The sequence below is a fragment of the Chloroflexota bacterium genome (assembly GCA_020850535.1).
Lineage (GTDB): Bacteria > Chloroflexota > UBA6077 > UBA6077 > JACCZL01 > JADZEM01.
Map to the genome: position 1 here is coordinate 1 of JADZEM010000004.1, position 57,671 is coordinate 57,671.

Below are 57,671 nucleotides of genomic sequence, written 5' to 3' on the forward strand. Positions count from 1 at the left end.
ATCGCCGTCCTGCCGTTCGCGAACGTGATGGTCCGGGCGTTCGTCAACTGGCGACGGTCCCTACAGCGACCGCAGAATGCCCGCTGGTCGTCGGCCGCTGTTGCCGGCCGAAATGGAGCCCTGCGGTGATAGGCGCGCTTGACCTTCGGGCGGCCTCGACTTCGCTTGTTGGCCGGCGCTGGCGTCGGTTCTGGTGGCCGAAGCCGGCTGCGCCGCTCCGCCTTCGTTGGCCGCCCCGGTCCCCGTCTCGGCTCTTGAGCCTCATCCATGCGGCGAAGGCTCTTCTCCAGCCGCTCCAGACGCCGTGAGGGATCGAAAGCAGGCAATATCCTGTTCAGGAGAGCATCAGCCCGCTCGGACAGCCTCACGTCCGGCGCCTGGATATCGCCGCCCCCAGTCGAGGCGCATTAGGCCAAGTCCGCCAGTCTCAACGTCTGCCTCGATACCAGGCTCGGGAAGCTGTTCTACGGCACCCCGGCACGCTAGCGTAGCGAGCACTACTATGCAGACGAGCAACGCCAGCCGTGGCCGTCTCACGGTGACCCTGCCGCCGCCTCAGCAGCCGTGTCTGCCGGCTCGCGGTAGATCCAGAGACCACCGTCCTGACTGATGCCGTACAGGATATGAGGCTCCAAGGGTGGGACGGCGAGATACCGCCAGGAGCCGGCCGGTGGTGACCCCGGAACCTCACTCCACGTAGCTCCCCGGTCCCTGCTGAGATACAGCACATTGCCTACCGTCGCAGCCCAGAGCCGAGTGCCGTCCGCACTCATCGCGACTGCACTCACCTTCTCACGGAACTCGGCGAGTCGCTCGTAAGTCGTGTTAGCGTCGGACACAACGTTTCGCGAGATGTACCGATCCGAGAAGGCCGAATACACGATGGCAGGATCCGGGTCGATCACGATCGGCGAGCCAAATGGTCGACGAGCTACTACCTGCCAGGTGAGACCTCCGTCAATCGAACGCGCAGTAACTTGCTCTCCCCGACCTGCGCGAGTCTTGATCCAAGCGTAGGCCATTCCTGGCACAGTCGGAGCGATTCCAAGAGCTACGCCGTACGGCACGCTGCCTTCAGTGTCCCCGGGGTAGAAAACCCTTGGCCTCTGCCAACTCAGCCCGCCGTCGTCGCTAATGCCCATCTGCTCGTACGACAGCAGGTAGAGACGCCCTGTCTGGTCAATAGCCACTGTCAGATAGGGGCCACCGGGGTCATCAGCCGACGCGATGCTCGACCACGTCAGCCCGCAGTCGTCACTGCGAACGAGCCCCCAGTAACCGGACACGAAAATGGCTGGTGATTCCTTCCACGAGACCGCGACAGAGGTGGGACTGAACACTTCCTCATCGACTGGACGTACTGGACGATGCGGCGCGGATAGGTAAGTCCATCCGTCTGCGCTCGGGCAGGCTCCCTCAGCCCGCGAAACCGGCTGCGCCAGCACGACGGCCGCGAGTAGGGGCGAGAAGGAAATGAGCAGAACCAGCACGCGCCGCCTCACGGTGACCCACCCCCCGCCGGCCGCGCGCTCGGGCCGAGCGCCCAGACGCCCTGCTGGTTGCCGAAGAACATCGTCCCGTCGTTCGTCACCATGGCCCGAGGGAACGGGTTTCGCGTTTCGGTCGACCCACTTCTCGAACCCGGCGGAGTAGCGCGTTGCAGGGTCATCCCTGCGTCGGTCGACCAGTTCCAGGATGTCTCTCCCGACGGACCGTTCTGCAGCCAGGTCGCGGTCAGTCCGTTGTCGCCGCCGATGCGCGGCACGCCGCAGTAGACGCTCTCGCCGTTGGTGCGGCGAACGCTCCAGGTCGCCCCTCCATCCCGGGATGCGAGGACGCGGCAGGGCGAACCGTGGGGACCTGCGTTATGACCCTGGGAGGTCATGACCGCCACACCGTTCGTAGCGAACGCGGGCGACATCGCCAGCGACGCCTGAAACAGCATGTTCCCAGTATCCCGGCTCAGCGGGAATGGCTCCCAGACGAACTCCCACGTGCCGCCGGAGTTACGGCTCCGAAATAGCACCGACCGAATCTCGCTGGAGGGAGTGAGCCCCGCTGGTGTGAGGCCCCACGCGAAGGCGAAGATGACTCCATCCTGCGGGTAGGTTGGCGAAACCGCCAGTGACTCGACGTGGCGGAAGGGTTGGCCGTCGAGGACGAGCCCGGCGGCGCGAGAGACCCACGTAATGCCTGCATCAGTAGAGATCACCAGGTCGGCGTCACCATTCACGGCGTCTCGCTGTGCTTGTCGCCCCTGCGCATCAGCAATGTAGGCGGCGAATGAGCCATTCGTGGCAGTAGCGAACAACGTCCGGTCCGTGTCAAAGGCAGATGAAATCGCCACGTCACGTACTCGGCGCCCTGACGATGGGTCCAGCGACTCCAACGTGTCGCCCGCGTCGAATGAGCGGTATAGGCGTCCCTGAATGATCACGAAGATGCCCTCATCGGTGCGGAACGTCGGTGAGAGGCGGATGGCGGAGCGCGCATCCCGCTGGTCAGTATCGACTGTCACGTCGAGCAATGTCGTCCACGTCATCCCGCCGTCGACCGATCTGATCAGGGCACGCGAGACGAGCTGGCGGTCCGAGAGCTGGCCCCGATCGGTGAGGGCGAACATGACCCGTCCGAGGCGGTTGGACGCTACGACAATGGGCTGGGAGAGCCCCTCAGGAGCTAACCCGAGCGACTCCCAGGAAGTGCCACCGTCGATACTGCGGACAGCTTCTGCTGCCTGGTCATCACCAGACTGACGCTGCAGGGCGTACAGGAACGGGTCCGACGGCCAGTCCTCGGACACCGCCAGGATAGATATCGAAGGGGCCCCCGGTGGCCCGAGGTTCACCCACTGCTGATCCGGCTGCGTCCCCTGCGCCGCCGCATCCCGCTCGCTGACCAGCACGACAATCAAGGTGAATGCAATTAGAAGCCTTGAAGAATGGCGGGCTCGCATGATCGATGTTCCTGACACGGACCCCTCCGGACGCGAGCGGGCGTCGCTGCCAGTATGGCATGGCCCGACGCACGATGACCCGCCTCGGTGGGTCACTCTCCCGGCAGGACTTCCTGGCGAGGCTTGGCGCCCGGCGGATCGCTGCCGACCGTTCCCATGTCGAGATGGCGACGGAAACCAAATCGCCGCTGGCCCGCCCGTACCGCGAACTCGAGGAGCGCGTCATGAGGGTTCCCGGCCGTCATGGGGGTTTCGGCCGTCCAAGGGGGTTCCCGGTGTCCATGGGGGTTCCCGGACTGCCGACCGCCGACCTTATTCGGCTCCTCCGGCCACAGCGGGCATCAGCTCATACACGCTGGCGACGTGGCCGCTCTTCAAGCAGCGCCAGGTTCCGTCCGGACGTTGGCGGAACTCCAGGGCGCGGCAGCCTGGCGCCGTGCAGCGCACCGGCCGGCGGTCGATGCAGGCGGCGACGGGCAGCAGAACGGGCCGGCGAGGTAGCCCGCCGGCCCGACGACGAAGCGAGTTCGGTCACCCGCTCAGAAGGCGTCGACGAGCTGGTGACGGTAGCAATCCAGCGAGCGCGGCTCCGGGTCGTCCTGACAACCCTTGACGCGGCACGTCGGATACAGCTTCGCGTACCGCGTCGTGGCCGAATCGGTCTGGTCCTTTGCCTCGGCCAGTAGTGCCGCGCCCTCGGGCGTCAGAATGACAAGCTCGTCGCCGATGCCGGCATCGTCAGTCACAGCGGGAGTGGCGGGCCGTGGCTTGGGAGCCACGGCGCCGGTCGCGAATGCCGCCATCCAGAGGCGGACGGCTCGCATGTGCTTGCAGACGTTGCGGGAGCGCTGGCGGTCCTGGCAGGAGCAATCGCGCTGGTCGGTCATGTGGAGCAGGCCCGGGTCGCTGCCGGGAATGGCGAAGAACGCGCGGCCGTCCTTCGTGTGGCCGGTCTGCCACTCGGCGCAGCGGGCGAACAGGGCGAGTGCCTTGCCATCGCGCTTGTCGGTGGTGCTAATCTCGATCGTCACGTCAGTCCTCCAACGACTGGTGTGGCTCGGCCGCTCGGGTGTTCCCGCACCTGGGCGGCCTCTTCATACCAGATAATACCATCCCATGCTGGTTTTATCAAGCATTGATTGGTATCCTATGGTATTATGGCGATGGAGGCGGCGATGAGCGATGAGCTGTTCCTGACGGTACCCGAGGTCGCGGAGCGTCTGCGCATGAATCCCGAGACCATTCGCGTCTGGCTGCGAGATGGTCGGCTGCGCGGCGTGCGGCCCGGCGGCAAGCGTGCCGGCTGGCGCATCCCAGAGTCCGAAGTCCGGCGAATCCTCGGCGGCCATTCAGTCGCGAGCGATCCGAGCTGATCCCGGGGAGGGGAACGATGCCGAAGAAGCAGACACCGACTGACGTGGACGGTACCGAAGAGTCTCCCAAGGCCCAGAAGCGCAAGGCTAAGAAGCGCGCTGATCGCGAGGGCACCCTCTATTTCGACGCGAAGCGGAAGCTCTGGGTAGGCGAGGTGATGGTCGGCTACCGGGCTGACGGCAAGCCAGACATTCGCCGTACGACGGCGCGCCGGCAGGACGACTGCAAGGCCAAACTTGACGGCATCAAGGCCAAGGCCGCCGGCGGACTACTCCCTGACGCCGAACGGCGCGGAGAGACGCTTGCAGCGCTTCTGAGCGCGTGGCTGACGAGCGTCCGGCCCGACATTCGGACCAACACCGATCGCCGCTATGAGCAGTGCGTCCGCTTCCACTTCCTACCAGCGCTCGGGGCAATCAAGTTGTCCGAGTTGAAGGCTGCGCGGATTCAGCAGTTCTTGGCCGTAAAGCGCACAGCGCCGCGTGAGAAGGCGAGCAGCAAGCGTGAAGACGGTCACCGCCCGCTGACTGCCCGCACCGTGCAACAGCTCTATGTGGTGCTCAACACGGCCCTTCGGTGGGGTTTGCGCAAAGGCTTCATCTCAGTCAACCCGTGCGATCGCGTGGACCCGCCGCGCGTGGAGCGACGCGAGATTCAGCCGCTGAGTCCCGAGCAGACCGCGAAACTGCTCAGTACGGCGGCAGAGGCGGGCGACACACTGCTCGGCCTGTGGGAGATGGCGGCGTTCACCGGCGCGCGCCAGGGCGAGCTTTTGGCGCTCCGCTGGTCAGACGTGGACTTGAACGAAGGTCGTCTCACGATCCGTCGCACGCAAGTAGCCACGAGAAAGGGCGGGGCCGAGTACAACCCGACAAAGTCGAAGGACGGGTATCGTGTTCTGGACCTGGCCCCCGATGCCGTCGCCGCGCTACGGGCCCACCAGGATCGTCAGAAGTGGGTACAACAGAAGCTCCGCGAAGCCTATGGAGACCCAGACCTCGTCTTTGCCTCTGCGGTCGGCACGCCCCTCCAGGCGACGAACGTCAGCCGAAGGTTCAAGGCACTCCTCGCCGTGGCCGGCCTGCCGACTTCGACCCGCTTTCACGACCTGCGGCACGGGGCGGCGACCATGATGCTCGCGGCCGGTGAAGATGCCCCTACCGTGAGCCAGTACCTCGGTCACAGCACGCCCGCCGTGACGATGTCCATCTACGCGCACGTGGTCCCGGGTGCGAAGCGGCGGGCCGCTACGCGCCTCGCAGATACCATCCGGCAAGCCCGAACGCCATAGTCAGAACTCAGTTCCCCCACCTGTTCCCCCACCGACCACGGAAACGCCCCTCCGGACCGCTGCCCGGAGGGGCGTTTCCTATCTGGTAGGAGCAGGAGCCGACGACAGGAATCGAACCCGCAACCTGCTGTTTACAAAACAGCCGCTCTGCCGATTGAGCTACGTCGGCATGGCACGTGCCAGACCCGCCGTTCGGCGAGAGAGCACCTCCTGGAGGATAGCAAAGGATTGCCGAGCGCGCCAACACGCTCGGCACTCCGACATTCCTGCATCAGGTTAACGCGCTGCCGTCCGCAAGTAGGCCGGGATGGTCGTGGTGCCGGACGATGGATAGCCGCCATCCACGTCGTTCAACGCGAACGACTCCCGCAGCAGCCCCACCGCGCGCATCGCCCGCTCGCCGCCCGAGCCGTTCGGCAGCTCCGACAGCGCCTGCGAGACCGCCTTCATCCAGGCCTCATGCGTCAGATGGCTCTCGCGGAACACGTCGGCCACCGTGCCGCCGGTCGCCACCGGGCCGAGGTCGCCGTCTCGCCCCTTGAACGCGTGTCCCATGAAGAGGGTCGTCGCGCCGACGCCCTCGGCCTTCTTCAAGCTGGACGGGTAGACGGACGGATCTTCGAGGACCGGCATCCCGCCGACTCGACTCCCGCGCGCCTGGATCGAGTCGCCCGTGATCAGGATGCCGGCCGCCTCCCAGTAGTAGCAGACCGCACCGGGCGTGTGGCCGGGCGTGTGAACGACGGTCAGCTTCAGATCGTTGCCCAGGTCCACCACGTCGCCATCCTCAAGCTCGCGGTCGCAGCCGACCTCGCGCCCGAGCAGCCGCAGCAGCATCGCCTCACGGGCCGGGAGCCGATCCATCAGGCCAAGCACCGCGAGACCGTCTGCCGAGCGGTCCACGTGGCCCCGGTTGTTCCTGGTCCGCTCGGCATCCGCCGAATGAATGGCGATCTCCGCGCCAGCATCCTTCATCTCGGAGTTGCCGCCCAGATGATCCATGTGCCCGTGCGTATTGAGCACATAGTCCACCTGGCCCAGGCCCAGCCCGATCTCCTCGAGGGCCGGCGCGAGATACTCGGTGGGCGCGCCGAGCACCGCCGTGTCGATCACAGCGGTCTTCGCGCCACGCACCAGGTACATGTTCGTCAGGCCGCCGCCCTCGAACGGCACGCCAAGCCGATAGACGCGGTCATGGACACGCTCGAAGCTGATCGGTGGCATCGTAAGCACCTCCCCGTGCCGGGCCGCCACGCTGACGTCGCCCCGGCCCAACCTGCCAGCAGAGTCAGCCTCACTTGTAGCAGATCGGGCAGACGCGACCCACGACCCACGACCCACGACCCACGACCCACGACCCACGACCCACGACCCACGACCCACGACCCACGACCCACGACCCAGAAACTCGACACGGCGCGCCCTGCCATCTACCATGCTCTCCAGGCGCGCTGGCCGACGCTCCTGCGCGTCCAATCTCTCGGCTGGCAACGAGGGGGTTTCTCCGATGTCGTGGAACTCGTTCAGGACCGATTCGCAGCAGGCCATCGTGGCCGGCATCACCACCATCACCGGCGGCAAGGGCGACCAGATTCACGCCTACGTCGCGCGCCCGGAGGGGCCAGGGCCGTTCCCCGGCGTCCTCCTGATGCACCATCTGCCCGGCTGGGACGAGCTCTACATGGAGTTCGCTCGCCGGTTCGCGCAGCACGGCTACACGGCCGTCTGCCCCGACCTGTACTGCCGTGTCGGGCACGGCACGCCCGACGAGGTCGCGGCGAAGGCCCGCGCCGAAGGCGGCGCCGACGACAACGAGGTAGTCGCCGACGCCGACCAGGCGATCCAGTGGCTGCGGGCCCAGCCCACCAGCAACGGCAAGGTCGGCGTGGTCGGCACCTGCTCCGGCGGCCGGCATGCCCTGCTCGTCGCCTCGAAGCTGAAGAACGTGGACGCCTGCGTCGATCTTTGGGGCGGCCGCGTCGTGATGGCCCCTGACGCGCTCACGCCGCGGCTGCCGGTCGCGCCCATCGACCTGACCGCTGACCTGAGCTGCCCGCTGCTCGGCCTCTTCGGCAACGATGACGCCGCGCCAACGCCGGCCGAAGTCGATCAACACGAGGCCGAGCTGAAGAAACACGGCAAGAACTACGAGTTCCACCGCTACGACGGCGCCGGGCACGCCTTCTGGTACCACGACCGGCCCGTCTTCCGGCCGCAGCAGGCGATGGACGCCTGGGCAAAGACGTTCGACTTCCTCGGCCGCTACCTCTCGTAGAGGGCGCGGCCACGGACCAACAAGGCGGCGCTCAGCCCGTGACCTCGGGGAGGGCCTTCCCGGGCCGCCGAGGCATGCGCCGCTCGCTACGGCCCCGGTCAGCGGCTGCGTCGTTCCGACAGGAACGCCACCAGCGCGTCGAGGTCGTCTGGCGAGAGCATCTGGCCGTAGGCTGGCATATTGTTACCACCGTACAGGATGCGCCAGATCAGCTGCTCGCGCGTCAGCCGGTCGCCGACGAACGTCAGGTCTGGGCCGCGTTGGCCGCCCGCGCCGCCGACCAGGTGGCAGGCGAGGCAGGCCTCCGAGGCGAACAGCGCCGAGCCACGGGCGGCGTCGCCACGGAGGTCGCCCGAGACGCTCGCCGGCACCTCGGCGTGCAGCACCGGCGCCCACGGCGAGCGGTGGCCCTGCCACATCAGCGCACCGGCCGACAACCCGAAAAAGACGACCGTCGCGACAGCCCAGGGTCGCCGTTTCCAGCTCCGCTCGCCGGCCGGCGCGGTGAACGGCACGATCACCAGCAGGATGCCCAGCAACAGGGGCAACCCTACGATCACCAGACTTTCCAGGGCTGGCGGCGCGTAGCTCAGCAGCGCGAACAGCCACAGGAAGTACCAGTCCGGCTTCGGGTGCGCTTCGAGATTCGTGGGGTTGGCCTGCGGGCCCAGCTCGGGAGCGCCGAGCACCACGGCCAGCAGCAGCACCAGCGAGCCGGTCACCAGCGCGAAGACGACATCCTTCCAGGCAAAATCCGGCCAGAACGGGATGCCATCGCGGTGCAGCAGTTCGTCGTACTCCTGGCGATAGGTCTTCGGGTTGACCGGTCGACCGGGCCTTGGCATCTCGGACACGCCGTGGCGGATCACGAGGTACAGGTGCAAGCCAACCAGCACGAACATCGCGGCCGGGATCAGGAAGACGTGGGTTGCGTAGAACCGCGTGAGCGTCGCGCCGCCGACCGTCTGCCCGGCGATGATGATGTCAACCAGCAGATCGCCAACCAGCGGCACCCGCGAGGCCATCGACGCCATCAGCGAGACCGCCCAGTAGGCATCCTGGTTCCAACGCAGCAACTGGCCGGTGAACGCCATCGCCAACGTCATGCCCAGCAGGACCACGCCCGTCAGCCAGTTGACCTCGCGCGGGAACTTGAACGCGCCGATCAGGAAGACGTGCGCGAGGTGGGCGAACGCCAGCACGACCATCGCCGACGACCCCCAGTAGTGCAGGCCCCGCACGACGTTGCCGAACACCGCTCGATTGGTGATGAAGTCCAGCGACTCGTAGGCGGCATTGGGGGCCGGCACGTAGGTGAACGCCAGCGCCACGCCCGTCACCACCTGCACGATGAACGCGATCAGCGTGGCGCTGCCCAGCACGTACCACCAGTTCACCTTCGGAACCGGATGCACGACAATCGGCCAGATCGCCGACGACCAGCCGATCCGGTCGTCGAGCCAGGCCCAGGCGCGCTTGAGGAGCTTCATGCCGGGCCTCAGTCTCCGCCGATGGGGACGCGACGCGTCAGCACCTGGACGTTCGCGCCCTGCACCCGCACGTCGTACCGCGGGAGCGGGCGGGGCGGCGGCCCGGCTGCCACCCGGCCATCGCCGTAGAAGACGCCGCCGTGGCACGGGCAGAGGAAGATCTTCGCCTGCGCCTGCCAGTTCACGGGGCAGGCGAGGTGCGTGCAGTTCACGGCGAACGCGGTGAAGTCGGTCTGGCCGTCCCGGCGCAGCCAGATGGCCGTCCTGGTGGTCTCGCCGGCCCAGGGCAACGGTGACGGGTCTTCGATGGCGACCTGGACCGTCTCGCCGACCTTGAACGTGTCGGTCGTCCCGATGTTCAGCCAGACGCCCGGCGCGCGCCTGAGCAGCGGCGTCAACAGGTAGGCCAGGATCGGCACGCTCAGCACCAGGCCGATCAGGCCGCTCAGCAGCAGGCTCAGGCGGTTCAGGAAGGCACGTCGGTCGAGCAGGTCGGCGGTCGCCGTCTGCGCGCGATCAGTCATGGCGCATCTCCCCGATCCAGGTCGCCAGCGCCCAGCCCATCGTCGCGATCCCGACGATGCTGAAGATCAGGTTCGTGAGCAGCCCGAAACCCAGCAGCCCGATGCCGGCCGCCAGCGCGATCGGCGCGAGCGACTCATGCGGGAGGACGTGCTCAACCGCCCCGCCATGCGCCGCGTCTGGACGGTCGTTCGCTCGCTGCTCTCCTGCCATCCCCACTCCCTCGCTCAGGACTGCGCTGCTCGCTCGCTCACAGCGCGGATCGGTGCCTACATCACCCACGCCAACAGGTACACGGTCGAGAAGACGACGACCCACACGCCGTCCACGAAGTGCCAGTACCACGAGACGGATTCGACCGCGCCGAGGTGCCGACCGTCTCGGAACGCGCCGCGCGCGGACAGCCCGCCGACGATCCCCAGTGCCAGCAGCCCGATCAGCACGTGCAGACCGTGGAATCCGGTCAGCGTGAAGAACGCCGAACTGAACAGGTTACTGCTCAGTCGGACACCTTCGCGGTAGAGGGTCGCGTACTCCAGGAGCTGACCGCCGACGAACACCGCGCCGAGGGCGACCGTGACCCCGAGCCAGATCTGAAACCCGCGATGGTCGCCGTGGTGCAGCCGCCGCTCGGCCATCACGACGGTCGCGCTGCTGGCGAACAGCGCGATGCTGAAAAGGCCAGTGGTCACGATATCCAGGTCGTGTGGGCCAAACCCGCCGGCGTCGCGGGTGCGGTAGTACAGGAACGCCGTCAGCAGGCCGCCGAAGAAGAAGCTCTCCGAGGCGATGAAGATGTACATGCCGAGCAGCGATGCGCGCGTGCGTGCCAGAAAGCTGCCGTCGTCGGTGGCGGCGCGGAGGGCGCTCTCGCCGGGCCGCTTCTCCTCCTCGCGCTGCTCGTCGGTGGCGTGGGCGAGATCCCAGAGCGGCCGGGCGCCGCGGACCGGCGGCAGACTCTCGAAGTTGTAGGCTGGCGGCGGGGAGGTCGTGGCCCATTCGAGCGTCCAGGCATCCCACGGGTTGTCGCCAGCCAGCCGGCCGCGCCGTAGGCTGTAGAGGATGTTCACCACGAGCAGCAGCACGCCCGCCGCCGTCACCAGCGCGCCGATGGTGACCAGGACGTTGATCGGCCCCCACCAGGGCAGATCCGGGTAGGTGTAGACGCGGCGCGGCATCCCCATCAGCCCGACGACGTGCATCGGGAAGAACGTCAGGTTGACGCCGACAATCGTGAGCCAGAACTGCCACTTCCCGAGGCGCTCGTCCAGCATGCGGCCGCTCATCTTGGGGAACCAGTAGTAGAGGCCGCCCAACGATGCGAAGACCGTGCCCGGGAAGAGGACGTAGTGGAAGTGCGCCACCACGTAGTAGGTGTCGGAGGTCTGCCAGTCGATCGGGACGGTGGCGAAGTGGACGCCCGTCACGCCGCCAATCGGGAACATGATCAAGAGGGCCAGCGCATACATCATCGGGATGGTGAAGCGGATGCGACCGCCCCAGATCGTCGCCAGCCAGTTGAGGATCTTCACACCGGTCGGGATCGCGATCACCATCGTGGTGGCGCCGAAGAAGGCGTCCGGGATGAACCCCATGCCCGCCGTGAACATGTGGTGCGCCCAGACGAGCATCGAGTAGAAGGCGATGAACATCCCCGAGCCGACGACGAACGGATAGCCGAAGATGCGCTTGCCGGCGAACACGGGCACGATCTCGGAGATCATCCCGAAGGCCGGCAGGATCAGGATGTAGACCTCGGGGTGCCCGAAGAACCAGAACAGGTGCTGCCAGAGCAGCGGGTCCGCTCCGAGCGCCGCGTTGTAGAAGTGCGTCCCGAAGAACCGGTCGAACAGCAGCATGATCTGGGCGGCAGCCAGCGGCGGCAGCGCGTACAGGGCGATGATCGAGGTGGCGACGGCCATCCAGGTGAAGATCGGCAGCCGGAACGCCGTCAGGCCGGGCGCGCGCAGTTTGGCGACGGTCACCACGACGTTGACGGCGGTCGCGATGCTTCCGACGGCCGTCACCAGCAGGCTGATCACCCAGAAATCGACGCCTTGCCCTGTCGAGTACGGTCGGACGGTCAGCGGCGCGTAGGCGTACCAGCCCATGTCCGGGGCGGCGTTCAGCAGAAAGCTGAAGTGGAGGATCAGCGAGCCGAAGAGGAACGTCCAGTAGCTGAGGGCGTTCAGCCGGGGGAACGCCATGTCGTGCGCGCCGATCTGCAGTGGCACGATGTAGTTGATGAATCCGAAGAGGATCGGCATGCCGACCAGGAAGACCATGGTCGTGCCGTGCATCGTGAACAGGACGTTGTAGGCGTGCGGACTGAGGAACTCCAGACGCGGCCAGGTCAGCTGCACCCGCATCAGCAGCGCTTCGAAGCCAGCCACGGCCAGGAACAGGACGCCTGTCGCGATGTAGAGGAGGCCGATGCGCTTGTGGTCGGTGGTGGCGAGCCAGGAGAGCAGCCCCTGGAAGCGCTCGGCGGGGCGGGAGGCCTCGGGGAGAGGATGCGCCACGGCGGCCATCGCTACTTCAGCCCTCCCAGATACTCGACCAGCGCCCGCAGATCGTCCTCCGGCAGGTCGGGGTAGCCGGGCATCAGTGCGCCCGGCTTGATCCGCCCCGGCTCGACGATCCAGGAGCGCAGCTCGTCGGGCGAGTTGCCCAGCACGCCCGCGCCAAGGGTCGTGCGCGATCCGACATGCGAGAGGTCGGGACCGACGCGGGCATCGCTCACGCCCTGGATCGCGTGGCAGCTCACGCAGGTGTTCTGCTGGAACACCTGCTGTCCGCGCGCCGAAGACTGGGCCGGCCGCTGGTTGCGGGTCACCCAGGCCTGAAACTCGGCGGGCGGCGACGCGACTGCTCGAATCCGCATCCAGGCGTGCTGCGTGCCGCAAAACTCGGTGCACGCCCCGTCGAAGGTGCCGGCCTCGTTGACGACGACGTTCATGTGCGTGGTTCGGTTGGGCGTGTTGTCCTTCTTCCAACCGAACTGCGGGATCCAGAAGTTGTGGACGACGTCGGCCGACTCCAGCTCCAGCCGAACCGGCTGCCCGACCGGCAGGTGCAGCTCGTTGGCGGTGATGATCCCGAGCTCAGGGTACTGGTACTCGAACCACCACTGATGCGCGATGACGCGGACGCGCAGCGAGGTCGCCGCCTCGGCCTCGACGGTCGACATGGACCTGACCATCAGGACGAACAACAGCACCAGCAGCAGGGCCGGCGCGCCGGTCCAGGCCAGCTCAAGGCGGGTATTGCCGTGGATCTGAGGCGGATCAGGGGCGCCAGGGCGGTCGCGGAACTTGAACATGGCATAGACGACGGCACAGCCGACGGCCCCGGCCACCAGGAACGCCAGCCCCAGCTCGAACATGAAGAGCCAGTGGACAGCGTCGCCCTGCGTCGTGACGGGCGCCAGGCCGTCGATGCGCGTGCAGCCAGCGGCCAGCAGGGCCAGCGCTCCCCCGAGGAGGGTGGCTGACGGCAGGGTACGCCGAGTGGAGTGGTGACTGCCCAAGGAGCCCTCTCCGCATCGACCGGGGCCCGGCCGTGCAGGGCAGCCGCTGCTGCACAGAGCGTGCCACGCAGGGCCGACGCCCGAGCAACCAGCGCACACATCTGACGAGCGGCACGACGCCGAGACGACGACGCCCAGCCACGGTCTCAGGAACAGAACTGAAGCCCCAGGGACATGGCAACGTCGTCGTGCATGGTGTCGTGAATGGTCGCCTCTCCTTCGCCACGACCATCGCGAGTCAGAATCCGCGCGCGGAGGATGCGCCGTGCCACGTCGCCGTGCGCGAGGCGGCGGCCTCGGGTAGAATTGTGGGACGCGCCCTCGGAGGGGTGTCAGAGCGGTTTAATGTGGGCGTCTTGAAAACGCCTGTGCGCAAGCACCGGGGGTTCGAATCCCTCCCCCTCCGCCTTTCGACCGGCCCTGGCCGCCGCCAGCGAGCTGCCGAGGCCTGACGTCGCCGTGTCGGTAATCCGCCGGCGAGCCGGCCGACATCCGGTACACTGCCCCGGCCGCCCTCTTCGGGCCTCGGGAGAGTCCGACTCGTGCACGTGCATCCGCTGAACCGTGCGGTCTCCGTCGTCGCCGCGTTCCTGCTGCTCGGCCTGACGCTGCTCCCGCGCCCGCAGTCCGTCGCGGCGCAGCAGCCCCTCTTCGTCCTCCCAATCCTGGACGGCACGGTCACCGAGGCGCGCGTCCGCGACGTCCAGAGCCGGCTTGGGGATGGCAGCGGCGGCGTCAAGGTCGGGTTCAGCGGCGTCTACCGCTACATGGCCGAGGTCGAAGGGCCTGACGAGCGCGACGAAGACCCCGACATCCACTACAAGCCGAAGATGGATGGGCTGGAGCGCATCGCGAACGCTGCGAGGGCCGCCAACGCCCCGTTCCTCGTCCACCTCAACGGCGGGCGCTGGGCCGGCGGCGGGCCGCTGGTTGACCGCTTGATGGGCGATCCCCGCCTGATGGCCTGGGATCAGAACGACGTGGCATGGTCGTATCCGAAGGACGGCGAGTATCACTTCTCGCTGGGCGCATACAACGAGCTGGTGCGCCGCTACAAGAAGCGGAACCTCCAGATGGCCGCCGCCTGGCTGGCGCAGTTCAAAGCCGGGCCAGACGGGCATCTGCTGGTCGGAGTCTCGACCGACTCCGAGGTTCTGATCAACACCCACCCCTGGTACGACTACAACCCCATCGTCCTCGAGGAGTTCATGCACTGGCTCCAGGGCGGCGAGATCTACGACAGGGGCGGCCGCTGGGAGGGGCAGGGTCTCAACCTCGGCCTCTCAACCCTGAACCGACGCTGGGGCGCCAACTACGCACGCTGGCGAGACGTCACAGCGCCGCGCACACCGTCTGACTCCCAGCAGTGGAAGGACTGGCTGACGTTCCGCGCGCTGCTGGTCGATCACAACGTGCAGGAGCAGGTGGACTGGGTCCGCGAGGCCGGGCTGACCAGCGTGACCATCTACGCGCATCAGAGTCCCGAGCTGGACGTGGATGTCGCCGCCGACACGCTCGCGTCGGCCCAGGTCACGGGCGGCGGAACGGGCATCACCACCTACGGCGAGAACGCCGGCAGCGCCGCCCTTTTCGAGAAGGTCCGTGGCTTCGGTGCACCCTGGGGCATCTTCGAGTACAACCCGCGCACCGAAGACGAGGGCACGGCGCTGGCTGCCCTGGAGAACGTCCGGGGGTTCGGTGCGTCCATCATCTGCCCGTACCACTGGGACGACCTCGGCGGCGAGAATGAGGTCGGCTACACCATCCGGGGGACAGCGTTCGAGCGAGCGCTCAAGACGTTCGTAGCACAGTCAGGGACGGCTCGCTAGCCCGAGTCCAGGCCGACCGAGCCGTGCGGCTGCGGCCTGTCCCGGCCCCGTAGCACCTGGAAACGGACGGGAGGCGTGCCCCGCCCTACGGTTCGGATTCCAGGCCGCCGGCTCGCAGCCACGCCTGCCGGGCGGCGCCGGTCACCACGCCAGCCAGCCCGAGCGACGCCCGCGCCTCGCTGGCCGTCGCGAACGATCCCGTCACCACCACCGCCCCATCCGGTCCGGCGAGCTTGCGGGCCTGCGCGATGCCGGCCGCCACGGACGACGACCGCTTCACGGGCAGGTCGCCGATCAACGCGCAGGCCGCGCCCAGGTGCTCGGCCGGCAGCGCGCGCGGGCTTGTCGGCGTCACGACGATAACGCCGTCCGCCAGCGGCAGCAGCTCGCGCAGGATGGGCGGGGCGTCCTTGTCCCGGAGGATCCCGAGCACCAACCAGACCGGCCTCGTCTGCCAGTGCCCAAGCTCCTCGGCGAGGGCACGTGCCGAGTCGATGTTGTGGGCTGCATCGATCAGCACGCGCGGTCGGAGCCGCACCAGCTCCAGGCGGGCCGGCAGCCAGGCGGCGGCCAATCCCTGTTCCACGGCCCGCGCCGTGAGCGGCAGGCCACGATCAGTCAGCGCATCCGCCGCGGCCACCGCCAGCGCCGCATTCTGACGCTGGTGCTCGCCGATTCCTTCGAGCAATTGCGCCAGTCCGGGACGAGTGCGGAACCGCTTGCCCGACGCGAGCCGACCGACAACCTGCTCGGAGCCGTCGTCTGCCAGCACGATCCGCAATGGCGAGACCGTTCGCAGATGCGCGCCGACCCGCTCGCACTGTCGTTCGACCACCGCCTGGGCTGATGGACGCTGGCGGACCGAGAGTACGGGCTGGCCCGGCCGCACGATGGCCGACTTCTCGCCTGCGATCTCAGCCAGGGTGCGACCCAGGATCTGGCGATGGTCCAGTCCGATGCGGGCGATGACCGCCACGTCGGTGTCGAGGGCGTTCGTGGCGTCGAGCCGGCCGCCCAGCCCGACTTCGGCGATCATCAGGTCAACGCCGGCCTCGGCCCCCAGCAACGCCGCCAGGACCGTTGTCAGCTCGAAGGTGGTCGGCGCGCCGGCCTCCGGGTGCAGCGCTGCGAACCGGCCGACCAGCACGCGGAGCCGGTCAACGCCATCGGCGAAACGCTCTGGGTCCACCGGCTGTCCGTCGATCCGGATGCGCTCGCGGTACTCGTGCAGGTGCGGCTGGGTGTAGACCGCCGTCCGCCAGCCGGCCGCCAGCACGACAGCTTCGAGGTAGGCAACCGTCGATCCCTTGCCCTTGGTGCCCGCCACGTGGACGATGCGCAGCGCCCGATCCGGCGCCCCGGCCAGGTCGAGCAGTCCACGCGTCCGGCCGAGCTTCCAGACCTCCTCCGGGGCGGCATCGCGGCTCCAGCCGACGCCGCGCTCCCAATCCGAGAAGCGGAACAGCCAGGCGAGCGCCTCGCGCTCGCGGGGCGAGATCGACGGGCTCCCAGTCTCATGCGCCGTCATGAAGCGCCGCCTGCCGCCTCTGTGGGCCAGGGGCCAGTCAGCAACGGCATCAGGTCCGTCAGGTGCTCCACCACCGCCCAGTAGGCCACGCCGCGCTCGGCCAGCACCGTCGGGCGGGCCTGAAATCCGACGTACTGCACGCCGGCTCGCGCCGCCGCCGCGCCGTCCATCCAGGAGTCGCCGACCATCACCGTGCGATCCCTGCCGACGGCCAGCCGCTCCATCGCGATCCGGATGCCGGCCGGATCCGGCTTCATGGCGGCCTCATCGCGCGTCAGCACCAGATCGAACGCTGAGGACATTGCGAAGAGATCGAGGGCGGCCAGGGTGGCCGGCCGAGCGTTGTTCGTCAGCACCGTGAGGCTGAAACCGTGATCGCGCAGGGCGTGCAGCGTCTCGACGGCGTTCGGCTCGATGGTGGCGGCGATCATCCCCGCCGTCTCGTACTCCACGACGATGCGCCACGCCTCGTCGTGGATGTCTGGGGCGTGCGCGGTCCCAGACGCGATGATCTGCCCGATGGACAGGCGCATCAGCCCCTCGGCCTCGCCATAGGCCTCCGGGTGGCCGGCCTGCCGCAACAGCTCCAGCAGCTCGCGCCGGATCCCCAGAAAGTCGATCTTGGAGTGAACCAGCGTATTGTCGAAATCGAAGACGATCAGTCCGCTCAAGCTCAGTCCTTCCGCGGTCGGGTTCGGCTGCGAGGATACGTGCGGCCAGTATGGCGCACCACTCCGAGCCGGCGTCAGACGCGCGGCGGCTGCTCGCCGTCAGCGTAGTGGTAGAAGCCGCGCCCGCTCTTGCGCCCCAGGTAGCCGGCCGCCACCAGCTGCTTGAGGAGCGGCGGCGGCGCATAGCGCGGCTCGTGCAGCTCCTCGAACAGGACGTTGGCGATGAAGTAGACGGTGTCCAGCCCGATGTAGTCGGCCAGCGTGAGCGGCCCCATCGGATGATTGGTCCCGAGGAGCATCCCCAGGTCGATGTCCTCGCGCGAGGCGAACCCGTGCTCCAGCATCGTGATGGCGTCCACGAGGTACGGCACCAGCAGCATGTTGACGATGAAGCCGGCCCGATCCTTGGATACGATGACCCGCTTCCCGAGCGCCTCCCCGAACGCTCGCGCCGTTGCCAGCGTCTCGTCAGACGTGGTGATGGCCCGTACCAGCTCGATCAGCCGCATGATCGGGACCGGGTTCATGAAGTGGATGCCGAGCACCCGATCCGGGCGGCTCGTCACACTGGCGAGATCGACAATCGGGATCGACGAGGTGTTGCTGGCGAGAATCGTCTCGGCCTTGCAGGCGGCGTCGAGCGTCTGGAACACGGCCTGCTTGGCCGCCCGGTTCTCCGTGACGGCTTCGACGACCAGATCGCAGCCGGCCAGGGCGCTGAGGCTGGTGACCCCGCTGAGCCGTCCGATAGCCGCCGCACGATCCTCCTCGGACAGACGCCCGCGCATGAACGCCGTGTCCAACGAGCGGTGAGTCCGCGCCAGTCCGCGCCGCAGCGCCGCGTCGTCGACCTCGTGAACGATGGTCGTGTGACCGGCCCGCGCGCAGACCTCCGCGATGCCGGACCCCATCAGCCCGCAGCCCACCACGCCGACCGTACGTATCTCGCCTGCCACAGCCTGCCCTGCCCACTCCCTCAAGATACCGCGACGCACGGCCAGGCCGGCCGCCTCGCGCCCGCTTGACAGCGGGCTGGCTGTCATCATACCGTTCGGCCGATGCCGCTCGCCTTCGCCCGCACCCTGGATGCCCGCACGCTGGCCGCCGCGACGGCCCTGCTCGGCCGCTCGCGTCGCGCGGACCGTGCGGCAGCGTTCACGGCGCGCCATCTGGCGAAGCTGCACGTCCTGTTGCTTGGCATCCTGTTCGTCGGAGGACGCGGCGCAGCCGGCTGGCGGCGACGGGAAACGGGCCTGCGGATCGCCGTCGCGTTGCCGCTGACCATCGCCGCCGTGAGCGTCGTCGGCCGCTTTGTCGAGCGGCAGCGCCCCTTCGCCGAGGCCCAGTTCGGCGCGCGGCTGGTGGAGCACGCGCCGCACCGGTCCTTTCCATCACGCCACAGCGCCTGTGCCGCCGCCATGACCACCGTGGCCCTGCCGGACGCCCCCGTCATCGGCGCGGCGATGGGCCTGGGGGCGCTCGGACTGGCCATCAGCCGGATCTACACGGGCCTGCACTATCCCACGGACGTGCTGGCCGGCTGGCTGATCGGCGCTGGCATCGGTATCATCGCGCGGCAGAAGGAGCTACCCCGTGCGCCCTGGACCTGATCTGCCCCCTCGACCTCATCGACGGCTGCTCGTGTCCCTGCTCGTATTCGCCGCGACGCTCGTCGCCTGTACGACCGCCCCGGCGACCCCCACCCCCGCCGCCAAGGAGCCAGCCGCCGCGAAGCCGGCCGCATCTCCTTCGCCGCTGGCCGCCAGCAGCCCCGCTCCGGCGGCGAAGCCGCAGGCGCCCGTCGGCGGCGGCGCAGCTCAGCCACGGGCGGCGGCCACGTTTGCGCCTATCGGCGGCAGCGCGGCGCTGATCGTCCCAACGCCGAACTTCGCCAGTCAGGCGACGGCGGTCCCGGCCGCCCTCGCGCCGACGGTGGCTATCGGGACGGTCCAGCCGGCCGGCGTGGTGCAGGTCACGGGCACACTCTCGCGCATCCCAACGGCGGTGCCCGGACCCGCCGGCGCCAGCGCGGCCAACGCCATCGCGACGGCGCAGGCGGGGGGCGCGAACGTGAACCTTGTCACCATCGGCGCGATCCTGACCTCGACGCCGCTGGTCCGGATCCAGCAGCAGCCACAGCCGACCATCGCATTCCCGCCGCGTTAGCAGGGACGCCCGGGCTACATCCCGAGGTCGAGATCCTTCAGGAACTGCTCGATCTCGGGAGAGAGTTTGGCCGGCTCGTCCGACGCCTCTTCTTCTGGCGGCGGCGACTGCCCGGGGATCTGGTACGTCACGTCGTAGTGCGACTCCAGGCGGGCCACCAACGACTTGACGGCTGGCTGCCGGTCCATCGCAACGTCGAGCTCGGCGTACTGGAGCCGGCCCCGATGCACCGGCGCAAGCGTGGCCGGGAAGTCGTAGAAGGCTGCCAGCACTTCGAGCATCCTGGCCGTCCCGGCGAAGTCCTCGTCGAGCTGCGCGTAGTGCGGCAGGTGAGCCATGAAGCTCATGATGCCGATGTCCATGGCCACGGCGGCATCGTTGAGCCGGTTCATGATGGTGGTCGGCCCTTCGTACTGGCTCTGGCGCTGCTGGACGAGCGGCGGCATGGCGCCAGCCCGGGGCTCGATGGGTCCAGGATTGCCCGTCACCACCAGCGGGCGCGTATGTGGCACCGAGTCGTACATCGCGCCGATGCGGCAGTACACCGACACCTTGAAGTACTCGAGCAGCGCCACAATCGAGTCGATGTAGTCCTCGGCCATGGCGTGAGGCTCGAGCAAGTGCAGGAAGAGCAGGTCCGGCTCCGACTCGTCGTCGGCGGGCGCGAAATTGACGAAACTATTCGGGTAGGTCATCTCGCGCTGCCCGTTGACCATCTTCACCGAGGGACGGTAGCGCGTAAAGTCGAAGAACGTGCCCGGCCGCGCCAGCGCTCCGAGCTTCTGCGCCTGGAAGTGGCGCTCAAGCTGGCGCAGCGTCAGGCTGCCGACGCTGCCCACGTCCACCCAGGGCCGAATCATGACCAGGGCGTGTGTGTTGCGCGGCTCGCGGAGCGGCTCCAGAACCTCGAATGCGCCAATCCTCATGGTAGAGACATGCTACCCTGCCGAACGCCTGTCCGTCACGCCGGGTGCACCGGGGCTGACGCTGCCCGGCCCTCGCTGGCAGCGCAGCCGGAAAGCCGAAGGCCCGACGATTGCTCGTCGGGCCTTCTGGTCCAGTGCGTAGAGGCGTCGTCAGGCGGGCGGGCTGAGCTCGTTGATGCGCGCGCGAACGGCGTCGGCATCCTGGAACCACTGCGCGTTGAGCGTAGTGAACTCGGACCACTCCGCCGGCACCGCCGAGTCGTGGAAGATCGCGGTGACGGGGCACTCTGGCTCGCACGCGCCACACTCGATGCACTCATCCGGGTTGATGTAGAGGGTGCGGTCAGCAGCCTCATCCCCGATGTAGATGCAGGACACGGGGCAGACATCCACGCAGCTCTGGTTCTTGACGTCGATGCACGGCTCGGCGATCACATACGTCATGAAGGTACTCCTTGCGGACACGTCGGACGTGCCGTTGAAACCACTCTAGGCCAGCACCGTAAACATCGGTCGTAAACGTCAGTAAACGTCTGGTAAACGCCGAATCGCAATGAAGCCTATGCTAAGCCTGGAGTCCGGCCCAGGCTCACAGGCGCCGATAGCCTTGCAATACCCTCGCCGTGACGTGGCCTTGACGGCGTCACGCTAGGCAAAGGTCAGTGCTGCGAGGTATACCGATGAGCGTGTCGGAGGGAGGTCTGTGAGCACCGCCCCGCTGGTCAGCGAGCATCCACGCGCCGCCGCCCGCCTCCTCGGGCGGATGCCCCGACTCATCGCCTCGGCCGACGATCTCGAAGAGGGGCTGCGTCGGTCGGCTGAGCTGGTCGCAGAATCTGCGCGCGCGGATGTCGCGTCGATCCGCATCGGGAGCGTCGGACGGCCGGCCATCGTGCACTGGCGGCAGCGCGGCCAACACGGCAGCAGCCTCGATGGGCTGCCGGTGCGGCTCGACGTGCCGCTGATGCTGCGTGGCCGGCGTCTCGGGATGTTGACGGTCGCCCGTCAGCGGCGGCGGCCCTTTTCGCCGGCTGCCACAGTGCTGGTCGAGTCGTTCGCCGGCCCCATCGCCCTGGCCATCGACAACACCCGCCTGTTCGACGCCCTCCAGGACCGGCTGGCGGAGCTGTCGCGGCTTGGCGATGCCAGCGAGGCCGTGGCGGCGCTGGGCGACGTCGAAGAGGTGGCGGCGCAGATCGCGTTGCGCGCCGCCGACCTCGTCCAGGCCGAACGTGCCGCCGTGCTGATGCTCGATCAGCTTGGCGAGTCGCTGGTGGCGCTGCCGCCGGGGTACGGCATCCCGCCATCTCACCTCTGGCGGCTGCGCTTCCGTCTCCGTGATGGCGGCTCCAACGTCCGCGTGTTCGAGTCCGGCCGGCCGTACATCAACAACGACGCCAGCGGAGACCAGCACGATCCCTGTCGCTCGCCGCGCGCCCTCGAAGAGCGCTCGGTCTTGATCGTGCCGCTGCGGTCGGTGCGGACGCTCGGCGTGCTGCGCGTCTCCAACAAGCAGCACAAGCTGTTCAACCGGAACGACGCCCGCCTGCTGGGCGTGTTCGCGGCGCAGGCCGCCGTGGCGCTGAGCAACGCCACGCGCTATCAGCAGGCCGTCTTCGAGCGCGAGCAGCTGAAGGAGTTGGAGCGCCTGAAATCCCAGTTCCTCTCGCTCGTCTCACACGAGCTGCGGACGCCGTTGTCGTCGATCAAGGCCTCGGCGGAGGTGCTGCTGTCAACCGCGCCGCCCGACGCGTCCGAGGCTCAGATGCGCCTGCTCCGCAACATCGACCGTTCGAGCGACCGCCTGGGAACGCTGATCACGGATCTGCTCGATCTGACGCGGCTGGAGGGCGGGCGGCTGGAGCTGCGCCGCGAGCTGCTCGATCTGCGCGATGTCGTGGTCGAGGCTATCGCCACCGTTCGGCCCCTGGCCGACGCGCGCCGGCAGCAGCTGTCTGTCGATCTGGATGCGCTGCCTTGCCCGATCCTCGGCGACCGCCGCCGCCTGGAACAGGTCGCCCTAAACCTGCTGACCAACGCCGTCAAGTACGGGCGCATCGGCGGGCGAGTCTGGCTGTCGGTGCGGCGGGCAACGGACGGGGCCATGCGCCTCGAAGTCCGCGACGATGGGCCGGGCATCCGCGAGAGTGATCAGCGGCTCGTCTTCGAGCGCTTCTACCGCCCGGACAACGACGAGACGCGCAGCGCCCAGGGGACGGGCCTTGGACTGCCCATCGCGCGGGCGCTGGCCGAGCTGCACGGCGGCCGCATCGAGCTGCTGAGTGAGCCAGGGCGTGGCACGACATTCGTCGTCAGCTTGCCAGAGGCGCACCAGGCCGATCTCGACGAGGCCGATCTCGGCGCGGGGGCCGCCAGATGAAGATGCTGATCGTAGACGACGATCACGATCTGCTCGAAGCGCTCGGCCTCGGGCTGCAGTTGCAGTGGCCGGGCATCGACGTGCTCACCGCCCGCGACGGCGAGGAAGCGCTCACCCGCTTCTTCGACGATCTTCCGGACGTGGTCGTGCTGGACGTGGGCCTGCCCCGCCTGGACGGCTTCGAGGTGCTGCGGCGCATCCGCCAGGTCTCGGACACGCCGGTCCTGATGCTGACGGCGCGCGGGGAGGAGCTGGACAAGGTCCGTGGGCTGGAGATCGGCGCGGACGACTACGTCACCAAGCCGTTCAGCCCGCTGGAGCTGCTGGCGCGCATCAAGGCGGTGCTCCGCCGCACCGACTTGATCCCGCAGGCGCGGGGCGGCGCGACGTTTCGGGCAGCCGATCTTTCCGTCGACTTCGACTCGCACGAGGTTCAGAAGGCCGGCCAGCCGGTCTCGCTCAGCGCTACGGAGTACCGGCTGCTGTTCCATCTGGTCCGCAACGCCGGTCACATCGTCCCGCGAGCCACCTTGCTGGCCCGCGTCTGGGGCGACGAGTACCGCGATCAGACGGACTACCTGAAGGTCTACATCAACCGCCTGCGAGCCAAGATCGAGGATGACCCTGAGCGGCCACGGTTCATCCACACCGAGCGCGGCCTGGGCTATCGCTTCACCCGCCCGAGCGGCCAGCCGGGGACGGCGCCCCCAGCGCCGACTTGACGGCTTCGACCAGCGCCGCCAGCCTGAACGGCTTGCCGATGACGGCGGCGATCCCCGGCGGCGGCGAACTCGAGTCGAGGTCGCTGCCCCAGCCGGTCACCAGCAGGATCGGCACGCCGGGCGCCCGCCGCTTGATGGCGGCGGCAACCTGGACGCCCGTGAGGTCAGGCATGCCGTAGTCGGTCACTACCAGATCGTGCTGCTCGGGATCGAAGGTGGCGACGGCCTCTTCGCCGCCGGAGCAGACCGTCACGTCAAACCCTTCGAGCAGCATCAGGCGCTGCACGATGGCGGCAAGTCCCGGCTCGTCGTCCACAAAGAGGATGTGGCGGCGACGGTCGGGGGCCGGTGCAACCTGCACCGGCGGCTCATCGACGCTGACATCCGCAAACGGCAGCTCAATGGTGAAGGTCGTGCCGCCGTGCGGGACGCTCGAGACACTCAAGTGCCCGCCGCGTCGGCGGATGATGCCGTAGGACACGGCCAGCCCGAGGCCAGTTCCGCCCTCCGCCTTGGTGGTGAAGAACGGCTCGAACACGCGCCGCGCCACGGACCGCGACATCCCGACGCCGGTGTCTGAGACGTGCAGCCTGACCGTCTCGCCGTCACGCACACCCCGAACCCGCAGGCTGCCGCCGTGAGGCATCGCATCGACGGCGTTCAGGATCAGGTTGGTCACCACCTCGCGCAGCTCGAGCGGCTCGGCCGCCACCAGCAGACCGCCCTGCACGTCCACATCGACGTTGACGGTGACGCCACGCGCCTGGGCCGCGTCCCGCCAGCTCGGTCGCGTCAACTCGACCGTGTCGCGGGCCAGCTTGGCGAGGTCGACAATGGAGACGTTGGCGTCGGTGCGGACCCGAGCGAACTCCTGGATGCGTCGAACGGTCCGCGCTCCGTCTTCGGCTGCACGCTCGATCTGGCTCAGCGCCTCCAGCAGGCGCGCCGCGTCGATGTTGCCGCGTTCAACCTCCAGGCGGGCCAGCTCGGCGCGGCCCAGCACTGCCGCCAGCAGGTTGTTGACGTCATGGGCAACGCCCGTCGAGAGCTGGCCGAGGGCGCGCAGCTTTTCGGCTTCGGCAGCGCGTTCCTCCGCGTGACGGCGATCGGTCACGTCGCGCAGCACGACCACCGTGCCGGTGCCAGCCGGGCCAAACTGATGCCCTCGCAGCGTCAGCACGCGCTCGTCGCCGTCGATCTCACCGACGATCTCGCGCTCGGACTGCTCGCCGCGCAAGGCCCGCAACAGCTCAGCACTGACCGGCTGCCTGGCATCCGCACCACGGTCAGAGGAGCGCAGCAGCGGCAGCGCCGCCGAGAGCGGCTGTCCGACCAGCTGGCCGGGGCGCTTCCCGAGGATCGTGGCCGCGCTGCTGTTCGCCGAGGTGACGGCCCCGCTCTCGTCGACCAGCAGCACACCCTCGGAGAGCGCTTCGAGCAGGGCTTGCAGCTCGGCTGCCTGCCGGCTGGAGCGAACCGCCGACTCGCGCTGATAGGCGTAGGCGCGGGCGTTGGCGACGGCCACCACCGCGTGCGTCGCGAGGAGACCCAGCACCTGGGCGTCCTCCTCGTCGAACGTCGCGCCCTCGGCGACCTTGCGGGCCAGGAGCACGCCAAGGCGCTCATCGCCGAGCACCAGCGGCGCGGCGACGGCAGCCTGGACCCCGGCCTCCACTCCATCGGGCATCGCGCCAGACCAGGCGCGGTACCGGTTGATCCACATCGGCGCACGGGTCTCGAACGCCATCCCCACCAGGCCCTCACCGGGGCGGCGCACCAGCATCGCCCGCTGCCGCTCCGGTGGGAAGCGCCGATGCGCCTGAAGCTCGCCGCTGGTCTCGTTCCACAGGTAGAGCGTCACGCCGTTCGCTTCGAGGAGACGGCGTGCTTCGGTGAGCACGAGGTCGAGGATCTCGTTCTCGTCGAGGCGGGAGATCACCGCTGTCGAGATCCGTTGCAAACTCAGCAGTCGCTCGGCCCGGCGGATCGCGGCGACTTCAAGCTCGCGCGCCCGCAGCAGCGTCCTGACGCGCGCCTCCAGCTCGAGGACGTCGAACGGCTTGGAGAGGTAGTCGTCGGCGCCGGCCGTCAGACAGTCGATCACTCCGGATTGGCCGCGAGCGGACACCATCAGGATCGCCACGCTGCGACCGAGCTTTGCGCGGATCTGGTGGCAAGCCTGGATACCGTCCGTACCGGGCAGCATCAGATCCAGCACGATGAGATCGGGCGGGAGCGCGTCGATCGCGGTCAGCGCGGTGACCGCATCCGAGGTCGAATCAACTAGGAACCCGGAGGCGCCGAGGATAGTCGCAACCAGTCCGCTGACGTTCGGATCGTCGTCGACGACCAGGATGCGCGCAGGGCGACGCTGCCCTGGCGTCGGTGTGGTCCCAGGCACCTGTGCAGTCATCACCAGTCGATGGTACCGCGTCGGTCACGTTGCATCGAGATTGCACACCCCGTGAAATCATACTGCAATTCGATTGGCGAACAGAGCCGTCGCAGGTTTGTCGGTGGCATGGGTGTTCCTGGGCGCCAAGGCCGCGGGGATCGTACTCCTGTGACGTGTGCAGGGGCGCGCTGGTTCCGTAGCCTGCCGGGTCCGACCTTCGCCGAAGCGATCAGCGCGGAAGCAGTGACCGCCCGATCAGCCCCAGGCCGCCGACCAGCAGCACCAGGATCATCAGGGTCTGGAAGAGGCTCGTCGGCTGGAAGAAAATGTCGAGGCTCATCAGAATGCCGGCCCCGATGATCGCCAGCCCGGCCACCACCAGCAGCCAGCCCAGGATGCCCTTCCCGTTGTAGAACAGCAGGAGGATCCCCAGCAGCAACGGGACGAGGCTCAGGCCGAAGGCGTTGTAGCCGAACAGGGACCAGTAGCTCGTTCGGACGGTGACTTTCTCCAGGAACAGGTAGCCGCCGCCGACGGCCATCACCAGGCCCAGCAGGAACGTGCCGAGGCCCCCCGATGTACCGCCCACGTCGCGAAGGTTGCGGCTGCTTCGACCCGTCAGTTGCTCTTCCATCCGGTGGCCCCATTCCCCAATCGAAGGTCGCTGGCGGCGCTCCGAACACCCTGGACGCGTCCCGTTGACCGAGTACGCCCGTCATGGTACCGTGCCGGCATCCTGGGCAGTGTGTTCGCGAGGTCACGCAGTGGGTCAGCTTGCAGACACCAACGAACGGGCCTGGGTCTTCTGGGATGGGGACTGCGGGTTTTGCCGGCGATCCGTGGCCTGGGCCGTCCGCCACGATGCCACCGGACACCTGCGACCGTGTCCGTACCAGCGCGCGCCGTCGCCCCCGATGACGCCACGACTGGCCCATGCGTGCCGACGGGCTGTCCACGTCGTCGCGCCGGACGGCACAGTGCTGCGCGCTGGCCGGGCGGCGCTGTACCTGTTGCGGACGGCCGGCCTGCCCGCGCCGCTGATCGGACTACTGGGGTTGCCGCCGCTGGTCTGGCTGGTGGAGATCGGCTACCGCATCGTGGCGGACAACCGTCCGTTCTTCGCCCGGTTCATGGTGCGCGAAGAACCAGACTCCCCGGGGATGGTCGGCGAAGGTCCGAACGGCCCTTGATCGTCCTCAGCGGCCAGCGAGCCTGTCCAGCACAGACGCGACGCCAAGCTCCCCCGCCGTCTGCTCCAGATCGCGAATCGTCTCGGCGTTGAGCGGGATGCCAGCGGCGCGGTACGCCCGCTCCGTCTCGGCCTCAAGCTCGCCCGGCGCATAGATCCGCGTCACTCCGGGCGCCCGACGGCTCGCGTGGATCTCGCGGATGGCGGCGTCCACCCGACGGCGGAAGCGGTCGGCATCCGTGAACGCGGCCACGTTGAACGCGACGAACAGGTGACCGTCCAGGCCAGGGCGCGGCCCGTCCACCATGTTGCCAAGCTCCGTGCCGTAGGCGGCATCCGACAACAGGCTGGACAGCAGGCCAAACACCAGCGCCAGCCCGATCCCCTTGAATCCGCCGACCGGCTGCAGCAGGCCATCCAGCGCGGCGGCGGCGTCCGTGGTCGGGCTTCCCGAGGCGTCGAACGCCCAGGAGTCCGGGATCGGCAGGCCCTTCTGCGCGAAGACGCGGATCTTGCCGTGCGCCGACCCGCTGAAAGCACCGTCGAAGACCATCGGCGCTTCCGCATGGGCGGGGATCGCCACGCCGAGCGGATTGATGCCGATGATCTTGTCAAGGCCGCCCCAGGCCGCCATCGTCGGGAGTGCGTTGGTGGTTGCCAGCCCGATCATCCCGGCCTCGGCGGCCATGAGCGCGTAGTAGGCCATTGCGCCGCAGTGGTTGCTCCCGCGCACGGCAGCCGCCGCGACGCCCGTCGTCCTGGCTCGCTCGATCGCCGCGCGCATGGCGAAAGCGCTGCCGATCTGCCCTATGCTGTTGCGGCCATCCACCACCAGCGCCGCGCCAGCATCCCGCACAACGGCTGGTCTCCCGCAGGGGTCAACACCGTCGTGTCGCAGCTTCTTCACGTACTCTGGCACTCGCAGCACGCCGTGGGAGTGCACGCCGCGCAGGTCAGCCTGCACCAGCGAATCGGCGAGCAGGCCGGCGTCGTCCTCCGCCATGCCACAGGCCGCGAACACCGCCGCCACCACGGCGAGCAGGCTGCCCGGCCCGACGCGCTGGTCACCCTCTGCCGACGGATACCCGGTCACCGTGCCCCTCCGCCGTCTGACGGGAGCGACCGGCGGGCCGGCCGCTCCCAGACTCACTGCCAGGGAGGCCGCCTGGCCGCTCCCTGTCTACCGTCTCCCGCTGTTCCCGTCCCACGAGCGGACGAACCTCGCGGCTACTGATCCATCACCGAGCCGTCGGCGTGTAGCCGCGTCCCGACCCAGCGCATCTTGTACGGATGCTTCTCGGCAGCGTCAGGGGCCAGCTCGATGCCGATACCGGGCGCGTCGGGGATGATCAGATACCCGTTGCCGTCGTGCACCATCCGCGACTTCACGATCTCGCTCTTGGGCGGCACATCCTCACCGATGGGGTACTCCTGCAACGCGAAGTTCGGCACCGACGCGGCGATCTGGATGCAGGCCGCCGTGCTGACCGGACTGAGCGGGTTGTGCGGCACCACGCCGACATGCCGGGCCTCGGCCAGCGCCGCGATCTTCTTCGCCCCGGTGATACCGCCGCACATGCACACGTCCGGCCGGACGTACTGGACGGCGTTGCGGGCCAGCAGCATCTCGAACTCGTAGATAGTGTGCAGCCGCTCGCCCGTGGCGATCGGAATGTGGATGTTCTCGGCCACCAGCCCCATCATGTCGAAGTTGTCCGGCAGGATCGGGTCTTCGTAGAAGAACGGGTGGTACTGCTCGATGCCACGCGCCAGCACGATGGCCTCGTGTGGCGTCAGCCGGCGGTGGATCTCGATACAGAGATCGACATCATCTCCGACGGCCTCGCGGTACATCCGGACGGTGTCGATGGCGTCCCGCATCTTCTGGACGTGGGTCTTCTCATACGGCACGGCACGGTCTTCGTCCAGGAACGGCGTCAGGTGCCCGACCGCCGTGAACCCCTGGTTCTTGGCATCGACGATGCCCTGCACCAGCTTCTCGGTGGTGTTGCCGAAGACGTGGTAGTAGACGCGCGCCTTGTCGCGGACCTTGCCGCCGAGCAACTGGTAGACCGGCACGCCGAAGTGCTTGCCGGCGATGTCCCAGAGCGCTATATCGATTGCGCTGAGCGCGCCCATGATCGCCGCGCCACGGAAATGGCTGCTGCGGTACATGTACTGCCAGTGGTGCTCGATGCGGAGCGGGTCCTCGCCGACAAGGTACGAGGCAAACTTGTTCACGACCGCTGCCGACGCTTCGAGATAGCCCCAGGCCCCAGACTCGCCCAGGCCGGTGATTCCGGCGTCGGTGTGCACCTGGACGAACATGTAGCGGTCGATCAGTAGCGGTTCGACTGCCGTGATCTTCACGGTACTCCCCTCCCTCGCTGGCGAGGATCAGCCGGCACGGCCGGCCGCTGGCAGGGTAAACCGTTTCAGGCGCGGGAGTCCAGTCCGCGCGTCGGTTGCACAGGGCGATTGCATGTTGATGTCGTCGTGCCGCCTCGTCGGGGCCTGAAAGCCCCGCCTACGATCCTGCAGTCGCTGCGCGACGCGCCAGTCGCACCAGTGCCGGCCGTTCCCGACGAGCGTCGCGCAGCGACTGAATGCGTGTAGGCGGGGGTTTCAACCCCCGACCGCCCGTTCCGTGATGCTTCGGGTACACCAACGAACATGCAATCGCCCTGGTCGGTTGCAGAGCGTCAGCGGCCCGGCAGGGCGTAGCGGCGCACGTTCTGGCTGTCGACGTCCACGACGTACACGCCTTCCGCGCCCGTCGCGATGCCTGTCGACTTCTTCATGCCGCCGAGCGTCCAGAGCACCGCCGGGCCGCCGCCGGCGGGCCGAGCCATGATCGCCCGCTCCTCCGGCAGCGTCGCCAGCCAGCCGCCGTCCGGCAACACGCCGATGTGCGGCCCGTTGACCGTCAACGAAGGCGGCATGGCCCAGGTCATCAGGCGCACGCCATCCGGCTCCTGATGCACGATCCGGTTCGCGCCGCCCTCGGCCGCCAGGATCGTGCCATCCGGCAGCAGCGCGCCGCTCGTCGGTTGCGACAGGCCCGGCACGACGCGGATGGCTCCATCCACGGCGCGGATCAGCAGCCGGTCGTTGCCGGTGTCGGCGACAACAAGGTCGCCAGCGGCCGTCGTCAGGAGGCCGCGCGGGCTGTACATCGGGTACTCCGCGAACAGGCGCGCACCGACGGCCCCCTGGTAGCTCATCTCGACCACTGAGCCGGCGCCGGCGTCAGCTACGGCCAGCCCGCTCTGGTACACCGCCACGGCGCTCGGCTCCTTGAGCGCCCCTTCCCCGAGCAGCGCTGTGGAGCCGTCCCGGCCGATCCGCACAATCGCCTTCTTCACGCCATCCGCCACGTAGAGCGTGCCATCGGGTCCGACGGCGATGCCGCGCGGCTGTCCGAGCGCCCCGGCCGGCGACACCACCTGTCCCTCGCCGAGGTCGACCTTGTCCTGTACCGTCTCGGGCGGCGCGATCGGCGCCACGGCCACCGAGACGCCGTCCGCCGGCGCCGTCGTGGGAGCGGGCAGGTCGGCGTCCTCAGGCCGCGCCGCGACGGTCCGGTACGCCGGCCACGGCCGGAGCGCCGTCGTCGGGATGACGGCACGTGCACCGCCGGGCGGCTGCCAGAAGGCGTTGACGAAGGAGAAGCCCAGCGTGTCCAGGAACCGGATACGGACGTCGTGCCAGCCGACGCTCAGTTGCACCTCGCCATCGGCTGAGCCGCCGTTGGCCGTATTCACCGCCACCTGCTCGCCGTCCACCCAGATCGCGGACGTGCCCAGGCTGTTCACTCCCAGCCGGTAGCGTCCCTCCCGTTCGATCCGCAGCGCGCCGCTCCACTCCATCGTATAGGGGCGCGCGGTGGGCAGCGTGTGCACGGTCAGATCCACCGTCGGATCGACTTGCTCCTGGATCGGCTCGGCCTTCATGTCCTCGCCACGGTAGATGCGCGCCAGCAGGCCCGTCGTGCGGACCGGAGCCGCGTTCAACAGGTTGCCGGGGATCGGACGAAACGCCTCGGTCCCGGGCGCCCACAGCAGCCGCACCGGCTCCTGCCCCAGCGCGCTGCCGGCCAGCCGCAGCGCGTGATTGCCGCGCGCAAGCTTGACCGCGACCTCGTTGCCGCCCTTCACCAGCTCGATGCCGTCGAGCGTCAGCACCGCCGCCGACGGAGCCTCCAGGCGGAAGCGATAGGTGTTGTAGGTCTGAACCGTGAGCGTCGTGCTCCACGACGCCTCGAAGGGCGGGGGGATCGGCACGCCCCGGGGCCACTCGTGCACCAGGCCCGACTCGCGCCGCTCGGCGCTGCCCGCCGGCCCCTGGTAGCGCGCGGCAACGCCCCGCGTCTCCTGCACGATGGCCTGCGGCAGCACGAACCCGTAGCCGACCGTCCCGCCATCGGGCGTCCGCGTGTAGGAGCGCAGCGCCCCAGGGTACAGCGCCGCGATCCGCTCGGCCACGGCCGGGCGGTCCCCGATGAAGATCGCCGCCTGCGCATCGACAATCGGCAACTGGGTGGCCGTCTCGAACGCCGCGAACTCGCGCCGCGAAGGATCGGTCCAGCGCACGCTCGGATGCCCGAGCCAGGACGGCTCCAGATACACCTTCATATCTGGCGGCAGTTGGGCGGCCTGCCGGCCGGCCTCCGTCTGCGGCGACGCGAACTCCAGCCAGGTACGGGTGTCGCGCATCTGCCGCCCGAAGAAGCGGTCGGCGTTGGCGTAGTCGGTGGCCCCGAGGATCAGCACGACGAGGCTCGCGGTGAGCACCGGCCCCAGGCGGGCCACTGTAAACCCGCCGCGCCCGCTCGGGAGTCGCCGCGACACGTCGTCCAGCCGCTCCCACAACAGCGCCAGCGGCAGTGATGCCAGCAGCACGGCGGGGACGATCGCACCGATAGCCCGGTGGCTCTGTGGCGCTTCCCAGGTGATCGAGAAGATGCCGCCGGCCAGCGCGGCCGGAATCCAGGAGAGGACAATCGCCTGTTCCAGCCGCCAGAACCGCGACAGCGACATCGCCAGCCCCAGCACGACGAGGCCGCCGGTGACGGCGTCGAGCATGGGACGCCCCGACCAGTTGTGGCGGCCATTCGGATCGCCACGGACGTGGAACATCATCAGGTGTGCGCGCACGTTGTCGATCAGCGGGGCATAGCTCCCGGCTGAGGCGACCTCGTTGAAGACGCTGACCGTGCCCGCCCGCGCGCTGAACTGGCCCCAGTTGGTGACGGCGTAGAATCCGAACGGGCCGGCCGCCAGCAGGAACCCGAGCGCGAACAGCGCCATCACGGCGATGGTTCGTCGTAGCTCTCGGAAGCGCGTGGCCAGCACGAACTGACCCGCGCCAACGGCCAGCACGAACGGCATCAACTGGCTGGTGTAGTAGAAGTACAGGCCGGCTCCCCCGACGACGCCCGCCAGGGCCAGCAGGTAGCCGCTCCGACGCCGCACCCCGACCACGAAGACGGCGGCGGCGAGCGTGTCGCAGGTCAGTGAGAGAACGGCGGGCAGCGCGACGCGGCTGAAGTTCAGGTGCCAGACCAGCGCCACGAGCAGCCCGGCCGCGACCACGCCAGCACGACGCCCGTACAACACCCGTCCCAACAGGTACACGGCAGCGATGCCGAGCGCGCCGCCAACCGCCACCGGCAGCCGCAGCGTGAGCGGATCGCGGCCGAAGATGGGGATCAGCGTCATGATGAAGTACCAAAGGCCAGTCGGCTCCTGGAGGATGCCCGCGGCGAAGATCGGGCGATAGCCCGGCTCGGCGATCATCCGCAGCGCCTCGATGCCGCGCTGCGTTTCGTCGAACCAGAGTCCCCGCGGGATGGCGTCGATGTGCCAGAGGCGCAGGAACAGGCCGACCGCTGTCAGCCCGACAACCCAGCGCGTATCGGCCAGATCCCAGTCAGGGACGATCCGGCGCAGTGAGGGCCGCGTGAGCCGCCACAGCCCGACCAGGAAGACGGCGCACGCCGCGATGTGCAGCAGCCACGCGACCGTCAACAGCCGCCCGACCCAGAACAGCCCGAGGCAGGCGACTTCGAGCGCCAGCCCGACGACGACCGTCAATACCGCCGCGCGGGCCGGCCCTGGCCGGCCGCTTTCGGCCGGGTCGGAGTCGGCGTCCGCCGTGGCCGGCGCGGCTGTCCACCCCAGGCCCGCCAGCGAGAGCAGTCCGAACGCCGCCCCGACCGCCAGCAGCCACCAGAGCGCGGCCAGGTCGGTTGACTCGGTCCAGAGGCGGCCGGCGAGGTAGATGCTGCCGCCGGCCAGGACGCTCCCCAGCAGCAGGATGGCGGACGGCAGCGCGCCAGCCGACACTGGGCCAGCCAACCTGTCACGAGCCGACATCTGGCCGACCGACGGTCCCGCGCTCGCAGGACCGCTGGTGCGTCTCGGGCGCTCGCGCAGGTACAGGGCAGCGATCAGCAACGCCACGGCGCCGCCAGCCGCCAGGTACCCGCCGATGCCTACGATCTCGTTCATGCTAACAGGGACGTTAGGGTAGACCTGTCCTCAGGTCCGCGGCAATCCTTGACGACCAGTGTGAACGTCATTCGTTTCAGCTATGCGTCTCCGAACATCGGGGCCGGGCGCAGGTGCGGGGAGAGCTGCTCGATGATCCATGGCAAGCGAGTAGTGGTGGTGCTGCCAGCCTACAACGCAGCACTGACACTCGAAAGGACGGTCTCGGACCTGCCTGGGGACGTGGTCGACGAGATTCTGCTCGTGGACGACGCCAGCCGTGATGATACGGTGGAGGTGGCGCGGCGGCTCGGCCTGCGAACCGTCGTTCACCCGAAGAACCTGGGCTACGGCGGCAACCAGAAGACCTGCTACCGCGAGGCCCTGGCGCTCGGCGCAGACATCGTCGTGATGGTGCACCCGGACTACCAGTACGATCCGCGCCTCGTCACGCCGATGGCCTCGATGATCGCCGCCGACGTCTACGACGTGGTGCTGGGCAGCCGGATCATCGGGAACGGGGCGCTCCAGGGTGGCATGCCGGTCTACAAGTACGTCTCGAACCGCGTGCTGACGGCGGTCCAGAACCTGCTGATGGGCGAAAAGCTCTCGGAGTACCACACCGGCTACCGCGCATTCTCCCGCAGGGTGCTGGAGACGCTCCCGTTGCACCGGAGCTCCAACGATTTCCTCTTCGACAACCAGTTCCTGGCTCAGGTCTTCTGGTTCGGGTTCCGCGTCGGCGAGGTCTCGTGTCCCACGCGCTACCTGCCCGAGTCGTCGTCGATCAACTTCAAGCGGTCGTGCACGTATGGCCTCGGCGTGCTCAAGACGAGCCTCGACTACCGGCTGGCGAAGGCCGGCGTGAAGAAGTCCCGCATCTTCTCACAGTAGGCGCGGCCCCAGGCGGACGCTCCCGCACAATATAGGCCTCCAGCGGGCGTGATGCTGATAATCAACGTGCTGGAACGGGAGTACACCGCCGCGTGCCGATCTTCAGGCGACCATCCCTGCGTCTCGACGTATCGCGACGGCTGCTCCCTTTGCCGATTCTCGCGCTTGGCGCGAGCCTCGCCGGCCAACTGGCGCTCGATCAGCGCGCCTGGCTCGGTGGGGCGATCCTGCTGCTGTCGGCGGCCCTGCTCATCGGATCGGCGGCGCTCGGCCGTGACGACCAGCCAGACGACAGCGCGGACGAGGACGCGGAGGCCCGATTCAGCGAGGACGCGGAGGCCCACGCCGACAGGCATCCCGACCCCGGCACGCTGATCGGCGGCTGGCGCGGACTGCTCTCGCTGCTGGTGGTCGGAGTCGGCGCGGCGGCCTGTCGCCTGGTGCTGCTCGGTGCGCTGCCGCCCGGACTGGCGCCCGCCGAAGCGGTGGTCGGCCTGGATGCGGCGCACGTCCTCTCGAGCGGGTTCGACGGCGGAACCTGGGACGGCTGGCCGATCTTCCACTTGCTGACCGTCTGGTCGGTCGGCGCGCTCGGACACACGCCGGTGGCGGTCCGGCTGCCGGCGGCCCTTGGCGGCACGCTGATGGCGCTCGCGCTGTTCCTCCTGGGCCGACAACTGGGCGGCACCCTCCTGGGGGCGCTGGCCGGCATGCTGGCAGCGCTGCTGTTCTGGCCCGTCGAGCTGACACGGGCCGCCTTCGGGTATGTCGGCTGGGGCGTGGCAGCCCAGGCTCTCGGCGTCGCGCTGCTGATGCGCGCGGCCCAGCGAGGTCACGGTGGGCTGGCCGGCGCGGCCGGCGTGGCCATCGGGCTCGGAATACAGGTGTCGTGGTCCGGGCTGATGGCGCTCGTCGCGGCGCTGATCCTGGCCTGTCGCCCGCGCGCTGGCTCGACGCGCTGGCAGCCACCCCAGCCGCCCGTCCTCGCGCCGTTCCTGGTCTACGGGCTGATCGCGGCCGGTCCGGTCATCGCGGGGGTGTCGATCCCGGACCGTCACCTGGCCGTGGAGCGTGCGACCAACGCGAACCCGTCGGAGGCTGCCGCCCCGCTGCTGGAGCGGCTCCGCGCGACGGCGCTGATGTTCAACGTCAGCGGCGATCCGGACCCGGTCCACAACGCTCAGGGGCAGAAGCACCTCGACAGCGTCATGGCCGCGCTGCTGATCCTGGGGATCGCCGTGGCGGTGGCGCGCCCGGCCAGCCGTCGCGGGGGCATCCTGCTGCTCTGGCTGGCGGTGACGCTGGCGCTGGCCGCTCGGGCCTCGCGCGACAGCGGGCCAGACAGCCTTGCAGCGTTCCCGATGCTGGCGCCAGTTGCGCTGCTGGCAGCATCAGGGCTGGTGGCGGTGGCCGGCCAGTTGCCGGGGCGGATGTGGACGGCGCCGATGTGGCGGCTCGACCTGCTGGTAGTGCTGCTGGGCTTCAGCGTGGTGACCAACGGCTACACGACGTTCATCGCTCGCCGGACGGATCAGGCCGCCTGGACCGGCTACGCATCCGCCGAGGCGCTCACAGCCGAGCAGATCAATCGGCTGCTGCCAACCCACGCGATCTACCTTGCCGATGTCTGGCTCGACCACCCAACGATCCGCTTCCTCGCGCCTGGCCTGGGCGAGCCGCGCCCCCTTGACGCAGCCGTTGGCGTCCCGCTGCGCCGCGACGAGACGTTCGCCTACTTCGCGCCTGGGCGGCAGGAGGTGGTTGCCGAAGATCTCGAACGGGTCTACGAAGATGGGGAGATCGACCGCTACCGCTCGCCGCTCGACGACACGCAGGTGGTGCTGCGGACCTTCCGCGCGCCGTCGAAGGTTGTGGCGTCGGCCCGTGGCGTCACGCTGCGCGTCACCTCGCAGGACCGCTCGCGCACCAGCCGTCAGACGCTCGGCGACCTTCGCCTGAGCTGGCCGATCCCCGGCGAGAGCGCGCAGGGGGCCGCCATCGAGCTGTTCGCCGCGTTGGCCATCGACACGCCGGGGTGGTACCGCTTCATGCTGGACGGCCCGCCCGGCTCGACCGTCGAGATCAACGGCGTCTCAGTCGGACGGGCCGGCGAGGAGCTGACAACCGAGCTGCCGGCCGGCAACCAGCGACTTCGCGTGCTGGCAGCGCCGAGCGGTCCGGCCCAGATTCAGCTTCGCTGGCAGCCGCCGGGCACATCCGAACTGACGGCCATCCCAGGCGCGCGGCTCAGCCGCGAGCAGCGCACGGCGACCGGCCTGCTGGCCGTCTATCGTAGCGGCACGGACCCTGAAGCAAAGCCGGACGTTCTGCGGTTCGAACGGTACGTTCAGCGCGAGGCGACGCTTCCACCCCTGGCCGGCCCGTACGTCCTGGACCTGATCGGCGTGGTGGACGCGCCGAAGGCCGGCACCTACCGCTTCCGTGTCCAGGGCAGCGGAAACGTCGGGCTGTGGCTGGACGACCTGCCGGTGCCGCTCGGCCAGTCGCCCGGCGACGAGCCGGCCAGCGTCGTGCTGCCGGACGGCGACCACTCGATTCGGGTGCGCCTCACCAATCCCGGATCGGACACGACCTTGAACCTGCTCTGGGCGCCGCCCGGCGAGGACTGGGGCGCGATCCCGACCTCGCGGTTCACGCCGGTCTCGAATCCGACCGAGGCGGCGATCCACCCCGCCATCCCGCCAGACCCGGCTATCCGCGCGCTCGGGGCGACGCGCGTCGCGTCGTTGGTGTCGCTGGAGAGCGAGCCGCGCGCCGTGGCCGTTGGGCCGGACGGCGCCGTCTACGTGACGAACGCGTCCACCAGAGACACGCTGCGGATCGACTCGCCGAGCAGCGTCCCGACGCCGATCCCCAACGCCGAGGCTGGCGTGCCGGCCGACGTCGAGGTCGGGCCAGACGGGGTCGTCTGGGTGCTCGACGCACTGGATGGACAGCTACGGCGCATCGAGCCAGCCACGGGCGAGGTCCGCACGGTCGGCAGCCGTGACCTCGGGCTGTACCGGCCCCGCGGCTTCGGGCTCGCGCCGGACGGCACGCTGCTGGTGGCGGACACCGGCGGGAGCCGGCTGGTGCACCTGGCTCCGGACGGCAGCATGCTCGGGAAGATCGGACCGGCCGTTGGCGGGCCGGTCGAGCTGCGCCAGCCGACCGACGTGGTCGTCGCGCCGAACGGCGACATCTACGCGGTCAACGGCGAGGGCGGCAGCGTGCTGCACCTCTCCCCGACCGGCGCGTACCTGCACCACTGGGCCGTGCTGCCAGCCGACACCGAGCGCGGCCCCCACATGGCCATCGCGCCAGACGGCGCGGTCTGGATCAGCGAGCCCGACGGCCGTCGAATCAGCCGATTCACGCCTGCGGGCGTGCCGGCCGGGGTTGTCGATCAGACCCGCGAGGGGCGGCTGTTGCGCGCGCCGGTCGGCATCGCCATCGGCCCCAACGGCCTGCTCTACGTGACGGATGTGTCGCTGCGGGCGGTGCTGGCCCTGCGCTTCGGCCCGTAGCGCAGTGACAGCGCAGTCGGTGCCTCGTGGCCTGTCCCCGCCCGTTGATTCGTTAGTTGATTCGTTAGGCGGGCAGAAGACAGACCCTGGCACGGCGAACGTCAAAGCGCTGGAGATCGGCGCTTACGGACCTGTCACAGGTAGCATCCGAGCAAGGCCACCCTCATTGCCACACGGGTACAACCCTTCGTAGCCCGTTCACCCACGCTGGAGCCACCGGTGCGTTTCCGCCTGCTGTTCCTCGGTCTGGCCGCCTGCACGGCGTTCGCCGCGCTGCTGACCGCGCAGGCCGGACTGCTGCTCGCCGCTGTGGGCCTGGCGGGGCTGGGCTTCGCGGGCCTGGACGATTCCGGCGACTCGGCAGCCTGGCTCGAACGCTGGTGGCGACGCTGGCTCACGGTCGATCCGCAGGGCATCTCGGCACTGCTGGTCGTCGGGTCGGTCTGCTTCACGGGAGTCGCAGTCGTGCTCTCGCGGACGACGCGCTTCAGCGTGCTCCCCTGGCTGCTCGCCCTCGGCCTGCTGTTGGCGGCCGCCACGCGGCTGGACGGCATCCGGCGGACCCACCTCCGTCACATCTGCACAGCGCCGCGGCGTCGGAGCATGCGCCTGGAGCTGGCGACCGTCGCTGCCATCTCGCTGGTGGCGCTCGTCCTGCGCGCCTACCAGCTCGAAGCGTACCCGCCCGCCTTCCACGGCGACGAGGGCGAGCTGGCGCTGATCGCTCGTGAGATCCTGAAGGGACAGCGGTTCTCCCTGTTCGGCACCTCCAGCTTCTCGTCGATCCCGTTCATGTTCAGCTATCTCCAGGCCGCCTCGATGCTGGTCTTCGGGCAGGGCATCGTCGGGGCGCGGATGGTCTCGGTGCTGTTCGGCGTGGCCTGCGTCCCGGCCGTCTACGTGCTGGCGCGCATCGCCTGGGGACCGCTCGCGGCGGCCGTGGCGGCATGGCTGCTGGCCGTGTCGCATCTGCACATCCAGTACAGCCGGATGGCGATCAGCAACGTCGAAGCGACGTTGACGATGATCCTGATGATGCTGCTGCTGGCGTTCGCCTACGAGCATGGGAGACGGGCGAATCGGGGCGACGATAGCGCGTCGTCGTCGTCCGATCCGCTGGTCGGCAGGCCCGGCGTCTGGACGGCCCTGGTGCTGGCCGGCATGGCGATCGGCTTCGCGCAGTATCTGTACTACGCGGCCAGGGTGATGCCCATCGTGGCCGCCCCGCTCCTGATCGTGCTGTGGCGGCGGCGCTGCGTCTCATTGGTGCAGATCGGCGGGCTGGCGCTCGGCGGGCTGGCCGTGTTCGCACCGCTCGGGCTGCACTACGTCACCTACCCGGACACATTCTTCGCGCGCGTCCAGATGGTCAGCATCTTCCAGGCATCGTTCGTCCAGCAGATCGTCGGCCCGAGCGCGACGTTGCCCTCGGCGCTGCCGGCCCTGCTCACGGAGCAGCTGCGGCGCGTCCTGAGCATGTTCATCCTGGCGGGAGACGGTGGCGGGTTCTACTTCTACAACATCCCTAGCTTCGACACGCTCACCGTCGTGCTGCTCTGGCTTGGGATGGGCGCGACGATTGCCCAGTGGCGTCGTTTCCACGAGCTGACGCTGCTGCTCTGGTTCTGGCTCGGCGTTCTGTTCGGCGGCGTGCTGACCATCGATGCGCCGTCCGGGCAGCGGCTGCTGATCATGACGCCGACGGTGTTCCTGCTCGGCGCGATGCTGGTGGCAAGAGTCGCGCGGATGGTTGGCGGCACGCGGTTCGGAGCGACGCGCTGGCTGCTCGCGCCGGTCGGCACGAGCGCAGCGCTCCTGCTGCTGGCGATGAACGTCGGGATCTACTTCTTCCAGTACGCGCCGCGCGTCCTCGGGCGCGAGGCCACGGCTATCGGCCAGGAATTGGCGCAGGAGCCATCTCGCTACCACGCCTTCATGCTGACTGGTCCGGTCCTCTACGAGAATCACGGGACGATTCGGTTTCTGGCGCGAGACGTGCCGATCATCCACCTGAACAACCGATCCGAGTTCCGGCCGCCCACGGATGGCAAGGGCGTCGTCGTGGTGGCGCTGGAGCACCGCATCGAGGATCTGCGTGCCATCGAGGCCCAGATCCCGGGCGGGACGGAGACGCGGAACGTTGACCCGTCCGGTCGTCTGATCTACATTGCCTATCGGACGCCGCCGACCGGACAGACGCCAGCCCGACCACCTCAGGGCCGGTAGCTGCCGGACGGTCGCCGTCGTGACCGAGACGCACCCTGGCTGCGAGGGTCTGTGAGTGATGCGTCCTGACGGCGCACCTGGCGAATCTGGAGCCGAGGCGGAGGCCTGGCTGCGCCAACTGCGCGACGGCGCGCCGCCGCAAAAGGCCGAGGCGCGCTGGCAGCTCGCGGCGATCTTCGCGCGGCGCGGCCTGACCGAGCAGGCCGTCGAACTGCTGGTGACGAACGCCCAGGCTGGCTATCGCAGCCCCAAGCTGTTCGAGACGCTGGCCCGCCACTATCGCACACTGGGGAACGAGTACCTCGCGGCCTCGGCGTCGCTGGAAGCTGCGCGTCTGCGGGAGCGTGGCGGACAGCCGGCCGGGCAGGCCAGTGGTGGCAGAGCTGGGGCCGGAGGCGCGGCCGGAGACGGGGATCAGGCCCGTGCGGGGCCGGGCAGCGGCTCCGGCCACGAGGCGTACGCACGACAGGGGCGGCAGCCATCGGGCGGGACGGGACGCCGCGCGGACACACCGGCGAGCGGGATCGCCGGCGGCGAACTACCTGGAAACGGTCTGTCCTGGGAGCGTCCGCTCCGCGTCGCCGGCTGGGTCGCCTGCGTCGGGCTGTTCCTGGCCGCGATGGCCGTCGGGCAGCGCAGTCCAGCGAGCGCGGTGGTCTACATGCTGGCTGCCGCCGCGCTCGGCCTGCTGCTAGCGGGCGCGCCGGGACTACGCCGGCTGCTGCACGTGCCGTCCGGCGCGCTCGGCAACGGCCTACTCTTGTTCGTCGGGGCGCTGCTCTTTCTGACGGGCGGCGCGCTGCTCCCGCGCGAGTCCACGCCGTTTGTCTCGCCGTCCGCGCCGGCGTCTGGCCCGACACCGCGCATCCCGCCAACACCGACCGATCCGCCGCTGGTCCCGACCGCCCGCCCGAGCATCGCGCCGACGGCCGGGCCGGCCGCGTCGCCATCGCCGGCTGCGCAGGCGGCGCCGGCCGGCAGCGACCGGAGCGCCGCCAGTGGGGCGCCGGCCGCGTTGGCGACATCTGGGCCCCAGGAAGTCGTTGTACCGGCCTCGCCGCCGCCTGCGCCACCTGCGCCGGCAGCGGTGGCAGCCGTCGATCGTGGGGAGGCAACGCACGATCTCGCCGCTGGCGCGCACGTGCAGGTGGTTGGGGCCGGGTCGGAAGGCGTCCGCCTGCGGCCGGAGCCGGGCAGCGAGACGGTGATCCGGGTGCTGGCCGACGGCATGCATCTCGAAGCGCTGGGCGAGCGTCACCAGGATGGCGGCCGGCTCTGGCAGCAGGTCCGCCTGCCGAACGGCGACGAAGGATGGATCGCCGCCAACTTCCTGATGGTGGTAACCGCCACGCCACGAGTGGCGTCGGCCCCCGCGCCGGCACCGACGCGCGCGGCCACGCCGACGGTCACGGTCCTCGCCCGCGCGCCGACGACGGCCGCCGCGCCCCGCTCACAGGCTCCACGCGGTGCGCCGCTCGGCATGGACTGCCCGGCTGGCCTCCCGATCAAGGGCAACCACAGCTCGTCGGGCGAGTGGATCTACCATCGGCCGGGCGGCCAGTTCTACCGCCAGACCCGGCCCGAGCAGTGTTTCGCTACCGAGGCGGACGCCCGGGCCGCCGGCTACCGCGCCAGCTTGCGGTAGCGACGGCGATCCTCACGGGCCGCGGCTCACCAGGGGACCGTGCACGACGGCCTACACGCGCCGCTCCACCACGTAGTGCGTCAGCGCTTCGAGCGAGTCGCGGGCCGGGCAGGCCGGCACGTCGAGCAGCGCCACGCGGGCCTCGGCCAGCAACTGGTCGGCCTCGGCCTGCGCTGCCAGGACGGCCGGCGAGGTGCGGATGGCCTGCACGACGACATCGGTGTCGTCGGCATTGAAAAGGGCGCGGAACTCGGCGTCTGGAAGCTGCTCGCGCAGGCAGATGACGGGCAACGTGATCGTGCCCTGGCGCAGGTCGCCGCCAACCGGCTTCCCAAGCTGGGCCTCGTCGCCGGTGAAGTCGAGGATGTCGTCCACGACCTGGAACGCCAGCCCGAGACGGTCGCCGTACCGCCGCATCGCCAGGATCTGCGGCTCGGCGAGTCCGGCGAGGATCGCGCTGCCCTCGCACGCCAGCACGAACAGCGAGGCTGTCTTGCCCCAGATCGTCTGGTAGTACCCCTCGCGGGTGAGCTTGAGGTGCGGCGAGCTGCCGCGCGAGGCCTCTTCGATCTGCCCCTGGCACATGCTGGCGAGCGTCTGGGCGAACAGGCCGATCACCCGAACGTCGCCGGTCGCGACGCAGCGCGTAGCCGACTGAGCGAAGAGATAGTCGCCGACGAGAACGGCCAGCGCGTTGCCGACCCGCGTGAACAGCGTCTGCGCGCCGCGCCGCCGGTCAGACTCGTCCACCACGTCGTCGTGCACGAGGCTCGCGCCGTGCAGCAGCTCGACGCCGGTCGCCATGTGCAGCAGCCGTTCGGCGTCGTAGGTGCCGAGGTGGCCGGTCAACAGCGCCAGCGCGGGACGAAGTCGCTTGCCGCTTCCGGGCAGAACCATCGAGAGCATCGGGCCAAGCAGCGGATGGTCAGGCTGGGCGGTCTCGGCCAGCGCGCGCTCGACCGCCGCCAGACCGTCCTGTACCAGGGCGAACGACGAGACCGTGCTGATCACACCACTCCTCTTTCACTGGTGACGGTATCGGGAACTAGTGTCGCTAACAGGGGAAAGAGTCGCACAGCGTTTCGGGTGCTGGCATCCTCGAACGTCTCGACCGGCACACCGTGCAGGCCGGCCAGCCGCGAGGCCGTCAGCCGGATGTGGGCCGGCTCGTTCCGCTGCCCACGATGGGGATGCGGTGGCAGGTATGGGCAGTCCGTCTCGACAACGATGCGGTCGAGCGGCACACGGGCGGCTCGAGCAGGTGCGTCGCCGGCGTTCTTGTACGTAATCGGACCGGCAATCGAGACGGTGAAGCCGGCATCCAGGCCAGCCACCAGCATCGCGTCGTCGCCGGAGAAGCAGTGCAGGACGCCGCGACCGCCCGTCGCCTGCGCCCACTCGGCGATGATCGGAGCAACGTCGTCGTCGGCGTCGCGGTTGTGAACGATCACCGGCAGGTCAAGCTCGGCGGCGAGGTCGAGGTGCCGACGAAACCACTCCTGCTGGATCGCGGGCGCGGTCCGCTTGCGGAAGTTGTCGAGGCCGGTCTCGCCAATGCCGACCACGCGCGGATGTCGTGCCAGCTTCGCCAGTCGCTCGAAGGCGCCCGGCGCCGCCGCGCCGGAAGCGTTGGGGTGCACCCCGACGGCCGCCACCAGCTGAGGATACTGCTCGGCCAGCTCGACGGCGGCGAAGCTCGACGGTTCGTCGTAGCCCACGCAGACCAATGCCACCACTCCAGCCTTCGCCGCTCGTTCGAGCACGGCGGGCAGATCGTTTGCGAAGGCTGTATCCATCAGGTGGGCGTGCGTATCGATCAGCATACGATTCTGGAGAATGATACCATCCGCGCCGTCAGGTTCGCTGATGCACATCGTCACCCATCGGCGCATCTTCTGCACGCCGCCGGCGGGTCTCTCGCGGCCCGATCACGAGGGTAATCTCGCCACGCGGGGCCTGCCGGGCGAACCGCGCCGCGACCTCAGCGGCCGTCCCCCGCGCGAACTCTTCGAACTTCTTGGTCAGCTCCCGGCCAACGGCGATCTGCCGCTCCGGTCCCAGAACGGCCACCACGTCGCCGAGCGCCGCCGCCAGCCGGTGCGGCGACTCGAACACGACGTGCGAGTGCTCGGCATCCGCCAGAGCCTGGAGGAAGCGCCGCCGTTCGCCGGACTTGCGCGGCAGAAACCCGTGAAAGGTGAACGCGTGCATCGGCAGGCCCGACCCGACCAGCGCCGAGAGGATCGCGGAGGGGCCGGGGATCGGCACGACCGTCACACCTGCATCGATAGCCGCCCGAATCAGCGGGTAGCCCGGATCGCTGAGGCCCGGCATACCGGCATCGGAGACGAGCGCCACGTCGTCTGATGCCAGGCGGTCCACCAGCCGACGGACCCGCTCCGTGCCGCTGAACTCGTGGAAGCTGACCAGCGGCGTCGCGATCTCGTGCGCCCGCAACAGCGTACGGGTGACGCGCGTGTCCTCGGCAGCGATCAGGCTGACCTCGCGCAGGATGCGAATCGCCCGCAGGGTGATGTCCTCAAGGTTGCCGATGGGGGTTCCGACCACATAGAGCGTGCCCATGCGGGGATTATGGCGTCCGGCGGCGGGCGGAATCCGGTACGATCTGCCTGTGTTCATGTACGATCCGGCGCTGCAGCCCGTCGTGCTGGCCAAGCTCGCGAAGTGGGACCGCCTGACCGAGAGCGATCTCAACGCGATGCTGCCGCCAGAGGATCGCCTGCGCCTCCGCCTCGATCTGCTCGCAGACATGGCCCACCAGGGGCTGATTACGATGCGCGTGGTGGGTGACGAGCCGGTCTTCGCGATCACCGACGCCGGCCGCGAATGGCTCGGACGCCAGGGTGAATCGCGATAGGATCGCGCCTGCGCCAGCGCACCGCCTTGCGGATCCCGGAGTGACCGATGTCCGACGTTCCCGCTGATCAGACGCCGCAGGCCGGGGCGGCCCCGGCCGATGCCCAGGCCGTGGTCGACGGGTTGATCCGCGACCTGCTGGCCGGCCTCAGGCCGGACCAGGCAGCCTACCTGGCGTCCGTCCTGACCGCACGCTCGGCGGCTGAGCTGCACAAGCTGGCCAGGGCGCAGGCGACTGCGAGCAAGGGTGAAGCCGACTGGGGCGCCTGGGCGGCGCTGCAGAACGGCGCGCGGCGGCTGGTGCTGGACGCCGCGCCGGCCCGCGAGGCCGCCGCCCGGCTGGCCGGCCGGCCGCGCTAAGCTGGCCCAGCTCGCCGCACGTTTGCGCGACGATCGGGCCAGACTGTCGCTCTGCCCGATACAATGTGACACGGCGAGCGCGCAGTGCCCGCGTCTTGGAGCAAGAACATCATGAGCGACACCGAGCAGACCTTGGGCGCGGGGAAGATCGTCATCGTCACCGACGCGGCGCGTGAGAAGATCCGCGAGATCATGGAGATGCAGAACATCTCCGGTCGCGGCGCGATCCGTGTCGGCATCAACGGGCGCGGTCCGGCCGGGTTCGCCTACTCGATGGCCCTCGAAGAGGACGCCGTTCCCGAGCCGGGCGAGGCGGTGCAGGACGAAGGCGACTTCAAGGTGCTGGTGGACGGTCCGAGCATCGCCAAGCTCACGGGCGCGAGTATCGACTTTGTCGGGCAGCTCGTCGGCGGCGGCTTCAAAATCGACAACCCGAACTCCGTCTGGGACGATCCGCTGGCCGCCGAGATCCAGGCGATCCTCGACTCGCAGATCAATCCTGGCGTGGCGAGCCACGGCGGCTTCGTCGAACTGCTGGACGTGCAGGAAAACCGCGTGTTCGTGAAGATGGGCGGTGGCTGTCAAGGCTGTGGCATGGCCAGTGTGACCCTCAAGCAGGGCGTCGAGGTCATGCTGCGCGAGAAGTTCCCGCAAATCGTCGAGGTGGTGGACTCAACAGACCACGCCGGCGGGTCGAACCCGTACTACCAGCCAGCCAAGGGTGCCGGCGGGCACGGCGGCCACGGCGCGCAGAGTCCGTTCCACGCGCCCGCGAAGGGCTGAGAGCAGCCACGATCCATTCGCCGCTCTGCGCCTTACGCCTTCCGCCCGCGTTTCGGCGGCGCGGACGGCGCCAGCGGCAGCAGGATCGAACGCGGAGACGCCGTCAGGCATGGCGCGTCGTCGTCGGCCTCGTCTGGCCCCACGATCTGGAACGTCAGCCGCCGGTGCGCCTCCCGCAGGGCGGCCTCGACGGCGGCAGGGGTCTCGCCGCTGGCAAACAGGAAGCCGAGGTAGCGGTCGCCCTCCGGCAGCGGGACGACCGGCTGGCCGACTGGTATCGTGATCTCCAGATTGTCGATGCCCGGCGTCGCCAGCGCCTCCTCCTGACCGGCGACGCGCCGCAGGATGCCCCCGCGCGGGATCGGCAGCATCATCGCGCCGGAGGCCCGCGCCTCGCGCTCATAGGTCGGGATCTCCAGTCCGGCCGCGTGGCGCAGCGTCAGCTCTTCCAGCGACATATCCACGCCGAAGCGCAGCGCCTGCCCACAGAGGCCGCCAATCGAGCGGGCCGCCACTTCGAGGATCACCGGTCCGTCTGGGCCCAGCCGCAGCTCGGCGTGAATCGGTCCGTGGCGCAGCCCAAACGCCGCCGACGCCCGCTCGACCGTCTCGACAATCGCCCGCTGGGCAGCGTCGTCGTGGCGCGAGGGGGTGACGTAGATCGTCTCTTCGAAGAACGGGCCGTCAAGTGGATCAGGCTTGTCGAAGAGGGCCAGGACGTGGAGCGTGCCACGGTCCAGCAGCCCTTCAAGGGCGACCTCCGCGCCGGGCACGAACGCTTCGACCATGATCTGTCGCTGCGCCGCCCCGTCCGCGTCGAGCATCGCCCTGATCCGCGCGAAGGCGACGCCGAACTCCGCCGGGTCGTTGGCGCGGATGACGCCTCGACTGGCTGACTGCGAGACCGGCTTCAGCACGCACGGATACGGCGCGCGCTTCGCCTCACGAACGGGATCGGCGTCCACGGTGGTGCGCCTGAAGGCGGGCGTCGGCAGGTCGGCGCGCTGCAAGGCGCGGCGAGCGAGGTACTTGTCGCGGGTGATGCGGGCGGCGTCCACGGAGTTCGAGGCCAGCCCGAGGCGCGTCGCCGTCTGCGCCGCGACGACCGTCGTGGCGTCGTCCACGTTGACGATGCCGTCAAACGGGCGCTCCTCGGCCACGTCCGCCAGCCGTGCCGCCGCGCGTACGGGGCGCGTGAGATCCAGGCCGATCTGCGCCGCTCGCGCGCCGGCCGACCGTCGCGAGAGCGGCCCCCGCTCATCCGACCCGACGACGACCTCCACTCCGAGGCGGCGGGCCGCCGTCAAGAACGCCTTCGCGCGGTAGGTCTTCGCGGCCATCAGCAGCAGCACCCGGCGCGGCGCTTCGGTCAGGAGACTGCGCTGCCGACGCTCCACACCCGCCATCGGTCGCTCAAGCCGGGACACCATCGGACTACACCACCCGTTCCGTCGGGGCCGTCGGACCGAACTGGTCCGTCGTCGGCTCCGCTCAACAGAACCATGTTTCGGTGAGGCGTGGCACGAACGCCGCCCTCACAAGTGTGCCAGGATCGTCCTCGACGCCGCGCGATGACCCCCCACCACTGAGCCGCTGCGCCAGCCGCTCGATCTGGACGAACGTCTGCGCCGGCGGGTCGCCGGCGCACCCGGCCGCTTCGACCGCCGCCGCGACCTCTTCCTGGAGGCTGTCCATGCGCGGGTCTGGATGCGCCCAGCGGTACGAGAACGTCTCGGCGTCGAACGGGCCAACATGGGGCGCGAGGGCCGCCGTCCCCAGCAGGCTCGATCCGCGTGGCACCAGCATACGGATGGCGAACTGAACCGGATCGATGTTCCCGATCAGCCGCTGGCGGCGCACCCACGCCAGCAGCGCCAGGTACCCGTCCAGGCTGAGCCAGGGTGTGAACGGCATGAAGGTCGGGCGGATGGGCAGGCCGGCCGCGCGGGTGAGTATCAGGGCCGTTTCGACGTCTGCCGCCGTGTGCCCCTTGTCCAGGTATCGCAGCACGCGGTCGTCTACCGCCTCCACGGCTGAGACGACGAACAGGCAGCCGGTGCGCGCCAGCGTCTCCAGGTGTTGTCGATGCTCCAGCAGGTGCTCGACCTTGATCGTGGCGTCGTAGGTCAGCGACGGGAATGCCGCGTGCAGCTCCTCGACGATCCGCAGCGAGTGTTTGATGCCGTTGAAGAAGTCTGGATCGCCGAAGGTGATGTGCTCGGCGCCCAGACGGACCAGCTGGGCCACGTCTTCCAGCACGACGTCCTGCTGCACCACGCGCAGCCGTCCACCGTAGACGGGTGCGATCGGGCAGTGCAGGCAGCGATGGGCGCAGCCTCGGCTGGCCTCGACGTAGCCGGTCAGCTTTCGGCGGTCGCCCAGGTCGACCTGCGCATAGCCTTCGAGGGGCGGGAGCCGATCGCGGCGCGGCAGCGAGAACTGCTGCCGCCCCAGGGCCACGCCGCCATCATGGTGGGCCGTGCGAACGCCGAGAATCGGCTCGACTCGGGATGCGTGCCGCGCACCACCGTCCGGATCACGAGCAGCCAGCGCGGCGACGGCCAGGGCGTCTGCCAGCGCGACCAGCGGCCCCTCGAACTCGCCGCCGATGGCGCTGTCGCCGTGGTCCGGCACGAGCACGTCGGCATGCAGTGACGCGTACAGCCCGTAGAACGTCAGGTGGGCCTGCGGGTTGAGCGCCCGCACGCGCGCCGCAAGCCGCACGCCGAGCCGGGTAGCGGTGTGCATCGGCGTCGAGACGCCTATCAGCCCGGCCCAGTGCACGGCGTCCTCGTCCAGGGGCTGCACGGCGAGATCGAGGCAGCGAACCTCGTGGCCGGCCGCCAGCAGGTCAGCCGCCGGCCGTGCCAGCCCGAGCGGCTGGTGGCCGAGCTCGTAGGTTGACAGCAGGAGAACGCGCATCGCCTGCTCCGGTGTCCCACGCACCATCGCGCAGCTAGCGTCAGCGGGCCGGCTGTGCCGCTGCATAGGCAGACTTCCGCCCCTGGTGGAAGGCCGCAAGGTCGCGGTTCGCCTTGGCCAGCCCGCCGATCTTCGCGGCGACGCCGTCGAGCGCCGCCCCGGGAATGACGACGATGGCGCGGTCGTCGGGCACTTCCACGTAGGTCCGCGCGCCGATGCACCCCAGACTGAGCGTCACGTCGCCCTCGTTGGCCGACCACGCGACCGCCGCGCAGGCCGGCCGTCCCAGCGTCGGCAGGCCCGGCCGCTCGCGCAGGGTCACGGCGTCGCTCGCCTCGGCCAGCACCATGCCTTGTGTGGGCGTGACGATGGCCAGCGCCACGTCGGGCTCGACCGGGAACGACGCCAGCGGTCCGTACAGAATGCCCTGATGCGCCGCCCCGACCATCGGCAGGTGCGCCGTCTCGGCGCTGTCCAGGTAGCCCATCTCGACCATCATGCCAACCAGCTCCATGGCGGCCGGCTGACGCTCGGCGGGCATCTCGAATCCCATCGTCATCGTCCCGACGCCGCACTCAAGGTGGCGGTCAGCGGCGGCGTAGAACAGCGACTGCTCGGCGAGCCGCCAGAATGTGCATGCCGAAGGCTCGACGGCCGTGCTCACCGTGACGCCTGGGGGTGGTTCATCCACGAAAGCCAACGCCACTGGCGTTCGATCCAGGTGAAGCTCGTCGGTCAGCACGCGCGCACGGGACGAGTTGTCCATCCGCATCCTCTCCAACCCGCGCCATCCGACGCTCGCGCGGCTACACGCGCTGACCGATCGTTGGCGCCCACTCCATTGAGTGTACCGCTCGACGCCTGCATGAGACTCAGGATCGACTGGCACCGCCAGGGCGACTACATTGATCGTCGGCGTCCCCAGAACATGGTAGGGCGCGCAGAGAGAGGAGTCAGCCCGGATGCCAACTGTCAACGACATTACTCATCTGCAGAGGCATGCGCGAACTCTGACGTGGGCGCCTTCAAGATACCGTCGAGGAGGCGGCGTACCGTGAAGCATGCTGCAACGATGGCAATGACCCCGCCACACCACCGTAGCATCGGGGTCGCCATCGCCGCCCCGTACCAACGAAGGTAGGCTGGAAGCCAGCCGGCCAGGTCGAAGTTGCTCTCGCCGGCGCTCCGATCTTTCCAGCTGCTGGGCACTTCGTCCACCCTGTAGCCGAGACGATGCGCCTTGGTCGTCAACTCAAGAGCGACCTCGAACCCGCGGTCGCTCTCGATGGGCACGGCCTGCACGAAGCGGCGACTGTAGGCACGAAAATTGGTCGTCGCATCGTGGGTGGGGAGACCGGTGGCATAGTGCAGGCTCAGCCCGGTCGCACGGGACATCATGCGCTTGATTCGGGGCCCACCGATCTGCGAGCCTCCCCGCATGTAGCGCGACCCGCTGACGACATCTGCACCGTGCTCGCGAACCTTCTCCACCATCGCCTGGATCACTGACGGCGGGTCCGAGAGATCTGCCATCGACGTGACGATCACATCGCCGCGCGCCGCCGCGAAACCGGCGACCATCGCATTGGCGACACCCTTTCCGAGCTTGTTCCTGATCAGTCGGATCGTGGGCGGTCGATCCGGCATCGCATCCAGCGCCGCGAGGGTACTGTCCTCGTCGTAGTCGTAGCACACGAGCAGTTCATGCGGGATTCCCTGCAATGCACTCGAGAGGCCCCGCACGCATGGTTGGATGTTCTCACGCTCGTTGTAGACAGGCAGCACCACACTGACGAGATCGTCGGCGGTTCCCTCCCCACCCACCGCGGGCTTTCGAGCCTTAATCAGGAACTGCTTGCCGAGGATGCGCCAGGCTAACGGGACTCGCAGATAGAGCCGTACGAGTGCCGGCGTCTTCGGCAGAGCTGAGCGCGCCGTGAAAGGCAAGAAGCGCTCGCGGACATCGACGACCTCGAATCGGCTGACCTCCAGGAGCTCGCAGAGCGATTGGTCGCTGATGGGGATCCGGTGGTCCCAGAAGCTCCAGTAGTCGCCGGCCACAAACCGTATGTTCGGCCCGAGGGCGATGAAGTGGCCGCCCGGCTTGAGGACGCGCCGCGCTTCGATGATGGTTCGCTCGACCGTCGCCCGGTCCGGCAAGTGTTCGAGGAGATTGCTGGTGAAGACGACGTCCACCGTATGATCTGAGAGGAAACTGAGGTCGTCCACGACGCCGTGATGGAACTCGATGTCCGCATCCAGCATGCTAGCGCTGTCTGGATTGAGGTCCACACCGATGCGACGAGCGCACCGAACGTGATTCAGGAACTCGCCGTAGCCACACCCCAGGTCGAGCACGGTATCGCTGCGCTTGATCGACGCCTGGAAGAAGTCGCGCACGAGCACGCGCCAGATCTCAGCACGTGCGTTACGGTGCTCCCCAAAGCGGTTTCGGTAGATCTGCTGGAGATCGTTCACGGCAGTCCCGGTCATATCGCTCCTGCGGGAGTGCGGGCCATCGCCGGCTAGATCGTCCCGGCCGCGACCGCGTTAGTGATCCAGGGAATGACCTCGTCGAGCATGGTATCGAGCGAGGTGGTTGCCCGGAAGCCCAGTATCCGCTCCGCCTTCCGAACATCTGGAGTCCGAAGCTGGACATCGTGCTGAAACGGGTCGTCACTGACGTACTCGAACGGGGTGCCCGATCGCATTTTGCCCCAGATGGCGCGTGCCAGTTCGAGGACGGTGGTGCGCTCGGTGGTGGACAGGTTGAAGTCCTCGTTGAGCGCAGACGGGTGCTCCATGCAGATCCGGATGCCGCGCGCCAGGTCGCCACCGTAGGTGTAGTGCCGTACCTGCGAGCCGTCTCCCAGAATGTGCAGCGGGTGCTGCCCACGGGCCACCTTCTGGATCAGATCCGGCACGACATGGCTCATGGCGAGCTTGACATTGCCGCTCGGGATCTCGCAACCGCCCAGTGCGCGCTGCTCGCCGGTGCCCACACAGTTGAACGGCCGAATGATGGTATACGGCAGGCCGTATTGCTCGAAGGCACCGCGTGCGAAATACTCGCAGGCGAGCTTCTGGAAGCCGTAGGTGCTGGTGGGTGGCGGGCACTCGAAGATGTGCGATTCAGGCGTTGGGAAGACGGTGGCGTTCTCGAAAACCATCGACGAGCTGATCACGTTGATCTTCTTGAGCGTGCCCTTCTTGAATCCGTACAGGGCAGCATCGAAGTGCGCAGCGGTGATCCGTTCGTTCTCGGCAATCAGATCGTATGCATACTCGTGGAAGTAGCTGATGCCGCCGATCCGGGCGGCGCTGGCGACCATCTGGTCACAGCCCTCGACCAACCGACACAACAGATCGACATCCTTGACGTCGCCCCGGACGCATGAATAGTTGGGATGGTCGTCGTAGCTCTTCTTCACGCGACCGTACTTCGAAAAATTGTCGATACCGACGACGCGGTGACCCGCTCGGAGAAGCTCGTGGACGACGTAGCCGTTAGTGAACCCGGCACTCCCGGTGACCAGTACCTTCATGATGCCAGCTTCTGCATCCAGCCAGGACTCATCGTCCCGGCCGCAGCGTCTTCACGAGCCGCACTCTGATCAAGGCAGCCCCACATGTCCTCAACCACGATGTGGGGTGGTACCCGCAGGCCACGATACTCGCGGTGTGGCACGCCGACAATCACGATGTCGGCTCGCGAGAGCGCGTCGTCGAGCGAAGCGAAATCCGGTCCGTCGAGATACGGATCGTTCAGAATCACTTCCTTCGCTTCCAGCAGCATGATCTTCCGTAGCTTGAAGCTCAGCGAGTCACGCGTGTCGTCACAATCGGCTTTGAACGTCATGCCAAGGATCGCAACTCGCTTGTCACGGAGGTTGAGCCGGCTCTTCAGCGTGTTCACAATGAATTGCGGCTGTCCTTCGTTGACCAGCATGGCGGCGTGACCCAGGAAGAAGCTGTTGTTGCTGAACGCCGCCAGTTGCATCGTATCCTTGAGCAAGCACGGTCCCGCCGCGAAACCGGCGCCGGGCAGGCTGTCCACGCGCGGGTTGCCGGCAGTCGCGGCGTGGTGGACCCGCGAGAAATCGACCCCAGCCTCGCGGCTGAGAAGGTAGAACTGGTTCGCTACGGCGAACTGGATGTACCGATAGCAGTTGCAGAAGAGCTTGGCGAGTTCCGCTTCCTGCGGCTCGACTTCGATGATTTCGCTCGTGATGCGCGAGAAGAGATCTCGGACCACCTGCAATCCGACGCTGTCGAAGCCACTGATGATCTGCGGAATCGTGCGCAACTCGCGAAGCGAGTGCCCTTGCGCAATCCGCTCGGGGCAGAAGGTGACGTGGACCCCAAGGTTCCGCTGCTGAAGCATGGCATGGACGCGCTCGCTCAGCCCAGGGTACACGGTACTTCGAAGAACCAACGTCTGGCCGTGCCTGAAGTGCGGGCTCAGCTGCTCGATCACCCGGTAGAACTCGTGGGCCTGGGGAGTCAAGAACTCATCGACCGGAGTGCCGATGACGCAGATCACGATGTCGGCATCGGCAACGGTAGATGCGTCGGTTGACGCTGTCAGCCGGCCCGTCGGCAGCAGTTGCGCCAGTAGCTCGTCCGCGCCGTTTTCGAGGAATGGCATGCGGCCCGCCATCACCGACGCCAACGCGTCAGCATCGATGTCGAGCAGCTCGACGGCGAACCCCTCGCTGGCGAGCACGAGTCCGAGTGGAAGACCGACGTGTCCGGCGCCGCCGACGATGCAGATCCGTTCCGTTGGCGGAGGTAGCACTCGTGTCATGCTACCCGGAGCGAGGCCAGGCAACGTCGAGGGCACAGCGCCGGTCGGGTTCGATTCATGCGACATGAGGCGCCCTCCTTCGTCTGTTCTCGTGAGCGAACCGCGCCGCCGAAGATTGCTCGTGGTCCTCTGGCGCTTCTGGAGTCGTCTGAAAACGACGGACGCGCGCGGTTCGTTGCGCCACCTGGACTTACAAACGGGATTGGCCTGTCAAAGGGGCCGGCCTTGGCCTGGGTCTGAGCACCGCCCGCGATGTCGCCGGCTCGCGGTCAAGTGCGTTCCCAGATGGCGTATGTGCCGAACTGGGCTGCCAGCCGATAGTTCGTATGGATGTAGTGGTCGAGAAGCGGCGATCCGACCGGGATCGTGGCGTACAACTCGTCAAATCCGCTGTACAGGACGAGATGCGTGACGTCTCGCCGCTTCAGCTCGCCGATGATCTCCGCCTGTACGGGCGGCGTCGTCGCGACACCTGGCTCGAACTGGTGGTATTTCGTGGCGCTCGGACGGTCCGCCAGGAAGTAGAAGAGGATCGGGTTGCCGATGGTCTGGTCGTTTCGACGACTCCCTACGAAGATCGCACGGTCCGGCGCGACATGCTCGCGTATGTAGCGCACGGCGTCATACAGCTCCGTCGAGATCTCGGCGCAGCCCGAGGTGTCGATGGTCCAGGGGCAAGGGCCGGTCCAGAGTGGGCGTGACCTAACCGCCCAATAGATCATTGGACCCTGAATATATGGTATCGTCGCGACCAGAAAGAGCATGAACGCTAAGCGATGTAGCCACGCGCTACGTCGAACTGCGAAGAACCTCGGCAGGACGGCATTCAGGAGGATCACGGCGATGATGCTGGTGGGTATCTCGTGTGCCCAGTCCTTGATGATGCGCGTCTGCCCGAGCAGCGCAAGCCCGAAGCACCAGAGGAGTACCGTGCCCCAGAACACCGTACGATCGACCGTTACCGTCCTGTACCGGGCCAACATGCAGGCTCCGACAGCGATCATTCCAACATAGATCGCCACCGGCGCATAGAACCGAATCCACTGCACGACGAGCGTGATGGACTCACCCGGCTTGCCCTGAAGTACTGCCCACGGATTGAGCAGGAGTGGCGGATTGGGCTGACCCCGCACCAGCGGTGCAATCTGCACCGGGTAGACGAAGAGCTGCGCCCAGAGTTGATCCGGCGGGACTTTCAACAGCAGGTCAGTGAAGATCGGAACGGTGGGAATCGCGACGGCGGTCAGAAGCATGCCCAGGTTCAGCGCTGCTTCGCGGCAGGGCCCTCGCAGACCATCAGACCGTATCCTGGTCCATCCGAGCGGGCTCAAGACCGTGACGAGTGCAGTCGACGCGGCGGCGTAGATGCCGATATCGTGGCGATACACCGTGGTGAGCCCGACACAGATTCCGGCCATGAACAACCAACGCCGTCTGCCATCGGAGATGTGCCAGCACACGGCCTGCACAGCGAGCAGTGAGAAGAGCAGCGCGGGGTAGATCGGATAGTTTGGAAACGCCACCGAACCGAGCCAGATCAGCACCAGCACCGGTGCCGCCAGCGTCTTAATGCCGGACACGAACTGCCGCGTGACCCTGAACACGGCGACGACGAGCGCGGCTTGAATCGCGATATCCCAGACGCGAGCCGTGAGCAGCGTGGCTCCGAAGAGATCGAACAGCAAGGCCAAGGTGTAAAACTGGCCAGGGGCATAGAGCGACCAGAAATCGCGGTACGGAACCTCGCCGCGCGCTACGCGGAGCCCGGCGACATTGACGAGGCCCTCGTCGAACAAGGTTGGCGGCTTCGCCAGGCCGGGGAGCAGGTAGGCAACGGCGACGATGGCGAGCACGATGCCTATGCGATAAAGCACCGACTGAGGTTGCGGCGCAGACGCCACTTGGCCTGGATCGGGCCGCAGCGTTGGAGCAGATACGGGCTCCATCCGCTCGGCCAGCAGCGGAGGTATACCCTCAAACCTACCGAGCTCATCACATCGGATCTTCTTTGCCGTCATGCCCGCCTCAGACTTCTCGTCAGTCGTCATTCACTCAGCCTAACGACGACGTGGGCGACGAAGAGGACGAGAGCCCGGTAACCCACGCGTACGAGGAAGATGCGAGGCGTGCACCGCGGCCTGACCCATCGAGCACGACGGCTGCGCGGCGGACCTAGTCCAGGGCGCCGGCCCCAAGCCCGGCCGTTGGGTGAGCGTCCTTTGGGACATAGAACAACCGTGTCGGGGACTGGTCGGCGAGCACATAGTGCTCTCGGATTCGCGCTTCGGTGCCGGCCGGCCACCATGGGAATCCGTCGAATGTGGCGGTCCGTTCGAGGGGGGTGGCCAGGACGATCAGCGAGAACTCTTGCCGCTCGATCATGGTGTTGAGCGCCATCGGGTTCCAGTGACCACCCTGAGACAGCAGTGCGACGCCAAATGGATCAGCGAACACGGCAGTCTTGCCGGCGCGCACAACGGCCAGTGAGTCCCGTTCCGTGAGCACCTCTCCAGGCGCCTCGGCAATGGCCCGCACTAGGGCGGTCTCGTCCGGCGCGTAGAGGACGTGATCCAGCAAGGCGGCGCCAGGGAGGCAGGCACTCGCGACGATCCAGGCCGCCAGTGGGATGGCTAGGAGACGCGCACGCGACGACGACGTCGCGGCGACGGGTGACAGGTCATGGCGACTCAGTCGCCAGAGGTGCTCCACACCACGTCCGCCGAAGACCGCTAACATCACCGCCAGTTCGAGAAACTGGTTGTAGCTGGCGCCGATCTTGGCGGTGGCAAAGAGTCCCGCCCCGGCGGCCAGGAGCGTGTACCAGCGCAGCACCGTCAGGGACCCTGTCGACGTCTTCTCGCCGCACCAGCCGATGAGGCCGAGCAGCAAGAGTGGCCCACCGAGGATCAGGAACAGCCTGACCTGTTGCAGGACGAGGTCGAGGCGCATCGGGAGCACGTTCGGCGTGATCGTGCTCGCGGCAAACAGCCCCGCCGTCAGCACATGCTCCAGCATCAATCCGGCACCGACACTGGCGCTCCAGACCGTGGCGAATACGATGGCGCGACGCCATTGCCGCAAATGCATGGTCCCGAGGATGAAGGCGCCGGCTGCTGCGACGTAGGACTGCTTCGTATGGAAAGCCAGCGTGAGCAGGAGCGCCGCCAGCACCGCTCCGCGCAGGCCCGGCCAGCGCAGTCCGGCCCAGAGTCCTCCGAGGCAGCAGACGAGCGCGAGGGCGTCCGGCCGGGCGACGTAGAGCCACGGATGGACGATGTAGGCCGAGATGAACAGCCCCGTTGCCACGGTAGCGCCATAACGCGAGACGCCACACTGGCGTGCAATTGCGAACAGCAGCCCCACCGAGCCGAGGGTCGCAACGGCGGAAGTCGCGCGGGCCAGCATCACCGTCGCATTGGCATCGCTCGACAGGATCCGGGCCAGCGTGCCCACCACTTCATAGTAGAGCGGCGTGTACAGAGCCAGGTTGAACGGGTAGGCATGATAGTCCGGATAGAGTGGAGCACCATCGCGCACCTGCAAGATGCTGAACACCATCCACCCTTCGTGATGGAAGGCTTGGCCACTCGCGGCGATGCCGCGCACTGCCGCTGCCAGTCCGAGCAGCGTGCCGACGCCGATGAGGACGACGATCAGCCGCGTGAGGATCCACAGCCATCTGGCCGCAGCCGGTCCCTCCACTCGGGCAATCCGAGGAAAGTCGAGTTGGAACATAGATCGCTCCTCAGTGCGCGTGCTAAGGCGTGTACAGATACTGCGCGCCTAGCCGGCCAACGGGGTGATACCGCTGCTCGATCCCTTCCCGTACGCCGGGCGGCCACCAGGCGACGCCGTCATAGATGACGGCGTCTTCAACCGGATGGTCAAGCACGATG

Annotated in this window: 47 protein-coding genes and 2 tRNA genes (1 of these 49 running past the window's edge); 17 read left to right on the plus strand and 32 right to left on the minus strand. The window is 68.3% G+C overall.

The annotated features are described in order from the left end of the window. Positions 1-533: 533 nt before the first annotated feature. The 3 genes from IT306_00250 to IT306_00260 all read right to left on the minus strand — a co-directional run bounded on the left by IT306_00250 (position 534) and on the right by IT306_00260 (position 3,987). Positions 534-1,490, minus strand: coding sequence for an exo-alpha-sialidase (locus IT306_00250; GenBank protein MCC7366819.1), 957 nt, complete (start codon positions 1,488-1,490; stop codon positions 534-536). Positions 1,491-1,498: 8 nt separating this feature from the next. Then, positions 1,499-2,914 (minus strand): exo-alpha-sialidase, encoded by a 1,416-nt coding sequence (locus tag IT306_00255; GenBank protein MCC7366820.1) that lies wholly within the window; start codon positions 2,912-2,914, stop codon positions 1,499-1,501. Between the two features lie 581 nt (positions 2,915-3,495). Next, a complete protein-coding gene (locus IT306_00260) occupies positions 3,496-3,987 on the minus strand; it encodes a hypothetical protein (protein MCC7366821.1) in 492 nt (163 codons plus the stop codon). Positions 3,988-4,131: 144 nt separating this feature from the next. Here IT306_00260 and IT306_00265 point away from each other — a divergent pair, with 144 nt between their 5' ends. Both IT306_00265 and IT306_00270 read left to right on the plus strand, forming a co-directional pair. Beyond that, positions 4,132-4,329, plus strand: a complete 198-nt coding sequence (locus IT306_00265; GenBank protein ID MCC7366822.1) for a helix-turn-helix domain-containing protein — start codon at positions 4,132-4,134, stop codon at positions 4,327-4,329. Between the two features lie 17 nt (positions 4,330-4,346). Then, entirely contained in the window at positions 4,347-5,621 is a 1,275-nt protein-coding gene (locus IT306_00270; protein MCC7366823.1) for a site-specific integrase, read from the plus strand. A 96-nt stretch (positions 5,622-5,717) separates the two neighbouring features. On the opposite strand, the gene IT306_00275 is transcribed toward IT306_00270, so the two are convergent. After that, positions 5,718-5,790 (minus strand) — tRNA-Thr (locus IT306_00275). Positions 5,791-5,897: 107 nt separating this feature from the next. Further along, entirely contained in the window at positions 5,898-6,845 is a 948-nt protein-coding gene (locus IT306_00280; protein MCC7366824.1) for an MBL fold metallo-hydrolase, read from the minus strand. 283 nt (positions 6,846-7,128) lie between these two features. On the opposite strand from IT306_00280, the gene IT306_00285 reads away from it, so the two are divergent. After that, a complete protein-coding gene (locus IT306_00285; protein ID MCC7366825.1) occupies positions 7,129-7,896 on the plus strand; it encodes a dienelactone hydrolase family protein in 768 nt (255 codons plus the stop codon). 98 nt (positions 7,897-7,994) lie between these two features. Here IT306_00285 and IT306_00290 read toward each other — a convergent pair whose 3' ends face one another. The 5 genes from IT306_00290 to coxB are packed head-to-tail and all read right to left on the minus strand — an operon-like array spanning position 7,995 to position 13,437. Continuing rightward, complete coding sequence (locus IT306_00290; protein ID MCC7366826.1) at positions 7,995-9,386, minus strand: cytochrome b N-terminal domain-containing protein; 1,392 nt, start codon at positions 9,384-9,386, stop codon at positions 7,995-7,997. Positions 9,387-9,394: 8 nt separating this feature from the next. Continuing rightward, entirely contained in the window at positions 9,395-9,910 is a 516-nt protein-coding gene (locus tag IT306_00295) for a Rieske (2Fe-2S) protein (protein MCC7366827.1), read from the minus strand. After that, the gene (locus IT306_00300) at positions 9,903-10,121 is read right to left on the minus strand and encodes a hypothetical protein (GenBank protein MCC7366828.1); all 219 of its coding nucleotides are present in this window, start codon (positions 10,119-10,121) and stop codon (positions 9,903-9,905) included. Before IT306_00300 ends, IT306_00295 begins: the two co-directional genes overlap by 8 nt. Before the next feature lie 56 nt (positions 10,122-10,177). Continuing rightward, on the minus strand, positions 10,178-12,439 hold the full coding sequence (gene ctaD, locus IT306_00305; GenBank protein MCC7366829.1) for a cytochrome c oxidase subunit I: 2,262 nt from the start codon (positions 12,437-12,439) through the stop codon (positions 10,178-10,180). 2 nt (positions 12,440-12,441) lie between these two features. Next, entirely contained in the window at positions 12,442-13,437 is a 996-nt protein-coding gene (gene coxB, locus IT306_00310) for a cytochrome c oxidase subunit II (GenBank protein MCC7366830.1), read from the minus strand. A 323-nt stretch (positions 13,438-13,760) separates the two neighbouring features. Here coxB and IT306_00315 point away from each other — a divergent pair. Then, a tRNA-Ser gene (locus tag IT306_00315) sits at positions 13,761-13,843 on the plus strand. A gap of 136 nt (positions 13,844-13,979) precedes the next feature. After that, positions 13,980-15,266, plus strand: a complete 1,287-nt coding sequence (locus tag IT306_00320) for a hypothetical protein (protein ID MCC7366831.1) — start codon at positions 13,980-13,982, stop codon at positions 15,264-15,266. 85 nt (positions 15,267-15,351) lie between these two features. On the opposite strand, the gene IT306_00325 is transcribed toward IT306_00320, so the two are convergent. The 3 genes from IT306_00325 to IT306_00335 form a co-directional block, all read right to left on the minus strand. After that, positions 15,352-16,794, minus strand: coding sequence for a bifunctional folylpolyglutamate synthase/dihydrofolate synthase (locus IT306_00325; protein ID MCC7366832.1), 1,443 nt, complete (start codon positions 16,792-16,794; stop codon positions 15,352-15,354). Continuing rightward, positions 16,791-17,465, minus strand: coding sequence for an HAD family hydrolase (locus IT306_00330; GenBank protein MCC7366833.1), 675 nt, complete (start codon positions 17,463-17,465; stop codon positions 16,791-16,793). The genes IT306_00325 and IT306_00330 overlap by 4 nt, the downstream gene beginning before the upstream one ends. Positions 17,466-17,539: 74 nt before the next feature. After that, positions 17,540-18,421 carry a 3-hydroxybutyryl-CoA dehydrogenase gene (locus tag IT306_00335; protein MCC7366834.1) on the minus strand — a complete coding sequence of 294 codons (882 nt, stop codon included), beginning with the start codon at positions 18,419-18,421 and terminating at the stop codon, positions 17,540-17,542. 102 nt (positions 18,422-18,523) lie between these two features. On the opposite strand from IT306_00335, the gene IT306_00340 reads away from it, so the two are divergent. Together IT306_00340 and IT306_00345 are read left to right on the plus strand one after the other, a co-directional pair. Further along, positions 18,524-19,075: a phosphatase PAP2 family protein gene (locus IT306_00340; protein MCC7366835.1), complete on the plus strand. Its 552-nt coding sequence runs from the start codon at positions 18,524-18,526 to the stop codon at positions 19,073-19,075. A gap of 31 nt (positions 19,076-19,106) precedes the next feature. After that, complete coding sequence (locus tag IT306_00345; protein MCC7366836.1) at positions 19,107-19,631, plus strand: hypothetical protein; 525 nt, start codon at positions 19,107-19,109, stop codon at positions 19,629-19,631. Positions 19,632-19,645: 14 nt separating this feature from the next. Here IT306_00345 and IT306_00350 read toward each other — a convergent pair whose 3' ends face one another. Beyond that, positions 19,646-20,557 carry a PAC2 family protein gene (locus IT306_00350; protein ID MCC7366837.1) on the minus strand — a complete coding sequence of 304 codons (912 nt, stop codon included), beginning with the start codon at positions 20,555-20,557 and terminating at the stop codon, positions 19,646-19,648. 150 nt (positions 20,558-20,707) lie between these two features. Next, positions 20,708-21,001, minus strand: coding sequence for a ferredoxin family protein (locus tag IT306_00355; protein ID MCC7366838.1), 294 nt, complete (start codon positions 20,999-21,001; stop codon positions 20,708-20,710). Between the two features lie 259 nt (positions 21,002-21,260). Here IT306_00355 and IT306_00360 point away from each other — a divergent pair, with 259 nt between their 5' ends. Further along, the gene (locus IT306_00360) at positions 21,261-22,937 is read left to right on the plus strand and encodes a GAF domain-containing protein (GenBank protein MCC7366839.1); all 1,677 of its coding nucleotides are present in this window, start codon (positions 21,261-21,263) and stop codon (positions 22,935-22,937) included. Beyond that, the gene (locus tag IT306_00365) at positions 22,934-23,659 is read left to right on the plus strand and encodes a response regulator transcription factor (protein MCC7366840.1); all 726 of its coding nucleotides are present in this window, start codon (positions 22,934-22,936) and stop codon (positions 23,657-23,659) included. The genes IT306_00360 and IT306_00365 overlap by 4 nt, the downstream gene beginning before the upstream one ends. Here the strand turns inward: IT306_00365 and IT306_00370 are convergent. Next, positions 23,610-26,060, minus strand: a complete 2,451-nt coding sequence (locus IT306_00370; protein MCC7366841.1) for a response regulator — start codon at positions 26,058-26,060, stop codon at positions 23,610-23,612. The two genes, IT306_00365 and IT306_00370, sit on opposite strands and share 50 nt — an antisense overlap. Before the next feature lie 223 nt (positions 26,061-26,283). Next, positions 26,284-26,688 carry a hypothetical protein gene (locus IT306_00375; protein MCC7366842.1) on the minus strand — a complete coding sequence of 135 codons (405 nt, stop codon included), beginning with the start codon at positions 26,686-26,688 and terminating at the stop codon, positions 26,284-26,286. 130 nt (positions 26,689-26,818) lie between these two features. Here IT306_00375 and IT306_00380 point away from each other — a divergent pair, with 130 nt between their 5' ends. Beyond that, positions 26,819-27,244, plus strand: coding sequence for a DUF393 domain-containing protein (locus IT306_00380; protein ID MCC7366843.1), 426 nt, complete (start codon positions 26,819-26,821; stop codon positions 27,242-27,244). Between the two features lie 6 nt (positions 27,245-27,250). Here the strand turns inward: IT306_00380 and IT306_00385 are convergent, their stop codons facing one another. The 3 genes from IT306_00385 to IT306_00395 all read right to left on the minus strand — a co-directional run bounded on the left by IT306_00385 (position 27,251) and on the right by IT306_00395 (position 33,755). Then, entirely contained in the window at positions 27,251-28,336 is a 1,086-nt protein-coding gene (locus IT306_00385) for an Ldh family oxidoreductase (protein MCC7366844.1), read from the minus strand. Positions 28,337-28,470: 134 nt separating this feature from the next. Beyond that, positions 28,471-29,613 (minus strand): galactonate dehydratase, encoded by a 1,143-nt coding sequence (gene dgoD / locus IT306_00390; GenBank protein MCC7366845.1) that lies wholly within the window; start codon positions 29,611-29,613, stop codon positions 28,471-28,473. 332 nt (positions 29,614-29,945) lie between these two features. Further along, positions 29,946-33,755: a glycosyltransferase family 39 protein gene (locus IT306_00395; protein ID MCC7366846.1), complete on the minus strand. Its 3,810-nt coding sequence runs from the start codon at positions 33,753-33,755 to the stop codon at positions 29,946-29,948. Between the two features lie 132 nt (positions 33,756-33,887). On the opposite strand from IT306_00395, the gene IT306_00400 reads away from it, so the two are divergent. From IT306_00400 to IT306_00415, 4 genes are all read left to right on the plus strand, one after another. Continuing rightward, positions 33,888-34,628 (plus strand): glycosyltransferase family 2 protein, encoded by a 741-nt coding sequence (locus tag IT306_00400; GenBank protein MCC7366847.1) that lies wholly within the window; start codon positions 33,888-33,890, stop codon positions 34,626-34,628. 92 nt (positions 34,629-34,720) lie between these two features. Then, positions 34,721-38,155 carry a hypothetical protein gene (locus IT306_00405; GenBank protein MCC7366848.1) on the plus strand — a complete coding sequence of 1,145 codons (3,435 nt, stop codon included), beginning with the start codon at positions 34,721-34,723 and terminating at the stop codon, positions 38,153-38,155. Positions 38,156-38,374: 219 nt separating this feature from the next. Then, entirely contained in the window at positions 38,375-40,381 is a 2,007-nt protein-coding gene (locus IT306_00410; GenBank protein MCC7366849.1) for a glycosyltransferase family 39 protein, read from the plus strand. Between the two features lie 55 nt (positions 40,382-40,436). Continuing rightward, the gene (locus tag IT306_00415; GenBank protein ID MCC7366850.1) at positions 40,437-42,026 is read left to right on the plus strand and encodes an SH3 domain-containing protein; all 1,590 of its coding nucleotides are present in this window, start codon (positions 40,437-40,439) and stop codon (positions 42,024-42,026) included. Positions 42,027-42,077: 51 nt separating this feature from the next. On the opposite strand, the gene IT306_00420 is transcribed toward IT306_00415, so the two are convergent. The 3 genes from IT306_00420 to rsmI are packed head-to-tail and all read right to left on the minus strand — an operon-like array spanning position 42,078 to position 44,609. Beyond that, positions 42,078-43,037 (minus strand): polyprenyl synthetase family protein, encoded by a 960-nt coding sequence (locus IT306_00420; protein ID MCC7366851.1) that lies wholly within the window; start codon positions 43,035-43,037, stop codon positions 42,078-42,080. Then, positions 43,034-43,849, minus strand: coding sequence for a TatD family hydrolase (locus IT306_00425; protein ID MCC7366852.1), 816 nt, complete (start codon positions 43,847-43,849; stop codon positions 43,034-43,036). Before IT306_00425 ends, IT306_00420 begins: the two co-directional genes overlap by 4 nt. Positions 43,850-43,880: 31 nt before the next feature. Beyond that, entirely contained in the window at positions 43,881-44,609 is a 729-nt protein-coding gene (rsmI, locus tag IT306_00430) for a 16S rRNA (cytidine(1402)-2'-O)-methyltransferase (GenBank protein ID MCC7366853.1), read from the minus strand. Between the two features lie 55 nt (positions 44,610-44,664). Here rsmI and IT306_00435 point away from each other — a divergent pair, with 55 nt between their 5' ends. The 3 genes from IT306_00435 (at position 44,665) to IT306_00445 (ending at position 46,046) form a co-directional block, all read left to right on the plus strand. Further along, complete coding sequence (locus IT306_00435; GenBank protein MCC7366854.1) at positions 44,665-44,904, plus strand: hypothetical protein; 240 nt, start codon at positions 44,665-44,667, stop codon at positions 44,902-44,904. A gap of 47 nt (positions 44,905-44,951) precedes the next feature. Further along, a complete protein-coding gene (locus IT306_00440; protein ID MCC7366855.1) occupies positions 44,952-45,263 on the plus strand; it encodes a hypothetical protein in 312 nt (103 codons plus the stop codon). A gap of 111 nt (positions 45,264-45,374) precedes the next feature. Then, positions 45,375-46,046, plus strand: coding sequence for an iron-sulfur cluster assembly accessory protein (locus IT306_00445; GenBank protein ID MCC7366856.1), 672 nt, complete (start codon positions 45,375-45,377; stop codon positions 46,044-46,046). Between the two features lie 32 nt (positions 46,047-46,078). Here the strand turns inward: IT306_00445 and IT306_00450 are convergent, their stop codons facing one another. The 9 genes from IT306_00450 to IT306_00490 form a co-directional block, all read right to left on the minus strand. Continuing rightward, on the minus strand, positions 46,079-47,452 hold the full coding sequence (locus tag IT306_00450; protein MCC7366857.1) for an ATP-grasp domain-containing protein: 1,374 nt from the start codon (positions 47,450-47,452) through the stop codon (positions 46,079-46,081). 85 nt (positions 47,453-47,537) lie between these two features. Then, positions 47,538-48,968 carry a radical SAM protein gene (locus IT306_00455; protein MCC7366858.1) on the minus strand — a complete coding sequence of 477 codons (1,431 nt, stop codon included), beginning with the start codon at positions 48,966-48,968 and terminating at the stop codon, positions 47,538-47,540. A gap of 40 nt (positions 48,969-49,008) precedes the next feature. Next, the gene (locus IT306_00460; GenBank protein ID MCC7366859.1) at positions 49,009-49,734 is read right to left on the minus strand and encodes a DUF169 domain-containing protein; all 726 of its coding nucleotides are present in this window, start codon (positions 49,732-49,734) and stop codon (positions 49,009-49,011) included. Positions 49,735-49,949: 215 nt separating this feature from the next. After that, positions 49,950-51,461, minus strand: a complete 1,512-nt coding sequence (locus IT306_00465) for a glycosyltransferase (GenBank protein MCC7366860.1) — start codon at positions 51,459-51,461, stop codon at positions 49,950-49,952. 32 nt (positions 51,462-51,493) lie between these two features. Next, a complete protein-coding gene (locus IT306_00470; GenBank protein ID MCC7366861.1) occupies positions 51,494-52,513 on the minus strand; it encodes an NAD(P)-dependent oxidoreductase in 1,020 nt (339 codons plus the stop codon). After that, complete coding sequence (locus IT306_00475) at positions 52,510-53,766, minus strand: nucleotide sugar dehydrogenase (protein MCC7366862.1); 1,257 nt, start codon at positions 53,764-53,766, stop codon at positions 52,510-52,512. Before IT306_00475 ends, IT306_00470 begins: the two co-directional genes overlap by 4 nt. Positions 53,767-54,044: 278 nt before the next feature. Further along, positions 54,045-55,793: a glycosyltransferase family 39 protein gene (locus tag IT306_00480; protein MCC7366863.1), complete on the minus strand. Its 1,749-nt coding sequence runs from the start codon at positions 55,791-55,793 to the stop codon at positions 54,045-54,047. A 154-nt stretch (positions 55,794-55,947) separates the two neighbouring features. Further along, positions 55,948-57,510: a hypothetical protein gene (locus IT306_00485; protein ID MCC7366864.1), complete on the minus strand. Its 1,563-nt coding sequence runs from the start codon at positions 57,508-57,510 to the stop codon at positions 55,948-55,950. Positions 57,511-57,532: 22 nt separating this feature from the next. Next, positions 57,533-57,671, minus strand: the end of a protein-coding gene (locus IT306_00490) for a hypothetical protein (protein MCC7366865.1). Its footprint extends 1,280 nt past the window's final position; 139 of the gene's 1,419 nt are visible here — the last part of the coding sequence; its start codon lies off the right edge, out of view; the stop codon is at positions 57,533-57,535.

Excerpts from the sequence above, each read along its gene's own strand:
- IT306_00265 (MCC7366822.1), top strand. The coding sequence starts at position 4,132 with ATGAGCGATGAGCTGTTCCTGACGGTACCCGAGGTCGCGGAGCGTCTG.
- IT306_00270 (MCC7366823.1), top strand. The coding sequence starts at position 4,347 with ATGCCGAAGAAGCAGACACCGACTGACGTGGACGGTACCGAAGAGTCT.
- IT306_00280 (MCC7366824.1), bottom strand. The coding sequence starts at position 6,845 with ATGCCACCGATCAGCTTCGAGCGTGTCCATGACCGCGTCTATCGGCTT.
- IT306_00285 (MCC7366825.1), top strand. The coding sequence starts at position 7,129 with ATGTCGTGGAACTCGTTCAGGACCGATTCGCAGCAGGCCATCGTGGCC.
- IT306_00290 (MCC7366826.1), bottom strand. The coding sequence starts at position 9,386 with ATGAAGCTCCTCAAGCGCGCCTGGGCCTGGCTCGACGACCGGATCGGC.
- IT306_00295 (MCC7366827.1), bottom strand. The coding sequence starts at position 9,910 with ATGACTGATCGCGCGCAGACGGCGACCGCCGACCTGCTCGACCGACGT.
- IT306_00300 (MCC7366828.1), bottom strand. The coding sequence starts at position 10,121 with ATGGCAGGAGAGCAGCGAGCGAACGACCGTCCAGACGCGGCGCATGGC.
- ctaD (MCC7366829.1), bottom strand. The coding sequence starts at position 12,439 with ATGGCCGCCGTGGCGCATCCTCTCCCCGAGGCCTCCCGCCCCGCCGAG.
- IT306_00325 (MCC7366832.1), bottom strand. The coding sequence starts at position 16,794 with ATGACGGCGCATGAGACTGGGAGCCCGTCGATCTCGCCCCGCGAGCGC.
- IT306_00340 (MCC7366835.1), top strand. The coding sequence starts at position 18,524 with ATGCCGCTCGCCTTCGCCCGCACCCTGGATGCCCGCACGCTGGCCGCC.
- IT306_00350 (MCC7366837.1), bottom strand. The coding sequence starts at position 20,557 with ATGAGGATTGGCGCATTCGAGGTTCTGGAGCCGCTCCGCGAGCCGCGC.
- IT306_00355 (MCC7366838.1), bottom strand. The coding sequence starts at position 21,001 with ATGACGTATGTGATCGCCGAGCCGTGCATCGACGTCAAGAACCAGAGC.
- IT306_00365 (MCC7366840.1), top strand. The coding sequence starts at position 22,934 with ATGAAGATGCTGATCGTAGACGACGATCACGATCTGCTCGAAGCGCTC.
- IT306_00375 (MCC7366842.1), bottom strand. The coding sequence starts at position 26,688 with ATGGAAGAGCAACTGACGGGTCGAAGCAGCCGCAACCTTCGCGACGTG.
- IT306_00395 (MCC7366846.1), bottom strand. The coding sequence starts at position 33,755 with ATGAACGAGATCGTAGGCATCGGCGGGTACCTGGCGGCTGGCGGCGCC.
- IT306_00400 (MCC7366847.1), top strand. The coding sequence starts at position 33,888 with ATGATCCATGGCAAGCGAGTAGTGGTGGTGCTGCCAGCCTACAACGCA.
- IT306_00425 (MCC7366852.1), bottom strand. The coding sequence starts at position 43,849 with ATGCTGATCGATACGCACGCCCACCTGATGGATACAGCCTTCGCAAAC.
- rsmI (MCC7366853.1), bottom strand. The coding sequence starts at position 44,609 with ATGGGCACGCTCTATGTGGTCGGAACCCCCATCGGCAACCTTGAGGAC.
- IT306_00435 (MCC7366854.1), top strand. The coding sequence starts at position 44,665 with ATGTACGATCCGGCGCTGCAGCCCGTCGTGCTGGCCAAGCTCGCGAAG.
- IT306_00440 (MCC7366855.1), top strand. The coding sequence starts at position 44,952 with ATGTCCGACGTTCCCGCTGATCAGACGCCGCAGGCCGGGGCGGCCCCG.
- IT306_00445 (MCC7366856.1), top strand. The coding sequence starts at position 45,375 with ATGAGCGACACCGAGCAGACCTTGGGCGCGGGGAAGATCGTCATCGTC.
- IT306_00450 (MCC7366857.1), bottom strand. The coding sequence starts at position 47,452 with ATGGCGGGTGTGGAGCGTCGGCAGCGCAGTCTCCTGACCGAAGCGCCG.
- IT306_00455 (MCC7366858.1), bottom strand. The coding sequence starts at position 48,968 with ATGCGCGTTCTCCTGCTGTCAACCTACGAGCTCGGCCACCAGCCGCTC.
- IT306_00460 (MCC7366859.1), bottom strand. The coding sequence starts at position 49,734 with ATGGACAACTCGTCCCGTGCGCGCGTGCTGACCGACGAGCTTCACCTG.
- IT306_00465 (MCC7366860.1), bottom strand. The coding sequence starts at position 51,461 with ATGACCGGGACTGCCGTGAACGATCTCCAGCAGATCTACCGAAACCGC.
- IT306_00470 (MCC7366861.1), bottom strand. The coding sequence starts at position 52,513 with ATGAAGGTACTGGTCACCGGGAGTGCCGGGTTCACTAACGGCTACGTC.
- IT306_00480 (MCC7366863.1), bottom strand. The coding sequence starts at position 55,793 with ATGACGGCAAAGAAGATCCGATGTGATGAGCTCGGTAGGTTTGAGGGT.
- IT306_00485 (MCC7366864.1), bottom strand. The coding sequence starts at position 57,510 with ATGTTCCAACTCGACTTTCCTCGGATTGCCCGAGTGGAGGGACCGGCT.